Source organism: Pseudomonas sp. NPDC087639 (assembly GCF_044743385.1).
Taxonomy (GTDB): domain Bacteria; phylum Pseudomonadota; class Gammaproteobacteria; order Pseudomonadales; family Pseudomonadaceae; genus Aquipseudomonas.
Genome location: NZ_JBIUWI010000008.1, coordinates 1 through 57,671 on the forward strand (window position 1 = coordinate 1; position 57,671 = coordinate 57,671).

The following is a 57,671-nucleotide window of genomic DNA, read 5'->3' on the forward strand; positions in this document are numbered from 1 at the left end:
CGCGATCATCGTCGCCATCCACCACAAACTGCACCACTGCCAGGATCCAGGCAACTCGCACTTCACCCACCTGGAAGAAGTGCAGTTCACCTACCGCAAAATCACCTGGACCCACGAAGTATCCGGTACTTCGGGTTCCGATGACTGGCGTGCTCCAGTCGTTTAATTACGGCTGATCGTTACAAGCATCGGCCAGCTCTGCTGGTCGATGTTGTTTACGCCCCTCCAGAATTTCGCGTACGTTGACCCGCTTTTGCGGGCGTCGACGAGCGCCGCTGCACAGCACGAGGAACAAGGGATGTTCGCGCCGGCCAATGAAACCCACTTTGCCCTGACCATCGAAGGTCTTTCCGCTGATTTCCAGGTGTTTACCCTGCAAGGTCGGGAAGCCATAAGCCAGCCTTTTGTGTTCGAGGTGGAGCTGGTCAGTGAGCAGCCGTCGCTGGACCTCGAAACCCTGCTGCACAAACCGGCCTTCCTGCAACTGTCGCCCGATGGCAGCGGCATTCATGGCCAGATCTACCGCGCCGCGCAAGGTGACTCAGGCAAACGCCTGACCCGTTATTCGGTGACCCTGCGCCCGCAACTGTCGTACCTGGCGCACCGCGTCAACCAGCGCATCTTCCAGAACCTCACGGTGCCGAAAATCATCGGCATGGTTCTCGAAGAGCATGGCATCCAAAGCAACGCCTACGAATTCAAGACCGGTTCGATCTACCCCGAGCGCATCTACTGCGTGCAATACGACGAATCCGACCTGCATTTCATCCAGCGCCTGTGCGAGGAAGAAGGTATCCACTACCACTTCCAGCACAGCGCCACGGCGCACAAACTGGTGTTCGGCGATGACCAGACGGTGTTCCCGAAACTCAAGCCTGTGGCCTATCAGCAAGACTCCGGCATGGTCGCCAGCGACCCGGTGATCAAGCGCTTCGACCTGCGCCTGGAAACCCGCACCAGCCGCACCACGCGCCGCGATTACGACTTCGAAAAACCGCGCATCACCCTCGAAAGCGAAAACCGTGGCGACGCCCTGCCCGACCTCGAAGACTACGATTACCCGGGCCGTTTCATCGATCGCGAGCGCGGCAAGCACCTGGCCAAACGCGCCCTCGAACGCCACCGCAGCGACTTCCAACTGGCTGAAGGCAAAAGTGATCAGCCGTTGCTGGTCAGCGGCCATTTCCTCGCGCTGACCGCCCATCCGAAAGCCAAATGGAACGACCTCTGGCTGCTCACCGAAGTCCTCCACGAAGGCAAACAGCCGCAAGTGCTCGAAGAGTCGGTGACCAGCGACACTACCGCGCTGAAAGACGATTTCCATCAGGGCTACCGCAACCGTTTCCAGGCCACCCCATGGGACGTGCCGAATCGCCCGCCCCTGCGCCACCCGAAACCGCGCATCCTCGGCAGCCAGAGCGCTGTGGTCACCGGCCCCAAAGGTGAAGAGATCCACTGCGACCAGTACGGCCGCGTCAAAGTCCAGTTCCACTGGGACCGCGAAGGCCAGGCCGACGACAAAACCAGCTGCTGGCTCCGCGTCTCCAGCGCCTGGGCCGGCGCCCAATACGGCGGCATCGCCATCCCGCGCATCGGCATGGAAGTGCTCGTCACCTTCCTTGAAGGCGACCCCGACCAACCGCTGATCAGCGGCTGCCTGTACCACAAGGAAAACACCGTCCCGTACGCCCTGCCCGCGAACAAGACCCGCAGCACCTTCAAGACCCTGAGTTCAATGGGTGGCGGCGGTTACAACGAACTGCGCATCGAAGACAAAAAAGGTCAGGAACAGATTTATCTGCACGCCCAGCGCGACTGGGACGAGAACGTCGAGCACGACCAGAAAATCCGCGTCGGCAACGAACGTCACGACACCGTTGAAAAGAACAGCTACACGGAATTCAAGGCCGAAGAACACCACACGGTTTATGCCGATCGCAAAGTCGAAGCGCGGGCGAATGACCACCTGACCGTGGGCGTGAATCAGCACATCAAGATTGGGACTGGGCAGTTCATTGATGCTGGGCAGGAAATCCACCTGAGCAGTGGCATGAAAGTGGTGATGGAAGCTGGCGCCGAGTTGACCCTGGTCGGCGGCGGCAGCTTCATCAAAATCGATGCCGGCGGCGTGACCATGAGCGGCCCGGTGATCAACATGAACTCCGGCGGCAGCCCCGGCAGCGGCACGGGCGCCGCCCCGCTGATACCCGGCATCCTGAAACAGGCCGACGCCGACAAGGCCGGCCAGGTCCTTACCCCGGCCCAGATCAACACCCTCAAACGCAACGCACCATTCTGCGAAGAATGCGAAAAATGTAAGGCAGGTGCCTGTGCCATCTGATCGAATTACGCCCAAGGATTGGCTGGCACAACAGCCGCTACAGACTGGCGAACGCCTGTACCTGATCATCAGCGCGGCGAGCGACAGCGACGCCCTGAAAAACCTGTACCTGACCGAACCCACCGCCCAGCTCCTGCCAATCTGGGGCGGTACGCCCTACTCCACCTGGCAACCGGTGATGCCCTACGTCACCGAACTCAAGTCCAACTCCGCATTCCTGCCGTGGATCGCCGAAACCGCTGCACTCGACTGGGGCTGGTTGGCGGTGTCGCGCTCGGAGCCGAACGAAGTGTTCGAGCATTTGCGCAGCCTGACGCAGGTGAAGATGCCGGATAGCACCGAGGTGTTTTTCCGCTTCTGGGATGGGCGGCATATCTACCCGATTCTGCATGGACTGGGGGACAAGGCAGGGGAAGTGATGCCGATGTTTGAGCGGTATTTGATTAATGGTCAGGCGCTGGAGGTTGGACCGAGGGCGGTGCCGAAGGTGAAGGATTGGCCGTGGTGGGAGGTGCCGAAGCCGTTGCTGGATGGACTGACCAAAGAAAATCCGTCGACCGTCATCGGCAACATGATGCAGTGGTTGCTGGATGAACATGCCGACCTGTACTTCTCGTTCCCCGAGTTGAACTTGAAACAAAAAGTGGCGCGATTTGTAAAACGCACGCCGCTCACGGAAGAAAATTTTACCGGGCTGCTGAAAGCCCATCTGGAAAATGAGGTGGTTGTATGAGCGTTTTGATGGGTGGGATTGTTGGCAACCTCACAGCAAAGCAACCTGATGCTCAGGCAATCATCAATGACTTCAAAAAGTGCCTTAAGGACTACCGCGAGCATGCCGAAGCCTGGTATGGCGGCATTCTGGATGCTGAGCAGCAGTTCAAGGTCGGTGACGAAGTCGGTACGGCGGACAAGGACAGCAAAAAGGAAAATACTCTTTATGCCAACTGCCCGGCGAACGGCAAACTTGTGCTGGTACACAGTTTCGAATCCGCTCGCTTTGTGCCGATTGGCAATACGCCGGTGCGTTTGACGCCTGTGGTTGATGGCCGCTTCGTTGGCAAGAACGAGGTCGGCCCTGCAATCAACAAAACCATCGATTCGACCGGAATCCTGGAAGTCTCCGGGCTCACACCCAATCAGCAGTACAAAATTACGTTTTTCCCTAATCCAACTCCTGCCCAGATCGATAGCCTGTTCAACTCCTACCAAGGCGTAATCGGTGAACTCGGTGGCTGGTTGCAAACCGAGTGGAGCACCAGCTTCCTTCCGTTGTGGCAGGCCCACACTGATGCATCGTTCGGCGGTCGCGCGTTGCAAGAACTGGAAGCCGCTTGGGAAGGTTTTCTGAAAGCGATCATGGGTCTGTGGGGCGATATCAAGAGCCTCTACGACTTGGTTGCTCACCCCCGCGAGAACTACGAAAAACTGAAAAAGTTCTTCACCGAAGAACAGATCAAAAAGATCTATGACGCCTCCGCCGAGGCCATTCACACCGCCCTGTTGATTGCCAGCGATGAGCCACTGATGTGGATCTACGTCGCTGCAATTGTGGCATGGGTGCAGATGCTGCCCCCTCAGACCTGCACCGAAGTGTTGGCGCAGATGAGCACAGAATTCCTGCTGAACATTCTTGTCGGTGTCGTCCTCACCGGCGGTCTGGGCCTGGCTGTGCGTGTGGGCACGAAAGCCGTCAAAGGTGTGCAGAGCAGCGGCAAAGTCATAAAACTGATTGAAGACTTCACCGGGATGCTGATGAAGGTCAGCAAATCAAAGGGTACTACGCACACCGAGGCGTCCAAGCCGTTGTTGCTTAATGGTGATTCGAAGTTCAATCCTGCACGCAAAGCGGATGTTCAGATTGCCCCCCCCAAGCCTGCCGAAACCGCAAAAGCGCCGAAAAATAAACCACCGGCCAGCGGTGGAAAAGTTGAATCCGACGCGCAAATCCAGGCACGTAAAAAAAATGAGCCAGCATCACGTGTCGAACAGGTAGAACCTGTCGACAACGCGCCCAAACAGTCGAAAAACCCAGCGGACGAACCCGCACAATGCGTCGACAAAACTTGCTCCAACGGCGAACCTGTGTCGATGGTGACCGGCGAAGAACTGCTGACACTCACCGATGGTGAACTGGGCGGCGTGCTACCTTTCCAGTGGACACGTCTGTACCGCAGCAGTGCAGTCGAAATCGACAGCCGCCTCGGACACGGTTGGAGTCATTCGCTGTCCCATCGTTTACAGCTCGACGATGAGGGCGTTCTTTGGACAGACAATGAGAACCGCCAGACCCGCTTCCCGATGCCAACCGAACAGCGTCCGGCTATCACCAATAGTCTGGCGCAGGCAGCGATTTATCTGGGGAGTGCACCCGGCGAACTTATCTTGACCCAAGCCGGGCCAAAAACACGCTTCTACCACTTCCGCGCCGGGCGCCTGACAACGATCAGCGACGCTTATGAAAATCGGTTGCACATCAGTTATGACTTTGTTGGCCGTATTCAGCGTATCGACAATGGCGCAGGTCGAGCTCTGCTACTGCGTTACGACGACCGTCACATTATGGCCGTCGATCAACAGCAACAACGCCCGGAGTACAACGAACGTGGTGAACGCCAGGATCCGTGGCTGACCATTCAGACGCTCGTCACTTACAAATACAATGCATGCAATCAGCTCGTTTCTTCCACAAACGCAGCAGGTGAAACCGAGCATTACCGCTATAACGACCAACACGTCATCCTCGAACGACAAATGGCCGGTGGAGCAAGTTTTTTCTGGGAATGGGAGCGCGAAGGCAAGCTTTCCCGGTGCGTCCGTCACTGGGCCAACTATTCGCAAATGGAAGCTCGTTACGAGTGGGACGACAAAGGTTCGGTCACCGTTTACAACGCAGACGGCAGTGAGCTGGTCTATGTGCATGACGAAAACGCCCGTCTGGTCAGCGAGACCGCACCTGATGGCGGTGAAACGCAGAACGCCTATGACGATCAAGGTCGTCTGATCGCCGTAAAAGACCCGATGGGCGCCATCACCGAATACCAATACAGCGAGGCCGGACGCTTGATCGCGGTCATACCGCCGGAAGGTGTTCCGACCCGTTATAACTATTTCAACGGCCAACTCATCGATGTACAGCGGGGCAAGGCGCGCTGGAAATATGAGCGCAACCGTCAGGGTGACATCACCCAACAAACCGATCCGGACGGCAACGAAACCTACTACAGCTATGACCGTCAGGGCCGACTGCTGGAAATTCGTCACCCCGACGGCAGCCGCCATCAACTGGGTTGGAACAACCTTGGTCAATTGCTCGAAGAACGTCTGCCGGACGGTGGTCAGCGCAAATACCGCTACGATGCACTCGGCCGGCAAATCACCCGGCAGGACGAGTTTGGCGCAATTACCCATTACCAATGGGACGCTGCTGATCGTCTGACCCAAGTCACCCTGCCCGGCGGCGCAACCCGTGCTTTCACCTATAATCCGTATGGCCGGGTCACCGCCGAACGCGACGAGCTCGGCCGCATCACTCGCTACGAGTACGCCGACAACCTGCATCTGGTCAGCCGCCGCATCAATCCGGACGGAAGCCAACTGCGCTACCGCTACGAGAACTCACAACTCAACCTCACCGAGATTGAGAACGAGCGCGGCGAACGCTATCAGCTCGACTACTACTCGAACGGACTGATCCAGCAGGAAACCGGTTTCGACGGTCGCCGCACCGCCTACGAGTACGACCTCAACGGTCAGTTGCTGAAGAAAACCGAATTTGGTGATGACGGCAGTGAACTGATCAGCGAGTACCAGCGCGATGCCTCTGGTCGCCTGCTGGTGAAGACCCTGCCCGACGGCGAGGAAATCCACTACAGCTACGACGCCCTAGGTCGCCTGGTCAACGTCGACGACGGTCACTGGCCGCTTGCTTACGAATATGACGTGCAGGACCGGTTGATCACCGAGCACCAAGGCTGGGGTACGACGCGTTATGAATACGATAGCGTCGGCCAATTGAGCCACTGCCGCCTACCGGATGGCAGTACGCTCGATTACCGTCACCTGTCCGGCGGACGTCTGAGCAGCATCGACCTTAACGGTTCACGCCTGACCTCTCACCAGTTCAGCGCCGGTCGCGAACAACAGCGCCAGCAAGGCCTGCTGCTCAGCCAATATCAGTACGACGAACAGGGGCGCCTGCAAGCACACAGCGCCGGCCAGCGAGACAAAAATCTGTTCCAGCGTCGTTATAATTACGACGCCAACGGTAACCTCGCCGGCGTTGACGACAGCCGCAAAGGTAACCGTAGCTATCACTACGATCCCCTGGATCGCTTGATCAGCGTTCGCGGCGCAACACCGGAAAGTTTCGCCCACGACCCGGCGGGCAACCTACTCGGCCAGAACAACGAAGGCACAGCCAACCTCGCGAACGTCAAAGGCAACCGCCTGCTGATGCAGGGTGACCGCCATTACGACTATGACGCTTATGGCAACCTGATCCGTGAACGTCGCGGCGCCGGCCAAAAACTCGTCACCGAATACCGCTACGACTGCCAGCACCGCCTCATCGGCGTCAGCCTGCCCGGCGGCAGTACCGCCAGCTACAAGTACGACGCCTTCGGACGCCGAATCGAAAAAACCGTAGACGGCCACACCACCGAGTTTCTGTGGCAAGGCGAACGATTGATCGCGGAAAGCGCAGACAATCGCTATCGCAGCTACATTTACGAGCCCGGCAGCTTCCGCCCGCTTGCGATGCTCGATGGCGAAGGCCCACGCAAGGCCACGCCGTTTTACTACCAACTCGACCACCTCGGCACACCGCAGGAACTCACTGATTACAGCGGCGAGATCATGTGGTCGGCCAAATACCGCGCCTACGGAAACCTTGCGGCACTAGACGTCAGCGAAATCGACAATCCGCTGCGCTTCCAGGGACAGTACTTCGATACGGAGACTGGCCTACACTACAACCGCCATCGCTACTACAATCCGAGCACTGGACGGTTTTTGACCCCTGATCCGGTCAAGCTTGCTGGGGGGTTGAATAACTACCAGTACCTGCCTAACCCTACGGGATGGATCGATCCGTTGGGACTGAGTGGGTGTCCAGGAGGCAAAGATGGCTCCTCTGGGGTAAGTACCGAGAATCCTGAAAGCAAAACAGTCGTAAACGACGGCTCACCTCCACCTCCTGAACCGCCAAAACTTGATAAATGGAGCCGCGAACCTAAAAGCATCCAAGATCAGATGACTTTGCAAGCAGCAAAAGAAGGGCAAGGGGTCAGGATCATTGAAGGGCTAAATGACCCAAACTATAAAGGAATGGATAAATGGGAGCTCAAAGTAAAATCCAAGAATGGTAACGACTCAGTTGTACATTACGTTCGAGATCCAAACACAGGAGAACTAATGGATTTTAAATTCAAAAAACACAGCACTGATGACATAAAACCATGGGGCAACGATCCCTCTGTACCACCTGGAGAGCTTTAAACATGAAAGTAAAATGCAAGACAAACAGGATATGCGAAAACTTCACACAAGAAACAGCACTAAGATTGAAACGTCACATTTCAATCGGAGACGGCGAATTGGATTTGGAAATCGGAAAAGAATATGTGGTTTACGGCATAGAGTTCTGGGACAACTGCCCATGGATTTACATATGCACGGAATCTTACGACGAATATCCAAAACCATTCGCGTTGGATTTTTTTGAAATAACCGATAGTAAACTCTCCGCTCACTGGACCCTTAAATCAAAAGAAACATATAACAACAAAAATAAAACTCAACTCGTTTTCCCCGAGTGGGCCGCGGACGACAGTTTTTATGAAAAGCTAGTTGACGACAATGAGTTCTGCATTGCAACATTCGATAAATATAGAAAAATCATGAATTCCGAACAATCAATAAATTGAAACCGGGGAAAAGAACACTGTTTTTTCTAGATGTGGTCTAGCTTGCAATTAACAGCATTCAAAACATTACCTTAGTACATTCCAGCCTAATTATTTCTGGAGAAAAATTTCCTTTCCAACCCACTAAACAAATCGATTAAAAACGTCAAACCAGGGCAGACTAGGTCTTTTACTAGGCATTAATAACGCTTAAAGAGGATGATACGATTAGCCTAATACCACCGAGAGAAACTCCATGAGTTTTAGATCAGCGGGCGATGAAACCAACCTAAACACAGTCATTTACAGGAGCCTTGGCTTCGGAAAAATATCAATCCTTGAAACAAAAAAACAACATTGCAAAAGGTGATCATTGCAAAATGGTGACAAATCTATTTTTCCTTCCAATCCAAAAGGGTTAAAAATAAATCCGTCCCCTTTTACTTGCCAACCAAATCCCATCAAGACTTCCAAAGTAGAAAAAATGCCCTTATTACCGCTTGACGGAAACTTTATATTCTCCAAGACGCCCTGGCTAAGCTGGGACGAACTTTTATTTGGATTTCAACGAGGTTACGTCGATGAAAAAGGCATTTCGCACTTCGCATGCAACACATTAACAACCGCCTCTTCAGAGAAGGCTTATGAGCTTGCTTCGTTAGAGCCTCACGAACTTTATTTGACAAGCGACCTTCTTCAGTCTCTAACGAGCAAAAACCCGCAAACCGAAAAAGAAATATACAAGCCTTGGATTTATTTACTTCTCTCCTATTTTTTAGAAAACAAAAACTCGCTATCGAACCCCCTTGAAGTTACTGAAGAACTATATGCAGACTTTGACTACCCAGGAGAAATCTCGCCGATAGTTAGATATATGCCTATACCTGATGGTGTCGAAGGGTCCGAAGAGCGACTATATGAAAACTGGAGGCTCGCAATTTTAGAATACAAAGCTCTTTTTTCCTGCGAAAGAGATTGTATTCCGCCAACGACAACATAAAGATTATGGAGTAATCCATGCATACATTAAAAAGGGGACAGATTTATTTTCTAAAAACTGAAAATAAATCTGTCCCCTTTTCTCGAAAATAAATCTGTCCCCTTTTCTCAGTCCCCTTTTCTCAAAGGTAAGAAGGCCGATGACTCGGAAAAAACTGAGCACGACGAGGGTAGAGCGCCTCCTGATCCATACAATCGCCCATACGCAGGGGCACTACCCGCCCAGATGCAAAACAAAATACTGTTCGGCACACGCAGCCCTAGCAGCAACAAACCAATTGGCGGACACTCTTCTGAAGTACTGAAGTCTCCTGAGCACCAGATGACCGTTCTGCAAATAAACCCAGACGGAACGATAAAAGTTGAAGACTTCAAAATGATTCTTGAGCGAAAAGACGGTACCGTTGGTATGTCGGCCAAGAAAGGTGGAAAGCATACACTAGCTCCGGAAATCTGGAGTAACGATAAAATACTTTGGGTTACGGACGAAGTAGCCGCAGCACCGGGTGTGTTTATGCGAGAAGTTGACGGAGTTACAACCACTCTACACACTAAAACGATTGATGGTGTTCAGTGGCAAGTACTAAAAGACAATGGAGTCGTGACATCCTCATTTCCAGCTGGCGACGCACCTATGTCACCACCAATTTAAGTCGAGATAAACCATGAACAGCAAGACTTACGATGAATACAACTACTGGCTTGGTCAAAATGAAGACTCAAATTGGAACGAGTACATCACCGAGCAGGTAGCCCACGGAGTTTTGGGAAAATTCAATGCCGAAGACTGGCAGCTTCTGTACGATACGATCTTATCAAAAGAGGAATACTGGCAAGAACGAAGTGCTGCGGCGCTTGGGGAGCAACGATCGCCTGACGCAATAGAGATTTTAAAAAAACTTCTCGACTCCAAATTCACCGAGGTAACTATCGCCGCTGCCTCAGAACTTGATTGGACTGAAGCACTCATCGAGCATAAATATGCTGAAAAAATACAGTCAATTATAGATAACCTATCACTCGACGAGTTGGAATCTCACCCAGAGCTTGCCAACCTACTAAAAAAATCAAAAAAAACATAAACATTATTACAATCAGACTTACTAACGCAACAAAGGGGACAGATTTATTTGGACCACAAAGGGGACAGATCTATTTTCCATACTTGAGTAAAAAGGCATTGAAAATAAATCTGTCCCCTTTGAGCCACGTATTGGAATCCGCAAAAAATGTTGGTAACGACAGACTGGAGCGACCTAGAAGATGATCGACAAAGATCTTACATTACTAATTTCAGACTTCTTGAAAGAAGTGAATTCTTCACTTGAACTGTTGGAAAAAAAATTCGGTTCAAAGTCAGTCCATCAGCTATGGAGAGATAAAAAAATCGCCCAAAGAGGAGAAATATCTGATGGCATTACCTACCAGATTCATGGCAACGGCTGCATGATTGAATTTCCAGACCACTGCGTGGACTTCGATTTCGACCCAGAAGAAAGAGCTGATTGGTTCGACGCATGGCGACTTTACAATTATGCATGCGAATACCCAGACAAGTACCCCAAATATACAAAACTAGAAAATGTCGAATTAGAACTTAAAAAGCACGAACAGCAAAAAATAGTAAGCAAAATCAAAAACTCTTATTCAAATTTGTACTTCCTCCAAGACCACCAGATTTAGGAAAGAAGAACAAAAAGGCGCATTGAGGAAACTTTCAGCTCACAGAAGGCTCAAGGGATCGAGATTGCTGATCAACGGCCATATAGTAATATGTAAAAAGCATTAAAAAGGGGGCATGGATGATATAGAGCACCACTTGGAAGGAATACAATTCTGGAAACCCTAGACTTATTTGCCACAGCCAAACCAAAAACAGATATACTTTTATCAATCCTTACTGTTTAATCTATTCTAAACCCATACTACAAACAGCCCTCGAACAACATTTTAATATGAGAAAACCATTAAAATACAAATTACAGCCAATTCGAGTACCAAGCGGCTGGACAATAACAATCAACAACCTGTTCGAAGTTGACCTCACTCCTGAAACATCAGCGTGGTTCTGCAGTTCCGTCTTGTTAGGTGGAGCGCGTCGCTCGACAGGTCACTGTTTCGATTCAAGAGTTGAGCCCGAAGGTGATCCAGAGGGCGAATTCGTTACCGACTTCCTGATAATCAAATACGATAAAAAGGGCGAACCCATAAGAGCCTCGGAAACTTATCTTGGCGAATTCAGGACAAAGAGCAAGACGGCGTTCATAGAGAACATCGAGTTGTTCATGTTTGAATCATGACTCACTGATTCATGAGAGCTCTGGTCAGTTTCGACTCAACGCTCCGCCTCGATCAGGTCGTCTCCAACCTCATACTTAACCACCACCCGATTCCGATACAACCTCTCCCGCACCACCAACTCCCCCACCTGCCCCTTCTCCCTGACCTCCCGCCAAATCTCATTCTCCCGATACACCCGCCCCCCATCCCGCACAAACCGATGCCCTTCCTGAAACACGTGATACCGATACGCCCGCACCTGGTCACACAACAACTCACCCTCCAACTGCGTCTCGCCCACCTTCAACTTCAACTGAAAACTGCGATCCGTCGGGTTATGCAGCACCAGATCAACGTAGTTGTAAAAAATTGCCGCCCCAGAGCCAAACGGTAGCACTCGGCCCTCATCCGGAAACGGATCAAAGCTGTGATTGGAGCGTTCGACCACTACCAGTGGCGAGTGAATGGCCATCCAGTGAATGAGGTTGCTCAGTTGGCATATCCCGCCACCCACCCCGGTTCGTGCTTCGCCGAAAGACAGTTCCATGCCTTCAACGTAGCCGCGCTTCAGAGTCGGACGGCCGACGAGGCGGCAGAAGGAGAAGTGTTCGCCAGGTGCAATGACGACGCCGTCGATGGCGGCGACGGCGAGCTTAAGGTTGATGACTTTGTTGTGTTGCAGGGCGAGGTCGGAGTCGCCGAGTTTGCGGATGAGTTTTGAGGTGTGTTTGAGGTAGCGAAATGGCAGCCGTTCGGCCAACGCAGCAGGCCGTGCGTAGCGCTTACCGGAGCAGTGCCAGGCGATTTGGCGGAACAGCCTTTTTTGCCACACGCGCAGCCAGTACAGGGCTGGATGGTAGAGGGAGAGTGGTTTTTTCATCCGTGACACAACGGCGCTCGCCGTTTCTTCCTTGAACCGTAAAGGGGCGCGCAGTTTAGCGTGTCTGCCGCGCGATTCTGGAAATTAAGCTTCGCCTAAGGTTGCCTCGCTACCCTCCCGGCTCATGAACCCTGTCGCCATTGAATCGCGGATGAGTCTTTCTGTTATGAGTGCGTTTGATCTGCCAACCCAGCCACAGCCGAACTTCAGTCTCGTTTTGGTCAATTACAAAACCCCGGACATCACCAGGATGTGCCTGGAGTTATTGCACCAGCACGTCGTTGAACAGCGAATTCCGGTGTGGGTGGTGGACAACGATTCGGCAGATGAAAGTCTGGATTACTTGCGTTCGCTTGACTGGATCAATCTGATTGAGCGGCCTTCGCCGTGCAAAGAAGCAGGCCATATTGCCCATGGCAAGGCACTGGATCTGGCGCTGGAAAAAGTTGAAACCGATTACCTTTTCTTGCTGCACACCGACACTTTTGTCTACGACAAAGAAGTGTTTGCGATGATGATGCGCGAGTGCACGAAAAGTGCGGATATGGCGGCAGTCGGTTGTGTCGAGCAAATCAATCGGGGGGTTGTGCGTGATACCTGGCGCTTAACTTCGCGCTTTTGCAAGCATTATGTTCGCCAGTTAAAAGTCCGTTTGGGTTTGAAATCCAAACCGCCGAGACCTTATAAAGAAACTCATCTGAAAAGTTTCTGCACCTTGTGGAATGCTCGATTGATGAAGTCGCTGGACCTGCACTTTTGCATGGATGATCGAGTGCCGGGTTATACGTTGCAGGATCGGATGGCGGGTCTGGGCTATGGCATCAGGTTCCTGTCGCCACGCAAGATTTTCCGCTATCTCGATCACATCCAGGCAGGAACGGTCGCTGCGGCGGGCACCTACGGGGAAAATCACCGTCGGACGAAAATGTATCAGGCAACGATCAAGCGCTTCCAGGGCCAGCGAACCAAAACTGCGACGCACGCATGAAATTATTCGGAGCAACAAAAAGGGCGACTTTAAAATCGCCCTTTTTGTTAACTGAAATTGTATACATCCGCTCCCGAGGAGGTGTTCGCCCAGTGTAATGGCCTGGCAATCCATGCACCGGTAAAGAGCCCTGACACTGGGCGAACGGGAGGGATTTTAATAGAAGTTGGCGGTTATGTCGTCATCGACGTACATGAAATTTATGTACGAATAAGTTAATAGATATTTATCGGCGATTGCTTTCGTGAAACTTTCAAGAAAAGCAAACTCAACTAATAGTATGACTACTCTCATACATAAACTGTACAAGAGCAGTCACCCTGTAGAGTTAATACTCAACTTTCGTGTTGACTGGTCACTTTTAAGATATCGGTGTAAGTGACAAAAACGCTCTGTCCGACTTTCAGATCTTTCAGCTTGGCTTGGTTTTCAGGCGATTTCACGTCGAGGGTTTTCGACTGGCCCGCCGGGTTTTTCAGGGTTACCTGATTTTTCTTCAAATCAATTTTGGTGATTTCCAACTGCACCTGAATCTGGCGATAAGCCTCTCCGCCGGGATTATCACTGCCGGGAGCGTTACGCACTTCGCCGGAACGCTCGACGGTGCCAGGCAGACCTTTATCCACATCGGTGTCGAGGTAGGCCGCGACAGATCGCTGAACTTCGACCTTGACCAGATCGCCGACCTTCAGATTGGCGAGGTTTTTCGCTTTGTCGCTGAGCTGAACGTGAACCTGACGACCCTCAGCGCCTTCCAGCACGACCTGATGATTGGCTGCATCAACGGACACCACTTTGGTGGTGACCTGATCTGCCTCGATGGTGGCGGACAGGGGTATCTCGGCGGCAAACGCGCCAAGGCTGGTGGCGGACAGAAGGGTTGCAAGGGTGATCGACTTGGCCAGTGCATGGAGCTTCATAAGCGTACTTTCCCTGTAGTGAGTGGCAGCACCCGGCGCCGGACTCGTCCCAGGCGTCAGGTGTGTCACTGAGCATAGATGCTGTTCAGGGCTTGACCTTGGTGTGTGGTGCGGCGGTTTCTTGCGCGGTGGATTCGCCACTGGCGGTGCCTTTGCCGCTTTCCTCGCGTTTCTTCGGATCGGTGGGCCGCAATGCATCGTTGTCGCGCTCGGTTTCCCCCGCTGGCCGGGGTTCGTCGGGGTGCTCGTTTTCGGATGTCGGTTTCATCGGGGTAGTCCTCAGGCTTCGGGGCCGTCCATTTCGCGGGCGACGTTAATGGCGGGCGAGTCCTTTTGTAGAGGTTGAGAGATCAAATGGAGTTCAACTCAATCCATGCACTCCCTCAGTAACCGGTCATTTCCAGATAGCCCTGCCCGCCATGACTGCCGTTGATGCGCACCGGGCCTTCCCAGTAGGGAATGCGCAGGTTCATCCACGCATTGGGGTTGAGCGCCGACAGGCTGATGTCGAGGTGTTTTTCCGGGATGCTGATCGACCAGCGCACCGGCATCGAGCGGCCAGCGACCTGGGCAGTGTCTTGCGGCGTGAGTTTGATCTGCTCGCTGTGCAGGGTTTGCGTCTGGCCGTCAGCGTTGATCCAGGTGCCGGTCAGATAAGGCGCACCGTTCTTCTGGCGCATGCGGTACAGCATGACGTGTTCGCCACTATCCAGATGCAGGGAGAACCAGTCCCAGCCGGTCTGGTTGGCGGTCAGCGGTTGGCTGCTCCACTCGCGGTCGAGCCAGGCCGGGCCGCTGACGGTGTAGGTCTGGCCGTCGATCTGCAAGGTGCCGCTGGCCTGGAAAAACGGCTGGCTGTAGTAATACGACGCCTGCCCCTCCTCCGATTTCTGACTGAATCCTTTATCACCCTGCAGCACCAGCGGACGGCTGGAGGTGAGGTGTAGTTGATAGGCGAAGGATTTATCGCGCGCACTCAGTTGCAGGTCAGTCAAAGGATCCTGCGCCTGACTGGCGAACATCCAATCGTCGATCCACGCCTCGAACGGCACCAAACGCACGCCAGCCTGACCGACGCCACCCCGGGCATAGCGTTCGGCAGCATGATGCACCGAGCTGGAAGTCACCGCTGCATGCCCCAGCCAGATCGTTTGATTGCCCCACCCTGTTTGCTCCGGCACTGGTTTCAATGCACTGCGAAACAGCGTCCATTGCACGCCAAATTCATTGCCCTGCTGATCCTTGAGATTGGCGGTGACGTACCACCACTCGATGCGAAACCCGTCGTGGGCAGCATGATCCGCCGGGAAGCTGAACACCCGTCCCGGCACCACCGGAGTAAATGCCTGTGCCTGATCGCCCATCCCGGCAAAACCCTTCTGCTCAGGCGCTGACTGATCGCAGCCAGCGAGCAACAGCACAAGCATCAGCACAACGAGGTTAATCCTCATGGGCAAACGTCCTCAGCAGATCCACCGGTTGCGTGCGGTACAGCGAATACAATGGCCACGCCGAGGCCAGCAAAGTCGCGAGCAACGCCAAGCCCATCAACTGCACCAATTGCCACGGAAACACTCGCAACGGCAGACGCCAGCCAAACGCCTGCACGTTGATCACCGCATCCAGGCACCACGCCAGCGCGATGCCCAATGGCAGCGCCAACACCAGCGTCAATACTGCCAGCAGCCAGGTCTGGCCGAGGTTGAGCAGCATCAACTGACGTCGCGTCACGCCCAACGCCCACAGTGGTGCGAGTTGGCCGAGACGACTCTGGCTTTGGGTCAGCAGGCTGATAAACAGCGCCACGCCCGCGACCGCCAAGGTCAGGCTATTCAGCGCGGCGGTGGCGGCGAAGGTGCGTTCGAACACCTGAACCGACCAACCCTTGAGCCGCGCCTGATCGACGATTCGACTGTCATCCAGTTGGAAGCGCGCCTGCAACGCACTCACGAATGCAGGAATGTTTTGCGGGTCGATGCGCAGATTGAACCGGTTTGGCGTCAGTTGTGGCCAGCCGCGCAGCAGGTGATTGATGTTGACCAGCAAATGGCCCTTGGGGTTGCCGTAATCGGCGTAGATGCCGACGATGCGCGGCGACCAGGCGCCATTCGGTGCGGGAATCGTCAGGCGATCACCCGCGCGCACTTTCAGCCGTCGCGCGAGTTGCTCGCTGAGCATCACCGCATCGTCCGTTGCCAGATGCGCCCACGGATCACTGCCGCTGGCGTCTAGCAACGGCCAGTGCTGACGATAATAAGCATGGTCGATCACCCCGAACACATCCGCCGGCCAGCCTTGCAGCGTTACCGACACCTGCCAGTTGGGCAGTATTGCCGTGACCTGCGGCTGTTGTTTCAGCCAGCTGTACATTTCGCGGGCCTGAGCCGGGTTGGTCGGATTGATGTAAAGCTCGGCGCTCAGACGTTGTTCGAGCCAGTCGTTGAAGGTCTGGCGAAAACCGGCGGTCATGCTGCCGGCGCCGATATTGGCGGCGAGTGCCAGGAGCAAAGCCATCAGCGCCAGACTCAATGCCGGAAGTTGCTGCCGGCAGTCGGCGAGAAACCACTGGCCGAGCACTGAGCGACTGCGTCCGAGCAACGGACTCAATATCGCACTCAGCAACACAGGCAAGGCCAACGCGGCACCGAGCAACAACCCCGCCATCAACACAAAACCGCTGGCCAGACTGTCGCCCCAGATCAACGCCACCAGCGCAATCACGCCCAACACCAAGGCCAGCCAACCCTGGCGACGCAGCCAACGCGCATATTGCTGGTGCCAGGCTTGCGGATCGGCCACCGCCAACAGCGGCAAACGCGCCGCCCGCAACAGGCTGTTGGCCCCGGCCAGCAAAGCTCCAAACAGACTCAAACCAATCCCGCTGAACCACCACCAGGGGCTCAAGCGCAACTGCCCCGCCACTTCCGCGCCGTACAAACCGCGCAGGCTGGCGGCGACATCCGGCAGCAAGACGCTGGCCAGCCAATAACCGCTGACCACGCCGAACACGCCGCCGATCAGTGCCAGCACACCCAGCTCAACCACCAGACAGCCAATCAACATCCGCGCACTGACCCCACAGGCTCGCAGTGTGCACAGCAAGCCGCGCCGTTGTTCCAGAGCAAGGCCAATGGCCGCGTGGACGATGAATAAACCGACCAGGAACGAGAGAAATCCCAAGGCATCAAGGTTGAGATGAAAGCTCTCGGTCAGTCGCGCCAGATTGTTTTCCTCGCCACTGCTCTTGAGCTGCAATTGGCCTTCAAACGTGGCCGGTAACTCGCCGTGGAAATCCTTCGGCAGTAACAGCCGTGACAGTTGTCCGGGTTGTTCGAGCAAGGTTTGCGCGACGCCGATATCCACCAGTAACACGCCGGGTGCCATATCCTTTTGCGCGCGCAGCGGCGGCAACGTCTGGCCAGTGATCGTTTGCGGCGTGGCGCCTTCGCGCAGGTTCAAGGCCTGCAAGGTTTCCGGGGAAATCCACGTACTGCCCGGTGGCGTGAAGAACTCGACGATGCGTTCGATCGGCATCGCCTCCCCGGCCACCGCAGAATCGGCCGGCAGTGACACCGGCTCAATACCCATCACCTGCAGACGCTGATTGTCGTGATCCTTGAGGTTCAAGCGGCCCTGCAACAGCGGCGACACCGGCCAGCCCTGACGGCGCAGATCGATGAACCATTGCTGCGGGAACGTCGCGTCGCTCGGCGTGCTCAGGCTGGCCTGCGGTTCGCCGCCGATCAGTTGGCTGGCGCGGGCGTAGCTGTCACGGGCCTGACTGTTGAGCGCCTCGACACCGGTCAACAGGCTGGTGGCCAGCCACAACCCGGTCAGTACGCTGAAGAACTGCACCGGGTGCCGCCGCCAATGGCTGAGCAGCGCGCGCAGGGTTTGCCAAAAGACGATCACGTCAGCCGCCCGTTGGAGAGCACCACCCGCTGCGCCAACCGCGCTGCCAACCGGGGGCTGTGGGTGACCATCAACAAGGTTGTTGGTGTGTCATCGAGCAACTCCAGCAACAGGCGCAGCACTTCGTCGCTGGTCGCTTCATCGAGACTGCCGGTGGGTTCGTCGGCCAACAGCAGTTTCGGCTGCGAGGCCAGCGCCCGGCCCAGTGCGACCCGTTGCTGTTGGCCACCGGACAATTGCTCGGGATAGCGCTTGAGCAAATCGCCCAGCCCCAGACGCTGCACCAGATGCGCCTGCCAACGCGGTTCATGACGCCCGGCCAGGCGCGCCTGAAACGCCAGATTGTCCTCGACGCGCAAACTGCCGATCAGGTTGAACTGCTGGAACACCAGACCGATTTCCGTGCGTCGCCAGTTGGCCAGTTGCGCTTCGTTCATGCTTTCGAGGCGATGCTCACCGCTGCGAATGCTGCCGCTGTCAACCTTGTCGAGGCCAGCCACCAGATGCAGCAGGGTGCTTTTGCCACTGCCGGATTCGCCCATCAGCGCCAGGCTGCTGCCGGGTTCGAGCGTCAGGTCGACGCCTTGCAGCACCGGTAGCGGGCCTTGGGGGGTGACATAGCTTTTAAAGACATCCAGAACATGAAGCATGCCGTCATCCAAAAGTTGCAAGTGGCTCAAGGATAGCGGCCGCGGGTGTTTTTTGTGGGCCGGTACCTGTCAACTCTGACAGTAGCGCAGTACAGGGCACGGGTATCTAATAGGCTCGCCCATTAGACAGGCCGTCGAACAGGGACAGTTGAGTGCAAAAGGCAATGCCAACATGAAGACAACCATCGTGTATGAATCGCTCCCTGCTTTGCTCAAATGCACCTCCCGGGTCATCGAGGTCATCACAGTGGGGCGTGAACCCGGCGCCATCGCCCTGCACCCGAAACTGCCGGTTGCCTATGTATGCAATACCGAAGGCCGCAGCCTGTCGATCATTGATCTACAGTTGCACAGAGTGAGCGCGCTGATACGACTACCCATCCGGCCCATGGCGATCGTCATCGATAACAGCGGTATGACCGCTTATATAACCGGCCTCGATCAACCGCTGGTACTGGCCATCGATACCCGCCGCCAACGTATCCGTCAGACCATCAGCGCTGCCCAAGGACATTCGTTTGCACTCAGCGCTGACGGCGCGCGGTTGTTTGTGCACAGCAATAGCCATGTAAACGGGCATATCCATGAGATTGATACGGCGAGCGCCAAAGTCGTCGCCTGCTTCGATACCGGGCCGTTCACCAGTGGCGCGGCATTGAGTGCCGACGATCGGTTGTACTACTGCGACTACATCCATCATGAACTGCGGTTCCTGAACACCCGCAATGCCGAGACGCAGATTGTTTTGACCCTCCCCAGCTCATTTGAGGAGGTGACTCTAAGCCCCGACAATCAGTTGGCCTACGTGCCCTATCGCAGCGCCGATAGCAGCACTGCGGTCATCGATCTGGGCAGAGGCAAACTGATTGACTTGATCCCGACCGCTCAATTACCCCACGGGTTTTTCGTCAGCGCGGACGGCCGTCTCGCCTGCTGTTGCAGTGCCGGCGAACGAACGGTCTCAATCATCGATACCGTATCGCGGCGCAGTATTCACACGTTTACGGCCGGCGAATATCCGCAAAGCCCTATGTTCAGTCGCGACCGTCAGCAACTGTATGTCTGCGACTCGTCAGCCGATGCGCTCTGGGTGTTTGCCTTGCAAACCGACTGAGCGTTTGCCTCGAAACCTACTGCCCCGCCGCCACACTGGTCGCAGCCTGCGACGGCGTCACAATGCTACCCAGATCAATATGCTTCCATTCAGGCTTGGCCCCCAGCCGCGCATTAAAGCGATAATTGAAGGTGAACTCATCCCCCGTCGGCACCGTCAACGGCTTGCCATACACCGCCTCGATCCCCGCCAGGTCGTAACCCATCAACTGCAACAGAGTCGGGAAGATGTTGTAGTGACTGGAGCGATCCTTGTTCGCCGCCAGTTGAGCGGGCCAGTCCAGTGTCTTCAGGTTGCTGCCGGAAATCACCACCAACGGCACCAACCCCTCTTCCTCCACCGGATCGCCTCCACAATGCGTGTTGAGCCCTGGATTGCCACGCTCATGCAGATCCTGGCCATGATCGGAGGTGTAGATCAGCAACGCATTGTTGAGGTTGGCCTGGGCAAACACTCGCGAAAAGAACTCGCCGACATTCCATAAAACAGTGTTCTTGTAGGCGTTGCGGTACAGCACCCAGTCATCCGGCTGACCGTTGAAACCGTTACGCTCGCCAGTGTCGGCCACTTCAGTGAACTGCCCACGCGGCAAGGTCGGACGGTACGCCATGAAGGCATCCGGATATTTATCGTGCACCGGGAAATGCGCGCCGACCTTGTTGATCAGGATCAGCTCTGACTTATCGTCGTTGAGCAGACTGATCAGCTTCGCCGCTGCGGCCATGTCGCGGTCGCGCACGCTGGTCTGGTCGAATTGCACAAACTCGTCGATGTCCTTTTTCTCGGCGTCGTTCATCAGGTTCTGCAGGTTGCCGGCCGTGCGCTGGGCGTCGATATATACGGTGCGCAGCCCGGCATTTTTTGCGTACTGCCAGATTGACGGCAACGTGCTGTTGATGCGCACGTAGTCGGCGCGGGTGCCGCCGTAACGCAGGGTGATGTTGGTGTCGGCGCTGCAATTGGCAATGGACGCGGCGTAACCGTAATTGAAAATGTCTACGCCGGCCTGCGGTTGTTTGAGGTTGCTGTGCACGCCGAACGGCGCGTTGATGTCCAGGTAATTGCCGGAAATGCTTTCGTCGATGATCAGCACGATGTCATGGCCGACCGCTTGCGCGTTGCGCGCCAGCGTTACCGGTTCACGCGGGCCGACGGTGTTGTGCAGTGCTTCATAGGCAAAAAGATTCAGATAGGCCAGCGGCGTGTACATGATCGGCAAGCCACGGGCGCCCTCGCCTGCACGCAAAAACAGCACCGCACTGAGCAACAGCACGCCACAGATCGGTGCCGCAACACGCAATGCATTCGGCACCCTCAGTGAATGCCGTGGTTTCAAACCGATGCCAAACAACAGCAACAAGCCACTGAGGGCGCCGTGGATGATCGCGTCGCGATACTGGTAAGCCGCCTCCTGAATGAAGCCGCCGGAGTACACCAGCGAGACGAAGCTGCTGTAGTTCAGGTAATCCGCCGTGACCCGGGTATAGACATCAAAAAACACCGCCGAAACAAACATCGTCAATGCGAATAAATGTCGAACGAGAGTGTGCCGTATATAGGCCGTTAGATATAACGCTAAAGTAAGCGCCAAAAACATCGCGCCAAAAAGAAGCACAGCAAAACCCAGGCCGATAGCATTTAACCGCTCTATGTAATATTCGGAATAAAGCAGCAAATAAACAATTAAAAGCAGTTCTTTGGCGTATCTGAACATGGGCAATACCGGTCGTGCAAAACGGCAGAGGGTCAAGGGATTGTCGGTCAAAACCTGACACTAGCACCCGGCCATCAAAGCGCAAGAATTGACTGTTTTTTTTAGAAAGCGTCAAAAAAAAGATGACTCAAATCTGACACACCACAAACGCTACAAGCCTTAAGACTAGAGGCTTACGACCATCCATCGCTTATTTGAAATCTGAACAAATCTGCAAAAAATCAACAAATCTAATCGCAGCAATGACTTGATGGCTAATCGCCAAAAAACGCTCAAGTGTTATACAGGTGCAACATGTCATTTTGCTGACACGCTTTTCAAACCCTGCGCTATACCCCTTTTACAGTCTTCTTCCGAACTTCTTCTTTTCGCTCTATCGAGGGTGCGCAGATGGACGTGAGCGTATTTGGCACGGGCTATGTTGGACTTATACAAGCCGCCGCACTTGCAGATGTCGGTCATCGGGTTTTATGCGTTGATATTGACCCGAACAAGATTAAACAACTGCAACAAGCCGTGCCGCCTATTAGTGAACCAGGACTCTCCAGCACCCTTGAAGAAAACATTAAGGCCGGGCGCCTGCTGTTCAGCACCCAGGCCAGCGACGCGGTCGAGCATGCCGAATTGATCTTCATCGCGGTCGGCACTCCGGCCGATGAGGACGGTTCCGCCGACCTCAGCCACGTACTCAATGTCGCTCGGCAAATCGCTTCGCACATGGAGGCCGATCGCACGCTGATCATCAAGTCCACGGTGCCGGTCGGCACGGCGGATCAGGTGTTGGCCGCCGCCAACAGCGAATTGCTGCGCCGCGGCAAAATCGATTTGCAGGTACGCGTGGTGTCCAACCCCGAGTTTCTCAAGGAAGGCAGCGCCCTCGCCGACTGCATGCGCCCGGACCGGATCATCGTCGGCACCCGCGACGAAGAAGCCCGCGAGCAGATGAGCGAGTTGTACGCACCGTTCTGCCGCAATCGCGAAAAACTGATGTTCATGGACAACCGCAGCGCCGAGCTGACCAAGTACGCGGCCAACGCGATGCTCGCCACCCGCATCAGTTTCATGAACGAACTGGCCAACCTCACCGAACTGCTCGGCGCCGATATTGAAGCGGTGCGCAAGGGCATCGGCTCCGACCCGCGCATCGGTTACCACTTTATCTATCCGGGCTGCGGCTTCGGTGGCTCGTGCTTTCCCAAGGACTTGCGCGCCCTGCTGCACACCGCCGAACACAACGGCATGCCGCTCAAACTGCTGCGCAGCGTCACCGACGTCAACGATCTGCAGCGGCACATTCTCTTCAGCAAATTGAAAGCGCAGTTCCCCCAAGGCCTGGCCGGCAAGTCCATCGCCATATGGGGACTGGCGTTCAAACCGAACACCGATGACATGCGTGAAGCGCCCAGCCGCTACCTGATGGATGCGTTATGGGCCGAGGGCGCCAGCGTGCAGGCCTACGATCCGGAAGCCATGTCCGAATGCCGACGCATTTACGGCTACCGCAACGATTTGCACCTGTGCGCCACCCGCGACGACACCCTCGAAGACGCCGATGCACTGGTGATCTGCACCGAGTGGAAAAACTTTCGCGTGGTGGATTTCGAGCTGCTGGCCAGCAAACTGCGCTCACGGGTGGTGGTCGACGGACGCAACCTTTACAACCCGGAACATCTCGCCGCAGCGGGTCTGCATTACAGCGGCATCGGCCTGCGCCACATCGCCCCCGAAGGGCTGCGACCATGAAGATTCTGGTCACCGGCGCGGCTGGCTTCATTGGTGCCCATTGCGTCCTTCGGCTGATGCGCGACGGGCACTCGGTGGTCGGCCTGGACAATTTCAACGCCTACTACGACCCGCAGCTCAAGCACGACCGCGTGCAATGGGTGCGCGGGCAGGTCGGCGATTTCCAGCTCGCCACGGTTGACCTGGCCGATGCGTCGGCCATCGACGCGCTGTTTGTCCGTGAACGTCCGCAAGTGGTGATCCACCTCGCCGCGCAGGCGGGTGTGCGTTATTCACTGGAAAATCCGCGGGCGTATCTGGACAGCAACCTCAACGGTTTCCTGAACATTCTTGAAAGCTGCCGGCATTACCCGGTCGAGCATTTGATCTACGCCTCATCCAGCTCGGTGTATGGCGCCAACCAGCACACGCCCTACTCGGTGAAGGACGGGGTCAATCATCCGCTGTCGCTGTACGCCGCGACCAAGAAAGCCAACGAGCTGATGGCCCACAGTTACAGCCATCTGTTCGGCATTCCCTGCACCGGCCTGCGCTTTTTCACCGTGTACGGCCCTTGGGGTCGGCCGGACATGTCGCCGATCCAGTTCGCCCGGGCGATCAGCCAAGGCGAGCCGCTGAAGCTGTTCAACTATGGCGAGCACCAGCGCGACTTCACCTACATCGACGACATCATCGAGAGCATCGCCCGTCTCATTGATCAGCCACCGCTGCCCCAGCCCGAATGGGATCGCGAGCAACCCGACCCGGCCAGCAGCATGGCGCCATGGCGGCTGTTCAACATCGGCGGGCAACACCCTGTGGCACTGAAAACCTATCTGGCGCTGATGGAAAAACACCTCGGCCAGAAAGCCATTGTCGAGCTGCTGCCGCTGCAACCGGGCGACGTGCTCAATACCTGCGCCGAGGCCAGCGATCTGGCCCAGGCCACCGGGTTTCAGCCCCGGATAGAGCTGGACGAAGGACTGGGGCGGTTCATCGCCTGGTTCCGCGACTACTACCCCACTGCCTATCGCCCACGTGCCGCTCGCGGCTGAATTTATGTGGAGGACTCCATGACTGGACATGAAAAAGGTGTGCCGATCCAAGAGATGCGTCGTGACAAGCGCGTCGACCCCGAGCACCGAATGCGCCTCGATGCGGCGATTCACCGCCAGGGCCGCGGCTGGTTCACCGGTCGCGATGGCGGTCGGCCATGGCAACTGTCGCGTACCAATCGGGTGGTGGCCTGCTTCGGCGCACTGACGATTCTGCTGTTGATTTCGCCGCTGTTGATTGGCCTGGCACTGATCATCAAATTCACCAGCCAAGGGCCGGTGATGTTCGTGCAGAAACGCACCGGCTACCGCGGTCGCAAGTTCGGCATGTACAAATTTCGCACCATGGTCGCCAACGCCGAAGAGCTGAAAGAGTCGCTGCGTCACCTCAACAAGCACGGGGTCGACGCCATCGACTTCAAAATCGACAAGGACCCACGCATCACCGGCATCGGCAGTTTTTTACGGCGCACCAGCCTCGACGAACTGCCCAACCTGATCAACGTGGTGACCGGTGACATGCGTCTGGTCGGCCCCCGCCCGACCTCGTTCAACGCTTACCGCTACAAGGACAACCACCTCGCACGTCTGGCTATCTACCCCGGCATGACCGGCCTTTGGCAGATCTCCGGACGCAGCAACATCGACTTCGACCAGCGCGTTGAGTTGGACCTCAGCTACATCGCCGAGCAAAGCCTTTTGCTTGATCTGAAGATCCTGTTGAAAACCCCCTTCAAAGTATTCAGCGGCCACGGAGCAAGCTAATGGACGGTTCAACCAACAAAAGCCTGAGCATTGCCAACCCCAGCGAATCGAACCTGACGTCGACCGTGCTGGATCTTGATCTGCGGATCCTGTTCCTGACCGCCGCCAACCCCGGTGCCGGCACCACCACCAGCGCTTTGGCGCTGGCCAGTCAACTGGCGCAAATGAGCAGCGGCCAAGTGCTGCTGGTCGACGCCAGCCAGTCGGCGAGCAATCTCACCCAGCAGTTGAACCTGAGCAAAGAGCGCGGTCTGCGTGACTTGCTGTTCAATCCGGATAACCCACCACTGCTGCAAGACTGCGTGGTGCAGGTGTCGAGCCTGCCATTTCACGTACTGCCCAATGGCCGGCCGATCCGCACCATGGAACACCTGACCGCCGAGCGTTTGAGTCCGTTGCTCGACCAGTTGGGCAGCCAGTACCGCTTCGTGGTGATCGATGGCGACGCGGTGTACTCCGCCGCCGACACGCTGGTCATCAGTACTCAGGTGGATGGCGTGGTGTTTGTCGTTCGCGCCGAAGACACCCGCTGGGAAGTCGCCCAGGCCGCCGTGCAACGCCTGACTCAGGCCGGGGCAAAAGTGGTCGGTAGCGTGTTCAACCGGCGCAAGTACTACATGCCTAAATGGCTTTACAAAAACCTGTAAGCGAACGCAAAGGATGACGCCATGAACGCCAAGATTCTTGTGCTGCTGATGCTGCCGCTCGCGGGCTGCTCAAGCACCTCCGAAACCCAGACCATGCCGGTGAATATCCTCACCGCCGCCCCGGCCAACGCCCAGGCGACCGACATGCCGAAGATCGAGCAGACCCTGCGCCCACAGGATGTGCTTGACGTGATTTTCCACATCAGCACCAGCGGCTCGGACGCTTATCGCGTGCAGTCGGGTGATCAGATCGGTCTGAACTTCACCGCCGCCAGCCAGCTCAACGGCAACCAACTGGTGCTGCCGGACGGCACCATCGAACTGCCGGGCGCCAACACCTCGGTGAAAATCGCCGGGCTGACCAGCGAGCAAGCGCGTGAGGAAATCCAGCGTGCGTATCAGCGCAAACAACTGTTCCAGCCCAACCGCAATCAGTTGACCGTGCAGATCATCAGCCCGCTGACCAACGAACAAAACCTGAAAAACGCGCTGAATCACCCAGCCACCGGCATGAGCCGCGAGATCACTGTGGGCACTGACGGCTACGCCAGTTTCCCCGAGATCGGTGCCGTGCCGCTGCAAGGCATGACCGTCAATCAACTGGAAACCTTCCTTAACCAGAGGTACGCAAAACTGCCTGGTCGGATGACTGTGGATGTGCTGCTCAAATCCACCGCCGGCAACGAGATTTACGTGCTCGGTGAAGTCGGTCAGCCAGGCTCCTACCCGATTCGCCGGCCGGTCTCGGTGCTTGAAGCGCTGACCTTGGCGCGCGGAACCAACGTCAAGGCGCGGCTGGACTCGGTGGTGATCATGCGTCGCAACGGCAATCAGGTGCAGGCCGTGCATTACGACGTAGAGAAAGCCCTTTCCGGCGATGCTTCGCAGATCGCGTATCTGCAACCGGACGACATGCTCTTCGTACCGAAAACCAAACTGGCCAGCGCCGGCGAACTCGCCCGGCAATTGGCCGACGTGGTGTTGTTCCAGGGCGTCGGTTTCAGCTTCGGCTACCGCGTCGACAACAAAGACAGTGATAACTAACTCTCAGGTGACCGACCATGAACCCAAAGGAAAACTACCTGCATGAGTTCTTCAGGATTTTCTTCGCCAACAAGCAACTGGTGAAGCGCGTCTTCCTGACCTTTGCAGTCATCGCCCTGCTGCTGCCCCTGTTGCTCAAACAGAGCTTCGATATCACCGCGCAAGTGATCGTGCAGTCGAAAAAACTCTCCCAGGGTGACGCCACCACGTCGCTGACGGTGGACAACGCCACTTTCATTCCACCTTCACTGGCGGACATGGAAACCGAGAGCAATATCCTCCGTTCGCCAGCACTGATCCGCCAGACCATCAGCGAATTGCGCGACAAAGGCGAATACACGCCTTCGCCGGGCATCTTCAGCAAACTGGTGAGCGAGCCGTTCAAGCGCTACATCAGTTCGCCGCTGCGCCAATACGTGATCAACCCGACGCGCAACATGCTCGGGCTGGAAACCGATCCGGTGCGTGACACGGCGCTTGATGCGTTGACCCAGCAAGCCATCGACAGCCTGAAAATCGAGACCCTGCCCGGCTCCAACGTGATCTCGATCATCTACAGCTTCCCTGACCCGCATCAAGGCACGACGTTTGTCTCCGCTCTGCTGCAAAACTACCTGTTCAGCCGCCAGGCGCTGCAATCGATCGACCTGCCACAGTCCTTCTATGAATCGAAGAAGCACCTCTATCAAGTGCGCCTCGATGGCTTGGAAGGCAACCGTCAGGCCCTGCTGGAGAGTGTCGGCGCGTCCGATCCGAAGGAAGAAATCACCTTCCGTTTGAACGCGATCAACACCGAAGAGCAAGCGCTGAACCTGTATCGCGACCGCCTGCTGCAAAGTCAGCGCTGGCTCGAATACCTGAAAACCGCGATGACCGCCGCCAGCACCAGCAAACTCAACGATTACACCTTCCCCTTCACCTTCACCACCACAGTGGACAACGTGGCGTTCGAGGATCGGGAAATCAAACAGATGGGCGAGCAACTGACCACCCAGGTCAGCCGCTATATGAATGACCTCGCCGTCTTCCAGCCCAGCAGCGAACCGATGCTGTTGACCCGCGAGCAGATCGCCCGCACCCGTCAGCAATTCCTCAAAGTGGTGAGCAATCGCATTCAGGAACGCACCAACGATCTGGCAGTGGTGCAACAGGTGATCGATCAGAAAACCGCGCGCATCACCGAGTTCAAGGCGCGCATCCGCGACCTGCAGCAAACCCAGAGCAAGCTGCGGCAGATGGACACCGAAATCGACGCCTTGCATGCCGCGTTCTCGACCTACGCTCAGCGCTTTGCCGAAAGCAGTACAACCGGTGCGCTAAACGATGATCTGTCCAACGCCCGGGTATTGAGCCCGCCGTTCGAACCGACCGAAGCGGCGTTTCCCAAGCCGGGGCTGATTATCCCGTTCGGCATGCTCACCGGTCTGCTGCTGGCGATCGCTTTCGTCTACGTGCGTGAGTTCTTCGATCATCGCTTCAAACATCCGGCACAAATCAGCCACGAACTGGGCATTCCGGTGCTGTTGGTGATCAACGACCAAAACGTGCTGCCGAGCAATCCACACAAGAACTGGACGGTGCCAAGCTTCTTGCACTGGGTGCGCAATTGAACACCGCGCCTACCCCGAACGCCGCGCTGCCGATCATTCATTTGCTCAGCAGCGGCGGGTTCTATGGAGCCGAGCGGATGTTGCTGGATCATTGTCTGGCGACGCCGGGGCAGCATCAGGTGCTGTTTCTCGACGCGCCGCCAGAACTGATCGCGCGCTTTCGCGAGGCCGGGGTGGACTGCCAGGGCTGTGCCGGGCTGGGTGAATTGCTGCGGCACTTGCGTCAACGGCAACACGAGCAGCCGCTGATCAACACGCACAACTTCAAAGGGCTGCTGTTCGGTTGGGCAGGCGCAACGCTGTTGCGCCTGCCGCTGGTGATCACCCAACACGGGTTCACCCCGCGTAGCCGCAAGCAAAAGTTCTACACCTGGCTCAGCCTGCAACTGTGCCGCACTGCTTCGGTAAACCGGGTGGTCTGCGTGGCGGAAAGCATCGCCGTGTTGCACCGTCAGGCCAGTGTCCGGGCGGAGAAGTTGCAGGTGATCCCCAATGGTTTGCCGGCCGCCCCTGCGCAGATGGTCCACAACACTGATCGGCCACGCTGGCTCGCCGGATATGTCGGTCGGCTCAGTAGCGAGAAAGGCCCGGATCTGTTTCTTGATGCGCTGATTCCACTGTGTCATCAGCATCCGCAATTGGACGCTGTGATGCTCGGCGACGGCCCGGAACACGAGGCATTGCAGGCGCGTATCGACGGCGCCGGCTTGAAGCAACGGATTCGCTTGCCCGGTTATCAGATCGCGATGCAACCCTGGTGGCAGCAACTCGATGCGCTGGTGATCAGCTCGCGCACTGAGGGCACGCCGATGATTTTGCTGGAGGCGATGCAGGCCGGTGTGCCAGTGGTGGCGTTCGGTGTTGGCGGGATTCCCGATGTGCTGGAACACCGGCACAACGGGTTACTCGCCGAACCGGCCGACAGTGCTGCCCTCGCCCGCCAGCTCGACGCGCTGTTGAACGAACCGAAACTGGGGCGGCAACTGCGCGACAACGCAAAACGCACGCAACAGGATCGCTACGACCTCAAGGCGTTGGCCGAACGCTGGTCGCAGCTGTACATCCGCACGGCACGGGAGGCACGCGCATGATTTTCCCGCTCTCGATCGTCAGTTTGCTCGGTCTGGTCTGCATCGCTTTGCTGGCCAGCCCTTATCCTTATCTGGCGCCGGGAGCGGTGCTGGGCCTGGTGGGTTTCGCGGTGTTGTATCGCAAGCCGACCTGGGGCCTGCTCGGTATCGTTGCGCTGGTGCCGTTCGAAGGTTTCTTCAAGGACAGTCTTCTGTCTGGAAGCAAACTCCTCGGCGCTTCGCTGGCAGTGATCCTGATGTTGCAACTGGCTCTGCACCAGATGCCCTCGGAGCGCCTGCGCAGCAATATCTGGCGTTACTTGATCTGGTTCATGGTTCTGTACTTCCTGAGCCTGTTCAATACCGATGACATGGGCATGTCGCTCGGGCACCTGCGCGAACTGAGTGTCGGCCTGGTGCTGTTTGTCATCACCCTGCTGATCGGTCGCGAACTGAACCTTGATCTGTTCGCCCGACTGGCGACTCTGGCCATCAGCACCACCTGCGCCATGGCCATGTTCTCGGCAAAGTTCCAGGATCAGGGCCGTGCCGCCGGGTTGCTCGAAGACCCTAACGCTTTTGCCATGCTGATCGCCTTCGCCATTCCGCTGGCGCTGCTGCTGGTGATCCGCAGCCCGAACCTGTTGCATCGGTTGTTCTGGGGCGGCTGCTGCATTCTGTTACTCGGTGGCATGACGAAGACCGAATCGCGCTCGGGGCTGGTGGTGGTGGCCTTGAGTCTGTTGATCGGCTGCTGGCATTACCGCTCCCAACTGACGCGGATTCGTCCTCGGCATTTAGGCTTCGCCATGCTTGGCGCGGCAATCGTGATTCCGTTGGCCATTTATGCGATGCCCGCCGGCTACATGGCGCGCATCCAGTCGCTGAGTATCCTCAGCGCCGGCTCCAAGGCGCAGGACGAGTCCCTTGGTCGCCGCGCTTCGTACATCGTGGTTGGCAGCCAGATGATCCGCGAGAACCCGCTGCTCGGTTCCGGCCCGGGCACCTTCCCGCTGCACTACGCCACCACCGGTTACGCCAAGGCGTTTTCCGCCAACCGCAAGATCGGCGACCTGTACCGCCGCGCCCACAACACCTACCTGGAAATCTTCAGTGAGATCGGCGTTCCGGCCGGCCTGTTGTTTGTCTGCATGCTCGGCCTCGGGTTGTACAACCTGATCCGCGCGCGGGCAGCGTGGATGCTACGACGCGATTGGCAACAGGCCGACTTGATGACCCACTTGGGTGTGAGTTTTCTGTCGCTGACCCTGTTCCTGATGTTCCTCAGCGCACCGAACCAGAAATACGTGTGGATCATGCTCGCGCTGACCAGCGTCCTGCGCCTCAAAGCCGAGCAAGCCCCATTGACGGAGGCCAAGGCATGAGCCGGATCAGTATCGTCCTCCCGATGTTCAACGAAGCCCGGCACATTGGCCGCACCCTGCTGGCCGCGCAAAAAGCGGCGCATGCGGCCAATCTCGAATGCGAGCTGATCGTGGTCGACAACGGCTCCAGCGATGACGGCCCACAGATTGCCCGGCAGTTCGGCGCTCACGTGCTGGTCATGCCCGGCCTGTTGATTGGCGCCCTGCGCAATCGCGGTACGGCCATCGCCACGGGTGAATGGCTGGCGTTTATCGACGCCGATATCGAAATGCCGGAAGACTGGCTGAAGCCGCTGTTCGATCTGGAGGCCAGTGCTCAGGCCGACGTGTTCGGCCTGGATCTGCACACCCCTGCCGAAGCGCCTTGGTACGCCACCGCGTGGCAGCGCCGCACCTTGCGCGTGTCCTCGCAGACCTCACATGGAGTGGACTGGCTGCCGAGCTCCAACCTGCTGATGCGCCAACGCTGGTTCGACAAGGTCGGCGGTTTCAACGAAAGCCTGCGCACCGGCGAAGACAAAGAGTTCACCCTGCGCCTGCGCCAACACGGTGCGGTGCTGCTGTCGATCAACAACAACGTCGCCCTGCACTGGGGTTACGAAATGAACTGGCGCGAGTGGATGGGTAAGGAAATGTGGCGTCAGGGCAGTCATCTGCAACTGTTGCGTACTCACGGTTACAGCCTGCGTCTGCTACGTTTTCCGATACTGTCGATCGCGGTGTGGATTCTGGATTTTCTGGCGATTTCTGCACTGCTCGACGGCTTCCCGCATCACGCCGCGATCATGGTGATGTTGACCTTGTTACCGGGCCTGGTGCTGAGCATTCGCCAGAGCATCAAACATCGCGATGTCGGCCTGACCCTGCAACTGTGGGGCTTGCATTGGCTGCGTCTGCATCTGGCCGGTGCCGCGTTCATTCTCAGTCTGTGTCATTGGAACGCCAGGAGGCCCGCCCGTGGCTGAATTCATGTTCTGGATGTGCCTGTTGTTGCCGGTGTACGCCTATATCGGTTATCCGCTGCTACTGACGATCTTGGCGCCGCTGTTTCCGGCTTGGCGCCACACCCCGGCGCCGCCGCTGAACATCAGCATCGTGATTGCCGCGCACAACGAGGCGCGGCATATCGAGCACAAGTTGCGCACTCTGCTGGCCCAGGATTATCAACCGGCGACGCTGCAAATCATTCTCGCCAGCGACGGCTCGAGCGATGACACCGTGGCGTGCGCGCACAAAGTTGTCGATCCGCGCATCACTGTGCTCGACCTGCCGCGCCAGGGCAAAGCCGCCACTTTGAATGCCGGCGTGGCGCTGAGCAGCGGCGACATTCTGGTGTTCACCGACGCCGACAACCAATGGTCGCGCGACACCCTCGGCCACTTGCTCGCGCCGTTTAGCGATCCGCAGGTCGGTGCCTGTGCCGGGCACATGGTGATTCCCGTCACAGGCGGCGGCTTGAGCGTCGGCGACAGCCTCTATCGCCATTACGAAGGCTGGCTGCGCCGGGTGGAAAATCGCACCGGCTGCATGGTCTCCGCCGACGGGGCCCTGCTCGCCCTGCGCCGCGAGCTGTTCCAGAACGTCCCGGCCGAAGTGAACGACGATTTCTTTATCAGCACCTGCGCGCCAGTGGCGCACAAACGCATCGTCTACGTGCCCGAGGCGCAGGTGATCGACCACGGTGTAGACGAGGCGGATAAACAGTTCCGCCGTCGTCAACGTGTCACCGTCGGTGGCCTGCAAAGCCTGGCCCAGCGCAGCGAGTTGCTCAACCCACTCAAACACGGCCTGTATTCGCTCGCGCTGATCAGCCACAAACTGATCCGCCGTCTGGCGCCGATCCTCCTGCTGCCGTTGCTGCTGAGCAACTTCTGGCTGTGGAACGAGCATGGTTTCTATCGCCTGAGCCTGATCGCGCAACTGTTCGGTTACGCCGTGGCGATCGCCGGACTGCTGGATTCGCAACACCGCTTGCCCAAACCGTTTCGTCTCGCAGCCTTTCTGCTGGTGACACTGGCGGGCATGAGCATCGGCCTCTGGCAGTTCTTGCGCGGCCAGCGGTATGCCCAGTGGAATCCTGAACAGAACCGTTAAGAGGACCGAAGCCATGGCGATCAAACAACTGCTAAAACGCACCAGTGGCTGGCTCTATCTGAACTCGCACGTGGGGCGTAATCAATTGCAAGGCGCCGGCGTGATCCTGATGTTGCACCGGGTGCTGGCCAACGACCGCGCAGCCGACCTGCCGCACCGCAACGAATTGTGCGTCGGGCCCAAAGCCTTCGAGCATTTGCTCGTGTGGTTGCGCCGACACTTCGACTGCGTGCCGCTGATGGAAATCCTCCAGCCCAACTCCCTGCGCAGCGAGCGCCCACGGGTGGCGCTGACCTTCGATGACGGCTGGCGCGACAACGCGGTCAACGCCTTCCCGTTGCTGCAAAAACATCAGGTGCCAGCGAGCATTTTTCTCTCCACCGACTTCATCGGCAGTCGGCAGCGCTTCTGGTGGGAAAGCCTGGGCGAAACCCTGTGGGGCAGCCATGGCGACAAGGCGCGTATGCACTTGATCGAATGCCTGCACGCCAGCGGTCATCCGGTGCCCGTGCTGGTGGATGACATTGATGTCGATCGACGCAGCCTGTCGATGCTGCATTACCTGCAAGGGCTGAAGACGCTGGCGCCACGAGAACTTGAACGTCTGACCGATGAGTGCCCACCGGAATCACAACCGCAAGCCCTGGACTGGCATCAGGTGCGCGCACTGGAGGCGTCCGGTCTGGTGCGGTTCGGCCCGCACGGCGCCAGTCACGCGATCCTCACCGGTCTTGATGACGTGCGTTTGGACGAAGAAATCAGCCGTAGCCGCCATGCCCTGCAAAACGGCTGCAACCGGCCGCTGCCGGTGTATTGCTACCCCAACGGCGACAACGACGAGCGCGTGCGCAAGCAGATTGCCGATCACGATTATCCGTTTGCGCTGGGCACCGGCACCGGCATTTATCGCGGTGAAGGCGATCCGCTGAACCTGCCGCGTTTCGGGGTCAGTCAACGTACCGCGCGCAATCCGCAGTTGCTGTCGTGGCGGATTTTTCGCGGGGCGCGGCCATGAGTCGAGGCAACTACCTCAAGCACCTCGCCCTGAGCATGGGCACCAAACTGGCGATGATTGCCCTGCGTTTGCTGCGCAACGTGCTGCTGGCGCGGATCCTCGGGCCGAGCGAACGTGGTTTGTTTGCCCTGCTCAGCACCCTGCCGGACTTGATCAGTGCCGCCACCAGCGGCGGCTTGAATTCGGCGGTCGGCTATCAAGCCGCCAAGCAGCGGCCGATGGGCTTGTTGCTCAGCCAGGTGTTGGTGTTCGGGTGTTTGCTCGCCGCTTTGCTGACCTTGCTGGTGGTGGCGCTGGCGCGTGAGTTTGGCAGTGAACTGGATGTGACGATGCAACTCGGGCTGCTCGCGTGGCTGTTGCTGCTGGCGGTGCCGATGACGGTGCTCAAAAGCGGTCTGCTGACCTTGCACAACGCCTCCGGCGGCGTGGTCGCGTTCAACGTCTTGCGTCTGGTGGAATCGCTGGCGCCACTGCTGCTGTTTCTCGGCTTGTTCTGGATGTGGAAAAGCGCCGCCCTGGAAGCGGCGCTGATCAGTTGGCTGGCCGGGATAAGTCTGGTGGTACTGGTCGGTTGGGTCTGGCTCAAACGCGCGCAGCCGCTGCAACTGCAATGGGATCGTGCCAGCCAGAAAGAACTGCTGCGCTTCAGTGCGCGCAGCCATCCGGATCTGCTGTTCCAGCAAGTGATTCTGCGTTCGGACTACCTGTTTATCGGCGCCCTGCTCGGCAGCACCGCGCTGGGCCATTACGCCATGGCCAGCGCCGCCGCCGAACTGCTGCTGATCGTCCCGGAAGCGGTGACCACGCCGCTGATGAAGCGCCTGTTGCAGCAGGACGCAGGCATGGACAAGGTCACCCCGCTGGCGTTGCGCCTGACCGCCACGGTGATGCTCGGTGCCTGCCTGACCATGGCGGTGATCGGCGAATGGCTGATCGTCACGCTGTTCGGCGCTGCTTACCAACCGGCCTATCCGGCGCTGCTCGCCTTGCTGCCGGGGCTGTTGGGCTTGTGCTACGCGAGCATCCTGCGCCTGGACTTGATCGGCAAAAATCGTCCCGGCACGGTGTCCATGCTGATGGGCCTCGGCGCCCTGCTCAATCTGGCACTGAACCTGGTGTTGATTCCCGCCTACGGGATCGTCGGCGCCGCAGCCGCTTCGTCGATTGCTTATCTCGCCGTCACCTTGGCGATGCTGGTGTTGTACTGCCGCCTGAGTGGCGTACCGTTCTGGCAAACCCTGATCATCCTGCCCAGCGACATCACCCCGATGTGGCTGATGCTGCAACGTCGGAAGGCCGCATGAAAGGCCTGGTCCTGTTCTTCGGCCTCGGTCTGTCGCTGGACGCGTTTGCAGCGTCGATGCGTTGGGGCGAGATCCGCGACGGGAGCCTGTATCTGCAAACCGATCGCCCGGACACAGTGACCGTGCGCTGGACGCCGGCATGGCAGGCGGATGCCAACGAAGAGCATCTGTACTTGCTCGACGGTCAGGGCAAGTTGCAGGGTGAGCGGTTTATCAAAGCCGACGAAATTCGTGGCAGCCAGAGCTGGCCACTGGTGCCCGGCGCAGCCAGTTATCGACTGGAAATCCCCGGCTACAGCTTCCGCAATTACCGGGTCGAACATGACGAACGTACGATCGCCTTGTTCGCCCCGGCCAAGGTGCATTTCAGCGTCGATACCCGTCACGGCGACGAGCTGTTTTTCAGAGTCGCGCCGGGCGAGCGCGCGGTGCTCGCCGGCAAATTTCACGGTGGCGTCACCGCGTTGCAGGCGCAGCGTGCAGCTGATGGGCAATCGTTGACGCTGGCGCTGAAACCCTATCGGGCCTATTGGCAATTCGATAAGGTCGCGCTGCCAGTCAGCGACCGTGAACAAGTCTGGCGCATGCGCGTGCAAGGCAGCGGTAAAGCGGCGTTCTGGCTCGACGGCACGGCCAATCTGTTTGCGCAGAATCCGCAGCAACTCAAAGCCGTACGCGAAGACGCCGGTCAGACGCGTTTGACCCTGCACGACAAAGTCCTCGGGCGCACGCCGGATCTGGGTATCGCCCTGCCCTATGTGATGCCGCCGCCAGCCAGTCACGCCGCGCTCGATGCGCTGAAACCGACAGCGGCGAGTTACTACAGCTTTGTCGATGTCACGGCGAAGGAACCGCATTTCGAAGACGCGTTCCGCCAGTTTTATCAGGATCGTTTCGGCATCAAGCACGACATCACCCTGCTCGCCGGCAGTCAGCGTCAGGCTGATCTGCGCGCCGATGTGCAAAGCAACAGCGGCCTCGACGCCTGGCTCGCCGGCACCCGCGCCCTGGGTGGCAAAGGCACGCATTACATCGGTTTCGCCGACGAGCCTAATCTCAACTATTCAAGCTACGAACAATACCGGGCGATCTTCAGCAGCATGGCGCGGCAGGTGCGCAGCGACCCAGCCAACGCCAAGGCAGGCGTGCGCATCGCCATGCCGGCCAGTTCGCGGCTGGTCAATGGCCCGTTCGCCAACAATGCGGCCGACAAACGCGGCATCGATTGGGCGCGGCGCTTGCTCGCGGAGTCCGTTAATCAAGTCGATGCGCTGGCGTGGCACGAATGGATGATCCGCGATCTGCTCGCCACCCGCGTCTACCGCGACAGCGTGCGTCGTGCTGCTGAACTGGTCGGCCTCGATGGCCAGGGCCAACCGCGCAAAACGCTGCTGCTCGATCAGACCAATATGTCCAGCGGCTCCAGCCTCAGCCCCTACGATCAGGAAACCCACTACGCGTCGCTATGGTGGGCCTCGGTGGTGATCAACGCCTCGCAGGACGGCTTGCTGAGCATGCTCAACTGGTTTCAGGCCGCCGATGAGCCGCAGTACCCCAAGGGCATGTTGCGGGTGTCGGCCGACGAAAATCGCTTCGAACTGAAACCGGTGGGGCTGGCCCAGCAGTTCATTGCGCAACACTGGCTGCATCAAGTGTTGTGGCTGGAAAACGATGCGTTTGAAGTCGATGTGCTGGCGATGGCCGGCGAGGAGCAGCGTGAGCTGCTCGGCGTAAACAAAGGCACGCGTTTACAGCGTGTCGATCTGAGCGGTGCCAAGTGCCCGCTGAACAACGGCGCGTTGCGTTACTTCGGCGCCGACAACCGCAGCCGCGACGCGCCTTTTCACTGCCAGGACGGCCGTGTGCGCTTCGAGCTGCCAGGACAAACGCTATTCGCTCTGAGTTGGAGCGCTTCATGACCGCCCTTTTGATGTTCTGCCGCGCCGGCGTTCGGCCGCGCGACGCATCGTCATCAGGAGTGAACACCATGAACATGCTGCGAAAACTGACTGAAAACATCCGGCAGAAAGGACTCTCTGCCACGGTGAAAAAAATTTGGAAGCACTACGTGTTTTTCCATCAGGAATTGCTGTGGATGGAGCGCGATCTGGTCAGCCCGGTGCCACCGCACAGCCTTAAACCTTATCCGCCGCTGCGGGTGGTGAAGATCACGGCGGACAACGCCAACGCCTTCGACCGCTATTTCGGCGACCGTGTCGGGACCATGGCCGAACTGGCCAAAGAAGGTCACACCGGGCACATGCACCTGGATGATCAGGGCGACGCCGTGGCGTTCATCTGGGGCTGCGCACAGGATTATTTCGACCGGCATTACTACGGTTGCCTGTTCCCGGTAAAACCTGGCGAGTTCTTTGAGTTCGGCGGTGAACTGACCCGTGCCTATTGGGGCACCGAGCTGTCTGTGGACCTGCAACTGGAGTTGTGGAAAGCCATGACCGCCCAGGGCTGCGACACAGTTGTCGATGTCTGCGAGTTCCATAACGTACCGGCGCTCAAGCTGCACCTGCGCATGGGCTATACCGAACAACACCGGATCATGAATGTTTACACCCTGTTCGGTCGCTGGCGCTTCTACCGCGAAACCCGCTACAGCGGTTCGCGCCTGGATGCCCTGCGCAAACCTTCCCGACCACCTGTAACAGCAACGGCGGCCTGAGCCTATGGTGACGCGATTCGAATGGCGCACTTCACTGTGCGCCGCCGACTTCCCGGCAGCAGCCTATGAGACGCTGCGCCTGCGGGTGACGGATCACACGCCGTTCAACAACCTTGGCTGGTTGTGTGCGGCTGAGCAGGCACTTGGCGAGGGTGAGCATCTGCACATTCTGCTGGGTTGGGAAGCGGAGGAATTGCGTCTGTGCTTGCCGCTCGTGGCGAGTCGAGAGCGCTTTTTCGGCGTACCGCTTCGAGTGTTACATCACTTGGGCTATCCGCTGGCCGATCGACTGGCATTGCTCTCTTTGCTCGGCAGCGAAGACATGCGCGAGGCCTTGCTGTTGATCCGCCAACGCCTGCCCCACGCGTTGCTGCAACTCAACGAATTGTCCGAGCCCGCCGGTGAAGAAAGCGCCCTCACCGAGTGGATGGCCCAAAGCTCCACCGGTGAGCGACGGCTGAGCTGTCGGGTGCCAGTGCATCTGATCAGCGAGGCGGATCATCAGGAAGTCTCCGGCGATCCACGCTACAAACTGCGTCGGGCGCGCAAGCGGATTGCCGCCTGCGGTGCCGAGGTGCGGCGGATCATTCCGGATGCGATTTCGATGGGGCCACTGCTACAGCTGATCAGAGAAGTCGAAGCGGTGAGCTGGAAAGGTGACGAAGGCGTCGGCATTTTCGCCAGCGAACACAGCCGCCAATTGATCGAGCGCGCGTTCACCGCGCTCGCCGACCAAGGCCTGGTGCGGGTGGTGACGCTGGAGTTGAACGGGCGTTGCATCAGCTACCGGCTCGGGCTGCTCGAACAGGGTCGACTCTACGATTACAACCTCGCGTTCCTGCCGCAATACGCTGATCTGGGCAGCGGTCGGGTGTTGCTGGAAGAGTGGATTCGCTGGGGCCTGGACGATCACTGGCGCTGGATCGATGCCTCGCGGGTGAGCCTGGAAAACTCCAGCCATCAACTCCATGAGCGCATGACCGGGCAACTGGAACACTGGCGCTGGAGCTTCTATTCCTGGCGGCCCAGTGGTCTCGCACTCGGCCTGGCGTTGCGCGTATGGCAGCGGTTCAAACCTGCACTGCAGCAGTGGCGAGCCAAGCGCGCAGACAAACCTGCACCCGTCGTCAAACCTGTCGCGATCACCAAGGAGGGCGAACAACATGCCTCGCCAAGTCATAGTCAACGCTGACGATTTCGGCCTCAGCCCGAACGAAAACGCGGTGATCTTCGCCGCGTTTCAGGCCGGGGTCATCAGCTCCGCCACCGCCATGGCCACCATGCCGGCGTTCGAAGCGGCCTGCGCCATGGCGCGGCATCCGTCGCTTGAGGGCCGGGTCGGGCTGCACTTCAACTTGACTTACGGGCGACCATTGAGCCAGGCGATTCTGGCTCGTCGCACGTTCTGCGATGGTTATGGTGTGTTCGACCTCAGCCTGCCGCGCCATCGCTTGTGGCTTTGCCGTGAGGATCGCGACGCGGTGCGTGAGGAGTTGCAGGCGCAGTGGCAGCGCTGTGTCGATCACGGTGTGCGCCCGAGCCACATCGACTCGCATCAGCACGTTCACAACATCTGGCCGATTGGCGAGATCGTCGCGCGCTTCGCCGCGCAGCAAGGCGTACCGATTCGGCTGGCGCGCAATCTGGGGCAAAACCTCAGCCTGCCCAAACGCGTGTTCAAAGGTCTGCTCAATTGGCGTTTGCAAGGTTTGGCCGGGGCCACTGCCGACTACGTCTGCACGCCGGTGGACCTGCGCAACGACAGTGCGCCGACCGACGGTGTGCTGGAAATCGTCGCCCATCCGACTCAGCTTGGGTCGGATTTCGGCGATGCCTATCTCCCCACTGACGAGTCCCTGAGCCGCGTGCTAGAGCGGCAGCTGAAGGGCGTTCCACGGGTTTCCTACGCAGATCTGAACAAGGAGTTTGTGCGTGGTGCCACGGCACTCGATTGACTTACATACCCTGCAATACTTTCCAGGATGGCACTTTGAAATGAAATTGAAGGCTTGATCTATACCCACAAAAGCACCATCCACAGCACCCTGGCTTCGGCCACGGAGGACATCATGAGCGTCATCGAAAAACTACAAGAACGCATCCGTCAAAAAGGCCTCGGCCGCACCTTCGGCACGATGTGGAAACACTACGTGTTCTTCCATTGGGAACTGCTGTGGATGGAGCGCGACCTGGTCAGCCCGGTGCCGCCGCACAAGCTTCGCCCTTACGACGGCCTGCGCAAAGTCGACATCACCCCGGAAAATGCCGGGGCGTTCGGCAAACACTTTGGTGACCGCGTGGAGACCATGGCGGAGCTCGCCGCCGAGGGGCACACCGGGCACATGTACCTCGATGCGGACGGTCATGCCGTAGGGTTTATATGGGGCAGTATTCGCGACTATCACGACCGCCACTATTACGGCTGCATGTTCCCGGTAAAACCCGGCGAGTTCTTCGAGTTTGGCGGCGAAATGATCCGTGCCTATTTCGGTAGCAGCCTGTCGGTGGACGTGCAAGTCGCCCTCTGGGAAGCCATGGCGGCCCAGGGCTGCAACAAGGTCGTGGACGTTTGCGAAACCCACAATATCCCGGCGCTGAAACTGCACATCCGCATGGGCTACCAGGAACAGGGGCGCATCACTCACGTCTACTGCCTGTTCGGCCGCTGGAAATTCTTCCGTGAAACACGCTACGAAGGCTCGCGGCTGGAGCCATTGCGCAAACCGGAGCGGCCGGTGGTGAGCGCCGCGGCGCAGACTTGAGCCAATCCACAAATGTATGGCGGCATTGATGCCGCCATCGCTGGCAAGCGAGCTCCCACAGGGTTTTGGGTGTACTCGGTATTTTGTACGACACAAAATGGCTTGCCAGCGAAGAGCCCTGTAGCCGCGCTGATGAATCTCAGACTTTGGTGGCAACCAAGGTGAAACACATCGGTAACTGCGCCTCCCGGTTCAGATACCGGTCATACAATTCCTCCCGATTCGAATGCGCGTATTCCTTGAAGTGCGCGATGTTCAGCCCTGCCCCGATGGCGCCGCTGAAGATCGCGCCGAGGTTATGCACGAACCAGTAGGACTTCGCCGCCTGCTGCTCGACCTTGCCGACATAGACAATCGGTTCTTCCTGCACGAACGGCTCGGCGCGGAAGTACGAGCTCGCGAGGCGATACGGATCCTCGGCGTCGGGGTCGACCATTTCCAGAAACGGGTGGGTTTCGTAGATCACCAGTTTTCCACCCGGTTTCAGCGTCGACGCAACGTGACGGAAGAATTCGCCGATGTCGGGCATCCAGTTGAGTACACCGATGGTGATCAGCGCCACGTCGAAGCGGTTGTGCAGCAATGCCGGTAGGTGATGGATATCGCTTTCGATGAATTCGGCGTTGTGCGCTGAGCGGCTGTTCAGCTCACGGGCCTGATCGAGAAAAGCGCTCGACTGATCCACCCCCACGACACTGCGCGCACCGAGGGCAAACAGCGAAAGACTCTCGCGACCGTTGTTGCAGCCCAGTTGAATCACATCTTTACCGTCGACACCGACCTCTTCCAACAACCCGCGCAGCGTGTCATCGAGGCAGGAGAAATCTGCCTGTGCGACGTCGCTCAGCAGCGCCTGCCAGTCAGGCGAATCCTGATGATGGCGGGCGGAATCGTTCCACGCCTGTCGATTGCTTTCGATGGCGTTTTTATTGTTCGGCACTTCCATGGCGCACTCCGGACGATGCTTGTGATTGAGCGGTCGGAGTCTAGATCAGGCTGTCAGGTGTAATTGTCGAAAACTTGTAAGCGACGCTCCTACAAAACAGGCGCTTTTCGCCCACAAGTGTCGACGAATTATCCAGGACCGATAGAAGACTTGGCCGACTGCTTATCTGTATCTACTTGGATACAGTCAGTAATGAGGTGCAGTCATCGTTCTACTGGCCGGAGGCGACAAATCCTCACAAAGCGCAGACATCCGGCGCGCAAAAAAAATGGCAAGGGAGGTTTAACCATGAGCCAGACTTTGACGAATTTCGACATGGCGACATTGTTGGACAGTGACGAGGCCATCAGCGAATACCTGTCCCAGGTTCTTGCAGATGGCGATAACGAGGAGTTTCTTCGAGCAATAGGTTATGTGCTCAGAGCCCGCGGAATGACGCAGATAGCCAAAGACGCAGGCATGGGTCGTGAAAGTCTGTACAAGGCGTTCGCGCCAGGCGCAAAGCCGCGCTTCGACACCGTATTGAAGGTCATCCATGCCCTTGGCATTGACCTTTGTGCACAACCGGGGCATTTGATCAATCACTCGACATCTTGAGCTCGTGGATGGCAGAGCCAGCTATAGTTAATAGCCTTGGGGAAAACCGCACTCGCAGGTGCCGCCATGCAAATGCTCAATCGGCTGTTGTTGACCGTCTGTCTGCTCGCCGCCACTTCGGCGCAAGCGCTGGACAGCAATTTCGTTTACTACGGGCCGAACCAGCCCTTCGCCCACCCTGCCCCGTATTCGTTGAACGCCACGCCTCCGCGGCCCTTTGATGACACGGCGCCGCAGGATTTCGTGATCATTCCCGACCGCCGCGTGTTCTCCGACTCGCAACTGCCGACGGTGGCGGATGCGACAGTGCGGGTGTTTATCCGCACGTACGATGCCGAGCGCGGGATTTATGTGAATGACGAGGTGCTCGACCCGAGTTGTGTGCTGGAGTGCCTGAGCCGTCAACAGCACTGAGCCTGGACCTTGAACATCGATCATCCGCTGTAGGAGCTGCCGAAGGCTGCGATCTTTTGATCTTGATCTTAAAAACAAGATCAAAAGATCGCAGCCTTCGGCAGCTCCTACAGGGATAGTTTTTGCCTGATTACCACTGGCGTTTGTCCGGGCGCGCGAGGCCGAGCTTTTCGATGCGGTAACGCAGCATGTCGCGGCTCAGGCCCAGCAAACGCGCGGATTTGGTGACGTTCCAGTCGGTCTTGTCGAGCATCTTGCGCACCATGTCGCGCTCGACTTCCGGCAGGTTCATCGATTCGGTGTTGCTCGCCGGGCGTGGTTCGTAGTGCGTCGGCACTTCGTGCAGGTGCAGCGGCGGCTCGTCGACCAGGCTCATGCACACGTTCAACTGATGCGCGGCGATGGTGTCGCTCGGCGCCAGCAGCACGGTTTGCTCAAGCATGTTGCGCAACTCGCGCACGTTGCCCGGCCAGGTGTAACTGAGCAGCAGCTCTTCGGCCTGCTGGCTGAAATGCAGGTTCGGTTTGCCGTAGCGTTTGCCGTGGCTGGCGAGGAAGTGCCGGGCCAGCATCAGGATGTCTTCACCTCGGGCATACAGGCGCGGCACCTTGATCGAAATGATCCGCAAGCGGAAAAACAGATCGCGACGGAATTTGCCCTGCTGGACCATTTGCTCAAGGTTGCAGTTGGTCGCGCTGATCACCCGCAGGTTGACCTTGCGCTCCTTCACCGAACCGACCCGGCGAATCGTCCGGTCCTCCAGCAACTTCAACAGCTTGGCCTGCAACAGCAGATCCATTTCCCCGACTTCATCGAGAAACAATGTCCCGCCGTCAGCGGCTTCCACTAACCCCACGCGACGATCCTTGGCGTCGGTGAACGCGCCCTTTTCGTGGCCGAACAGTTCCGACTCGACCAGATTCGACGGGATCGACGCACAGTTGAATTCAATGAACGGGCCTTTGCTGCGTGGGCCGTCGAAGTGCAGCGCGCGGGCCACCAGTTCCTTGCCGGTGCCGGTTTCGCCCTCCACCAGCACGGGCGGCAAATCGGTGTTGGCCATGCGCCGTTCGGCATCGAGCAACTGGCCGATAGTGTTTTTCAGGTACTGCATCGGTGCCGACTCGCCGATCAGCGCCTGTATCCCGGATTTCTGCGCCTCGCGTTCCTGATAGAACGACAGGGTGCGCTCCATGCGCTCGGTGGCCAGGGCCTTGTCGAGCAGCAGTTTGAGCTCCGGCAGCGCAACCGGTTTGGTGACGTAATGGAAGGCGCCCTCCTTCATGGCCACCACGGCATCGTCGACGTTGCCATAGCCGGTCATCATGATCACTTTCAGATCCGGCGCGCTGATGCGCAGCTTCTGGATCAAGTCGTGCCCACTCATGCCCGGCAGCGAGTTGTCGGTCAGCACGATGTCCGGCATGAAGCTGCCCAATTGCTCCAGCGCGTCTTCGGCCGAATGGCAAACCGTCACCTCGAAGTCTTTGCGCTCCAGGTAGGTCTGAATATTTTCGGCCAACAGTTCATCATCCTCGACCAGCAGAATGCTGTGCTCCATATTCCCCTCCCGATGCCACTTTGAAGTTGAGACTGACGCGGGTTCCTTCCTGCTCTTTGCTGGTCAAGACGACCGAGCCCTGAAAACGCTCCATGATTCTTTTGACCAACGCCAGACCAACCCCGAGGCCGCCCTGCTTGGTGGTGAAAAACGGTTTGAACACCAACAGTTGCTGTTGCGCACTCATGCCCTTGCCGGTGTCGCTGAGGGTCATGCGCACGCTGTCGGCCTGCGGTGTTTCGAATTCGACGCTGAGCACACCGCCCTTGGGCATGGCTTCCAGAGCGTTGGCAAACAGGCTATTGAGTATTTGCGTGAGCAGCACCCGCTGACTGACGACTGGCGGGCAAGGTTGCGGACTGAAGCGCACCTCGACTCCATTGCGTTTGATCAGAGCGTCGAATGCGCCAAGGGTATCTTCGACCGCCAGAACCAGATCCACCGCCTCGCCTTCCTCGCCCATCGGCCGCAGCGACACCAGCAACTCACGCACCCAGCGCGACATGCGATCGACCTGGCTGATGATGTCGCCGATATTGCGCTGCGCGCCCTCGCTGGCGACTTCCTGCGCCAGTTCGGCGCTGGAGCGGATGGTCGCCAGCGGATTGCGCAGGCTGTGGGCCACCGCCGAGGACATCTCGCCCAACGCGACAAATGTTTCATTGCTGATCAACTGTTGCTGTTGGCTCTGCAGCAACTTCGCCGCTCGCCGGACAATCCAGAACAGCGCCAGAAAGATGGCAGCGCCACCGAAGAACGTCGCCGCCCAGATCGACGCGAAGCCACGGTCGATCCGCGCCACCAGATCCGACGGCTCCTTGTAGACCTCGACCATCGCGACTACTTCACTTTTGTCGGCGTTGAACATCGGGATGTAGTTCTCGATGAACAGGTATTTGGGCTCACGCAACAATTGCTGCTCGGGCTTTTCGTCATCGACCTTGTGATAGCTGGAGGACACCGGCACTTTCATTTCGAACGATTCGTCCAGTTCATCATCGTCTTCGATGCGCACGCCAATCAGCTCAGGATTGGTCGACCAGATCACCGTGCGATCCTCGGCATACACGGTGGCGAGCAAAATATCCGGCAAGTGCTCGACATGATCGAGAAACTCGATGCGCGCCGCCGCACGTGAGCCCGGATTGACGTCGGCAAAGGCATTGTCCTGACGTGGGTCGAGCATTTCGCCCATGGTGCGTTTGGGGGTAATCCCGGCGTGGCGGATTTCCGCATCGCCGATGGCCTGAATGAATTGCGCCGTCAGTAGCGCATCACGCTCGACGCTTTCGGTGACGACGAAACGCGTGGAGATATAGCCCAGCCCCAACGCGACGGCGGCAATGATCAGAAAACTGGCGATCGAGAACCAGCGCAGGAGATTGAATCGCTCGCGCCAGCCCTTGCTTGCTGCTGCCGATGCGACCGGCGCAGGTATTTTTGGAGATTCCAGACTCTGCATGGGAGTGCCTTGGAGTGCTTGTATCGGACCGTTACAGCCGCCTTCATGAATCAGTGTAGGTGGCTATGACCGCGACACAGGTTTCAATGATGCTATTTCGCCGCTACTGCATACGACTTGCCGTCGCGGCTGGATCGCCCGGTTTTACTGGCGTCAATGCGCCGCCGGCCAAGGGTTGGACGGACGGCTGCTGACGCTCGGTTTCATCACTGAGGAAGTCGATGATCGCCTGCGCGGACTGCTCGTCCAGGCGCAGGTTGGGCATCGGGATTCGCTCGAATTGTTCAAACAGTTGCAGCGCGATCGGGTCTTTTTCCGCGAGCAGGCGATCCGGCTCGCGAATCCAGCGGTTGAGCCATTGCGCATCGCGATTGCGAGTCACGCCAATCAAGTCCGGGCCGATACTGCGCATGCCGATGCCCTGGCCGTCCTGCGGGCCTAGGCTGTGGCACGACGCGCAACGCGTGCGGAACAGTTCTTCGCCGTTGCTCGGTGGGCGGATCTCGGGCGCGTTGGCGTAGCTTTCTTCGGCGCTCGGCTGCTTCCAGTTCTGCAAGGTATTGGCCAATTGATCGGCGAGAATCCACGGATTTTCGAACGGCGAGGCTTTCATCCAGCGCCCGGTGGTCTGGTTGCCGACGATCAGGCTGAGGTTGTGATCCTTGCTGCGGCCGTTGTCGACGCCGTCGATGAACAGCCCGAGCTTCTTGCGCAGGTCGGTGACGTCTTCAAACTCGCCAGTCAAAAACTTCCAGCCGGGGCCGATCTTGAAGCGTTGCGCGTAGGCCTTGAGCACTTCGGGTGTGTCGCTGAGCGGGTCGATGCTGATCGAGTAGAAAAACACGTCCTGGCCAACCCGGTCGCCCAACAGTTTCTGTACCTGGCGCAGGCGTGCGGTTTCCAGTGGGCAGGAGTCGCTGCACGAAGTGAAGATGAAGTTGATCACCACCACTTTGCCTTTGATCAGGTCATCAAAAAAACGCACCTGCCGACCATCCTGATCAGTCAGCAACGTGTTGGGGAAATAATCGCCGCCCCACGGGGTGGCGGATTCAGCAGCAGACTGCTCGCCGACACCGGCCTGGTGCGCCAGCAGCACGCGACTGCCGAGCACACAGGCCACCAGCATCAGCACCAGGTGCATGCCCAGCGCCCGAGAGCGCGGGTTATGCACGGGGCGGTCGACAGGCCGGCGGTTCATGGATTGACCAGCACTTGCGGGCCAAAACCGTCGCCGTTACGGAAGGTCGGCAGCGCGGCGGAGTTGACGTAGCGCACCCCGTCCCAGCTCGGCAGCGGGGTCGGCATCAACTGAAATTGCCCGGGTTTTTCAATGTCCCAACGCAGCAGCATCGAGTTGTCTTCATGCTGGGTGTTGTGACAGTGCTCCATGTAGGTCCCGGCAAATTCGCGGAAGTTGATCGCCATCTCGACGCTGTCCAGACCATCGATTTCCGACCCGATACGGTAGACGTCCTTGCGCGCCCATTTTTCCCATTCCGGTGGTGCCTTGCCGCCGCGACTGAGGATGATGCCCTCCTCGAAGTGCACATGCACCGGGTGACTCCAGCCCTTGCCGCCGGCCTTGATATTCCACACCTCAAGGGTGCCGAAACCGCTGACACCGGCATCGGTCGGGCCGCTGGACAACTGGGTTGAGGCATTCAGGCGACGTGGGTCCATGTGGAAGCCGAAACCGCCATCGGTCTTGACCGTCCACGGCGCTTCATCGGTGCCGTCGGAACGGCCGAAGGTGAAGGTGCGGTGCCGGGCCTTGGCCAATAGCGCCTTGTCGGCAGCATTGTCACGGTGGATCTTCAGCGGGATCATCACCAGCCCTTCAGCCTTGCCCGGTTTCGCCGGTTCGTAGGCCGCAGGGTTCATCGCCAGATCCTGACCGGCATAAGCCTTGACGTTGAGTTGCAACAGCTTGCCCACCGCCGGATCACCCTTGTCCCATTGCGGGCCCTTGCTGGTCTGCTTGAGTACCGGCAGGTATTTCTCCGAGAGCACATCCGCCAGCGGGATCACCTCTTTCGGGCCTTTGCCATCGTCGTGGGCTTGCAGGTTGAGGAAGAACAGCTTGTCCCCCGGTTTGATGCCGTTTTTCGCGAAGTTGACGATGATGTCGAAGCGCTCGGCGATGCCTTGGGTCGGCAGGATCGCGTTGTGGTTCTGTTTGTCACCGTCGGCATCCAGATCCATGCTGCCGTCGAACGGCACGCTGTGTTCCATGATGTTGCCGTCGTTGGCAATCATGTGGAACGGCACGCGGCTGTAGGACACGCCGGAGTTTTTCGGGCCCTGGAACTCGCCGCCGCTGCCCTTCACTTCGCGCACCAGCGCCAGTTTGAAGTAGCGCGACACCGAGCCATTGAGGATGCGCAAGCGATAGCTGCGCGCCCGTACATCGAGGGTTGGTTTCCACTGCCAGTTGACCAGCACTTGATCGCCGATAAAGCCGTCGGTGTTGAACGGGTTGAACCACAACTGGCCTTCCTGATCCCAGGCCTTGTCGGCGAACACCAGGTTGACGTCGTAGTCGCGGTTGCCCCACGGCAAGGCGCTGCCGCTGGGCAAGCGCAGGTTGACGCCGTCGTCCACCGACTCGTTGCCGCGATCCAGGGCGCTGTAGTAGTTCATCATCGCCGCGTTGCCCTTGTAGACATTCTGCGCGGTGAAATCGAGCATGTGGTCGTGGAACCAGTGGGTGCTCATGGTTTCGCGCCAGTCGCCTCGGATCTTGATGGTGCCGTGGTCGCAGGTCTTCTTGCTCGGGGCCAGGTCATTGACCCACAGGGTCTCGCCCGCCGCACAAGGAAACGCCGCACGCGGGTCTTCAGCCTTGGTGTTGATGCTGTCGTAACCGGCGAGCTGAATCGGCCAGCGATAGTCGTAGAACTGCCCCGGAAAGAAGAACGCGTTGGCATAGCCGTCACTTTCTGCCGGCGCGTGGCCGTTATGCTCGTGGGTGCTGATGGTGTGCAGGCCAAAACCGCGGTTGGCTGATGGATCAATCGGCAAGCCGTTGTAGTGACGCATCAGCACCGGTTGGCCGTAACGCACCATCAACAGTTTCGGCGGCAACGTGCCATCGAAGGTCCACACCGAATTGTGGTTCTGCGCCGGCATGGCAGGGTGGAAACGGGGGTCGACGCCCCTGGCGGTGCCATCGGTCACTGGAACCCCGGCAACGTTGTGGTACAAACCGCCCGGGCCGAATTCACCGACCGCGTAGCCGTGCATTTGCCGGGCATCACGCAGGCCACCGTTGACCCGTACACCGGTCTGCACGGTTTTGTAGGCCGCTTGCGGGTAAAACTCGTTCCAGCGCTGATGCGACCAGCCTTTTCCCGGTGGCCGCCCTTCGGCGGACGAGCCGATGTGACGGTTGAGGAATACTTCGATCTGTGCCTGCCACGGGTTGCGGTCGACCACGTTGGAGAACTGGCTGGGGAATGGCGTCAATCCGGGTTGGCGCAGGAACGCATCCAGCGCGGTGCCGGGTGGCGCACTGCGTGCGATGTTGTTCGGGTCCTGGGCCGGTGCCGGGCCGATGGCGGCCGGCGGGAACGGCAACGGCGCGGCCGGGGTGGTCGGGTCGAGTTTTTCCGGGCCAAACTCTTCGAACAACAGCAGTTGCTGAGTGAACGGTTGCGCGCCGTACAACGGGCTCGGTTTGCCGTTTGTGGGGTAGTTGAAACTGGTCTGCACCGTCGGCGGCAGGATGTTTTCCGTGCGTGGGGTAATGCGCGAACCTTTGACCCCATTGGGCAAATCGAAGGAGTCTTCGTTGGCCTCGGGCATGGTCAGGATCGCACTCAGCGCGCCGGCGCGATCCACCGGTTCGTCGTAATACGAAGAGGGGTCGGAGGGTTCCGGCTGATTCTCGTCATCGATGGGGCTGGCTCGCACACCGGTCAGGGTGCCGAGGGTCAACATCAGAAAGACGCTCAGAGGCGTCAGTCGGAAGGTATTGCCGGGTTCACGCGTTGTTCTGTCCATCACCAGCCACCTCATCAAGGAAGGGGTGATGGTGTTTTGCAACTACCGCGCCAAAATATTATTTCCAGTTGTAACAGCGACTTGGGGTTGCTGTTGGTTGCCCCACTCCCCGGCGACTGGGGCCTGACACCCACTGATGGGGAAAGTTCAGAAAACTCTTCGAGGTTATGGAACCCGCCGAAAAGCCAGGCGAACCGTGGTCCCCTCGCCTTCACGGCTATCCAGAGTGACACCTCCGCCGAAGCGTTCCATGATGCGCTTGACCAGCACCAGGCCGACGCCCAGGCCACCGGACTTGGTCGTGAAAAACGGCCGGAAGGCCATGCTGCGCTGTTCTTCATTCATGCCTTTGCCGGTGTCGCTGAGCACCACGCACACAGCGCGGTCGCCACTGGGTTCGAGGCTGACGGTCAATGTGCCGCCCTTGTCCATGGCCTCCAGCGCGTTGGCCAACAGGCTGTTGAGGATCTGCGTCAGTTGCACCGGCTGGCTCAACACCATGGGCGTACTTTGCGGCTGAAACACCACTTGCACGCCGGCCCTGGCGATCTGTTGCTCGAACGCGACGAGGCTTTCGTACAGCGCCGCCACCAGATTCACCGGTTCCGGGTCATCGTTGAGCGGGCGCAGCGACTGCAGCAACTCGCGCACCCACTTCGACATGCGATCGACCTGACCGATGATGTCGTTGATGTTCTTCTGCGCGGGGCCGGCGTCGAACTCCAGCGCCAGTTCGGCACTTGAGCGGATGGTCGCCAGCGGATTGCGCAGGCTGTGCGCCACGGCTGAGGACATCTCGCCCAGTGCGACAAAGGTTTCATTGGCAATCAATTGTCTCTGCTGCGCCGCAAGCAGAATGGCCGCGCGCCGCACGATCCAGTACAGCCCCAGATAAATCAGCCCGCCGCCCAGCGCAGTGGCCAGCCAGATCAGCGTCAACCCGCGTTCGATACGGGCAATCAGGTCTTTGGGCTCCTTGTAGATCTCGACCATCGCCGTAACGTTTTTGCCGTCGGCGTCGAACAGCGGAATGTAGTTTTCAATAAACATGTAGTCCGGTGGGGTGACGAATTTCTGCTCCTCACGCTCCTTGTCGACGTTGTGATAACTGGCCGACACCGGAATCTTTTCATTGAAGGCGCGATCGAGGTCTTCGTCGGAATGAATGCGCGTGCCTTTCAACGCCGGGTTCGTCGACCAGATCACCAATCGATCGGGGGCGTAGATATTGGCGAGGATGACATCCGGCAAGTGTTCGATGTGATCTAGAAACTCCCCACGGGCATTGGCCCGGGCTGCCGGATCGACGTCGGGAAAATCCTTGTCCAGGCGTGAATCGAGCAACTCGCCCATGGTCCGCACGTTGGGAATCGAGACATGACGCACTTCGGCCGAGGCGATGGCCTGAATGAATTGCGCCGTCAGCAAGGCATCGCGCTGCACGCTTTCGTCGATCACAAACCGTGTCGACACCATACCGAGCGCCACGGCCACAGTGCCGATCACGGCCATGCTGATCAGCGAGAACCAGCGCAATAGGTTGAACGGCAGCGTGCGCGAGCTCAACCGTAGATTGCGGTCCTCGACTGGAAGCGATTTCGACTGCATGTTCATGGCGACGACGTCCCGATACTTCCCTATAGGGTTATAGCCCACGGTTGGGGCTTTGCCCGGATGCGGGGCCATCTACCCGATTGCGCTAGAACCCTGTGGGAGCGAGCCTGCTCGCGAAGGCGGTGCGTCAGTCGACATTTTCTTCGCAACAAGTCCGCTTTCGCGAGCAGGCTCGCTCCCACAGTTTTTGCATCCCCACCGCCCCCAATCCTGGGGACTGGCGCCCTATCCAGGCCGAACCTCCAACTTACCTCCAAGCTCCGCAAGCCCTCTAATCCAAGCCTCTCGAGCACTTTCGCCATACCTTGGCATGGAAGGTGTACAGGCCCTCTGCAACTGACCCATCCCTAAGGGGCAGGTACTTCGATAGAGGGATTAACTCATGCACCCTTTACTGTCCAAAACCGCGACCGTCCTGGTCGTGAGCGCCCTGGCCCAGGGCATTGCCCAGGCCGCTTTGTTCGCTGTTGATCCGGGTCCGTACATACCGGCCAACGGCGGTTTCGCCAGTTGGTATCAGGACACCCACGGCCGCACCCTGGATCTGTGCCTGTCCAAAGCGCTCAGCTCGCGAGTGCCCAGCGCTCCCGGCGCGCCTTCGTACATGTGCACACTGCTGCCAACCCCCGGCGTGTTCGACGACGCACAGCCGATTGTCTTCCCGACCAACTTCCCCGATGAATCGTTCTGGTTCACCGGCGAAACCACCATCGTCGATGCCGCACGCGGGATCGACCTCGGTTTCGTCAGTGCCATCGAAGCCGCGTTCGCTGCCGAAGAACCGGTGGAAGGTGATCAGGTCAGCTTTGCGCGGATCCGTATCCGCGTCGATGTACCGACCGCCGGCACCTACGTGATCACCCACCCGTACGGCGTCGACGTGTTCAACATCGACACCCCCGGCCGGCGCGCGATCAATATGACCCGCGACATCGGCATCGGTATACCGCAAACCTACGACGGCGCGCTCAAGGGTGACATTGGCCCATTCCTGCGCAGCGTCAATGGCCCCTACACCGAGACCAACCCGGTGACGGGCGCCGCCGAGCAGTTTGTCGGTGACCCGAACCTCAACGAAGCGGTGACCGGTAGCCCGTTCAACACCAACTACGTGCGGATCGAAGGCCCTAACGGTCTGGATCTGCGTTCGACCACTTTCGCCGTCTCCGGCAAATTGTCGACCGTAGTGCGGCCAACGCCAATGATCACCGAGCGCAGCACCTACTCGCGCAAAGCCGGCGACAGCGCACCCGTGGCCCAGCAGGACGTGTTTGTGAAAGCGCCGCCCGCGCCGGGCACCGTGGCCGTCACCAGCAGCACCCCGGTGCTGAACATGACCGAAGCCAACTCAACCGGTGCCTGGTACGCGCAATCGGCAGTCAACCCGACATTGCCGACCACCCTGCAAGTGACCGCCGACAACCACTTGGCCATCGCCAGCAGCACGCCAACCACCCTGCCCATGACCCTGACCGACCTGGTGGTGATCCAGCGCGCCGAATACAGCCTCAGCTCCGGGCAATTGACGTTGGTCGCCTCGACCAGTGACGAGACCTCGCCGCCGGTGCTCACCGCCAGCTCCTTCAGTGGTGCCGCCATAGGCGCCCTGAGCGGTGACGGCGCGGTGAAAACCCTGGCCACCGGGATCTCGCCGATACCACCGGCCAAGGTTCGGGTGACGTCGTCCAACGGCGGCAGCGATACCGAAGAAGTGGTCATCGTGCAATGAACGCTCACATGCCCAGATCCGTATCAGGAGGCATCATGAACAAGTGGCCACGCTTTGCGCTCAACGCGCTCGGGCTTGCTCTCTCGCTGACCGGCAGTGCCTATGCGCAACTCGCCGCCGTCGACCCCGGCCCCTACACCTTCGCCACCGGGAAATTCCCGATGTGGTACCAGGACAACAATTTGCTGTCGATGGAACTCTGCCAGTCGCGCGCCGCCAGTTCGCGAGTGCCTGTCAGCACACCACCGTCCTACATGTGTATTTTGCTGGCCGAGCCTGGGATCTATGACGACGCCCAGCCGATGATCTTCCCCGATAACTGGCCACCGGAAGCCTTTTGGTTCCTGGCCGAAACCACCATCCCCCAAATCGGGAACAGTGGTTATGAACTGGAAGCCTACGTGGCCGCGATGGAAGCGGCGTTCGCTTCGGAGAACCCGGTCGATGGCGATCAGGCGAGCTTTGCGCGGATCCGCATTCGGGTCTCGGTACCCACCGCCGGCACCTATACCATCACCCACCCCTACGGCGTGGAAACGGTCAATGTCACCACCCCGGGTCGGCGGGCGATCAACATCACCCGCGACATCGGCATCGGTGCCCCGGGCAATTTCAGTGGTGCGCTGAATGGCGCTATCGGCCCGTTCCTGCGCAGCGTCAACGGTCCTTATACCGAGGTAAACCCGGACACCGGCGCCACCGAAACCTTCGTTGGCGACCCGAACCTCACCGAGGCGGTGACCGGCAGCCCGTTCGACACCAACTTCGTGCGCATCACCGGTCCCGCCGGCACGATCCAGTCCAATATCTTCAGTCTGTCCGGCAAGGTGCTCGACAACCGTCAGCAAACTCAGGTGGAAATCGACCGCGCCACCTATCACCGCACTGCCGCTGGCGTGCGTGCCGAAGTGTTTGCCAAGGCTGACAGCAGCTCGGCGCTGTGCTTCCGGGAAACCGTGGCATTGCTCCCCGGCCCGCCGCCGACGCCTTGTCAGACCAGTCTGCTGGGTGACAACAACGGCCTGTTCTTCGGTCAGCGCCTGGGCACCGGCGCCGTCCCACCGGTCGTGGTGGTGACCGCCACCAACCCTACCGGTACCACGCGACCTACGGCCGTGTCGGCCAAACTCACCGACGTGGTGAAAGTGCAGACCGCGCGCTACAGCTGGAGCAATCACAGCCTGTTGATCGAGGCCACCTCGACCGATGAAGTGGCCGTGCCGGATATGGTCGCGCAGGGCTACGGACGTCTGTCGAAAACCGGCACCCTGCAACGCATCACCATCGCCGACCTGACCCAGCCACCGGCTACCGTAACGGTCAAATCCGCCGCCGGCGGCAGCGACACCGAGGCTGTTGTGGTGGTCGGCACCGCGCCGAACACCGGTGAGAACCAACCACCGATCGCCAATACCGACGCCGGCAGCACCAGTTTCGGCGTGCCGATCACCCTCAGCCTGTTGACCAACGACAGCGATCCCGACGGCGACACGCCGCTGAGCATCACCGCGCTGACACAGCCGGCTGCCGGCCAGGGCACCGTCGCCCTCAGCGGCTCCACCGCTGTGGTCTACACCCCGCCAGCCGTGGTGAACGCGCCACTGACCACGACCTTCACTTACAAGGCACAAGACGTCAAAGGTCTGGCCTCGACGGCTCCGGCCACCGTGACCATCACCGTAGCACCTAACCGGGCACCGACTGCGGTCGCCGACAGCGTCGCGACACTGGGCGTGGCGATCCCGATCAACGTCCTGGCCAACGACACCGATCCGGAAGGCAACGTGCCGCTGGGCGTCGCCAGCCTGACCCAACCGGCCGCCGGCCGCGGCACGGTCAGCACCGACGGCACAGTGATCACCTACACCCCACCGGCCACCGTGACCACGGCGTTCACCACCACCTTCACCTACATCGCCCGGGACAGCTTCGGCGCCCAGTCGACGTCGGCCACGGTGACGGTGCAAGTCTCGCCACGGCCAGCGGCGGAGACCTTCGCAGTCACCGCCTCGACGGTGCAGGCACGCTCCGGTGGACGCTTCAACTGGGACTTCACCGGCACCTCCTCGGTGACCACCGGCAACACCATCACCGTGCAGGTCACCACCCCGACCGGGCTGGTCACCTTGGGCACGACGACGGTGCCGCTGACCGGTCGCTGGCGGTTGACGCTGAACAACACGACGGTGGTGCCATCGGCTAACCCGACCGCAACCATCCGCTCGTCCCAGGGCACCGTTCGCACGGTGTCGGTGAACACGCTTTGAACCTGCGCCCCACCCACTTTCGGGTGGGTGGGGCCTGGCTTCAAGCGCTTATTGCCCAAGAGGTTTTCCGCCATGAACACGCCGACCGCCGCCCTGCTTTGCCTGCTCTTGCTGTGCAGCAGTGCAGGCGCGCGCGCCGACGACCTGATGGAAAACGACGACCTGGCGCCCTCCAGCGCCGACCTCGGCGAGCTGCCACCCCCCGTGGGCCAGCAAGCCCTGATCGAGCAGATCGGCCAGGCCAACCTCGCGCTGCTGCAACAGAACGGTCAGTCGCTGCTTGGGCGGATCGTGCAGTCGGGCAGCAATCAAGAAGCTTACATCCTGCAACAGGGCAGCGACCTCATGGCCTTGATCACCCAGAACGGTTCCGGCAACGCCGCATCGATCACCCAAAACGGCAGCCACAACCGCGCGCAGATTTCGCAAAACGGCAACAACAACGACGCCAGCATCGAGCAGGCCGGCGCGGGGCTGCAAAGCGCCGTGACCCAGTCGGGCAACGGCATGAGCGTTTCGGTCAAGCAATATCGCTAAAGCACTGCACTCATCGGAGAGTTAATCATGTTCAAACTGACGCCCCTCACCGCCGCCCTCCTGGTCATGATCAGTGCCCAGGCCATGGCCGACGACAGCCTGTCCACCCAGAACCAGGCCGGTACTGCCAACATCGCCGATGTGAAGCAGACCCAGGCCCCGTTCAGCACCGCCACCCAGACCCAACTGGGCCAAGGCAACAACGCCGCCGCCCTGCAAGACAACGCCACTAGCGTGATCACCCAGGACGCGGTCGGCGACTACAACGCCGGTTACGCCGAGCAACTGTTCGAAAACAACAGTGTCATCACCCAGCAGCAAGCCGGCGCGTTCAACACCAGCCACGCCAGCCAGTCGCTGGGCTTCGGCGCCGGCAACCAGGCCCTGCAACAACAGCAAGGCACCGGCAACTTCTCGTTCGTCTATCAAGACTCGCAGAACGGCAGCGAAGCCAAAACCTTCCAATACGGCGACGGCAACGAAGCCAACATCGAGCAACTCTATGAAGGCACCGGCAACAGTTCGGTGATCACCCAGTACGGCACCGCCAACTACGGCACCGCCGAACAGGTCACCCACAACGGCGGGCAGATCGGCATCAACCAGGCTGGCGAAGGCAACTACGCCTATGGCGACCAGCGCGACGGCACCGGCGGCAACATCACCATCAACCAGTTCGGCAACCTCAACGGCACCGAGATCTGGCAAGACGCACAACTCGCCAGCCAGGCCACCGTCAACCAGTACGGCGACAGCAACGAAACCGTGGTCGATCAAAGCTTCGGCGAAAACAACAGCGCCGCCGTCACCCAGGTCGGCAACACCAACGCCATCTATGCCGACCAGTTCGAGTCGGTCAACTCGACCCTGGCGCTGTACCAGGTCGGCAACGGCAACGTGCACTACACCTACCAAAGCGGCGACAGCCACGTCCTCAACGCCACATCGGTAGGCAACGACAACAAGGTCTACGCCAGCAACTGGAAAGGCCCGCAAACCGGCGGCCAATTCGGCAGCAACCAGCGCGCCAACATCACCCAGGCCGGCACTGGCAACATCGCCAGCTTCACCCAGGATGGCGTCGGCCAGATCATGACCACCAGCCAGACCGGCACTGGCAACAAAACCACGGTCAAACAGGCTGACTCCTACAACGAGCTGTACTTTGATCAGAACGGCAGCGACAACATCCTGATCTCCGATCAGCGCGGCACTAACAACCTGATCCAGGGCTCGTCGAACGGCACCGGCAACAGTGCTGAGTTTGATCAATCCGGGACTGGCAACCAGGCGTACACCGCGCAGCTCTATGGCAGCGACAACATGATCACGGTCAAACAGGCTGACACCATGAACGTGGCGTATGTAACCCAGGGCGGGACGGGGAACATTGCCAATGTCGATCAGAGCGGGATGACGCAGACGGCGAACATTCAGCAGTTCGGGTCGGCTAACCAGGCGAGTGTTTTGCAGCAGTAAGGGTTGAGTGTTGATGAACCGCGATTCTCTGGTGAAGAGGGTCGCGGTTTTTTTGTGGGCTGACGTAACCACACGCGCGGCTTGCCAGACCAGCCGAGTCCTACAGAAAAAAGAATGCTTTTACCAAATCCGTGGTGTTTTCCTACCACTTCTGGCGGTTGGCGATCGGAAGTACGGCGTCTAGGATTCTTCGGGACAAATTGATC

The 57,671-nt window shown here is 58.6% G+C and carries 46 protein-coding genes and 2 pseudogenes; 35 read left to right on the top strand and 13 right to left on the bottom strand.

Annotation, left to right across the window (positions count from 1 at the left end; translation table 11 throughout):
• The 9 genes and pseudogenes from ACIOVB_RS05755 to ACIOVB_RS05795 form a co-directional block, all read left to right on the top strand.
• Positions 1-166, top strand: a pseudogene (locus ACIOVB_RS05755) (type VI secretion system tube protein Hcp); the annotation flags it as partial.
• Positions 167-298: 132 nt separating this feature from the next.
• Positions 299-2,341 (top strand): type VI secretion system tip protein TssI/VgrG, encoded by a 2,043-nt coding sequence (gene tssI, locus ACIOVB_RS05760; RefSeq protein ID WP_401265679.1) that lies wholly within the window; start codon positions 299-301, stop codon positions 2,339-2,341.
• Positions 2,331-3,074 carry a DUF4123 domain-containing protein gene (locus ACIOVB_RS05765; protein WP_401265682.1) on the top strand — a complete coding sequence of 248 codons (744 nt, stop codon included), beginning with the start codon at positions 2,331-2,333 and terminating at the stop codon, positions 3,072-3,074. Before tssI ends, ACIOVB_RS05765 begins: the two co-directional genes overlap by 11 nt.
• Positions 3,071-7,840 carry an RHS repeat-associated core domain-containing protein gene (locus tag ACIOVB_RS05770; protein ID WP_401265685.1) on the top strand — a complete coding sequence of 1,590 codons (4,770 nt, stop codon included), beginning with the start codon at positions 3,071-3,073 and terminating at the stop codon, positions 7,838-7,840. The genes ACIOVB_RS05765 and ACIOVB_RS05770 overlap by 4 nt, the downstream gene beginning before the upstream one ends.
• Positions 7,841-7,842: 2 nt before the next feature.
• Complete coding sequence (locus ACIOVB_RS05775) at positions 7,843-8,268, top strand: hypothetical protein (RefSeq protein ID WP_401265688.1); 426 nt, start codon at positions 7,843-7,845, stop codon at positions 8,266-8,268.
• Positions 8,269-8,620: 352 nt separating this feature from the next.
• Positions 8,621-9,247 carry a DUF2247 family protein gene (locus tag ACIOVB_RS05780; RefSeq protein WP_401265691.1) on the top strand — a complete coding sequence of 209 codons (627 nt, stop codon included), beginning with the start codon at positions 8,621-8,623 and terminating at the stop codon, positions 9,245-9,247.
• 321 nt (positions 9,248-9,568) lie between these two features.
• The gene (locus tag ACIOVB_RS05785; RefSeq protein WP_401265694.1) at positions 9,569-9,898 is read left to right on the top strand and encodes a hypothetical protein; all 330 of its coding nucleotides are present in this window, start codon (positions 9,569-9,571) and stop codon (positions 9,896-9,898) included.
• Positions 9,899-9,911: 13 nt separating this feature from the next.
• Positions 9,912-10,328, top strand: coding sequence for a HEAT repeat domain-containing protein (locus tag ACIOVB_RS05790; RefSeq protein ID WP_401265696.1), 417 nt, complete (start codon positions 9,912-9,914; stop codon positions 10,326-10,328).
• Positions 10,329-10,509: 181 nt separating this feature from the next.
• The gene (locus tag ACIOVB_RS05795) at positions 10,510-10,929 is read left to right on the top strand and encodes a DUF6896 domain-containing protein (protein WP_401265699.1); all 420 of its coding nucleotides are present in this window, start codon (positions 10,510-10,512) and stop codon (positions 10,927-10,929) included.
• A 652-nt stretch (positions 10,930-11,581) separates the two neighbouring features.
• On the opposite strand, the gene ACIOVB_RS05800 is transcribed toward ACIOVB_RS05795, so the two are convergent.
• The gene (locus ACIOVB_RS05800) at positions 11,582-12,406 is read right to left on the bottom strand and encodes a VanW family protein (RefSeq protein ID WP_401265702.1); all 825 of its coding nucleotides are present in this window, start codon (positions 12,404-12,406) and stop codon (positions 11,582-11,584) included.
• Positions 12,407-12,572: 166 nt separating this feature from the next.
• On the opposite strand from ACIOVB_RS05800, the gene ACIOVB_RS05805 reads away from it, so the two are divergent.
• Complete coding sequence (locus ACIOVB_RS05805; protein ID WP_401265858.1) at positions 12,573-13,394, top strand: glycosyltransferase family 2 protein; 822 nt, start codon at positions 12,573-12,575, stop codon at positions 13,392-13,394.
• Between the two features lie 335 nt (positions 13,395-13,729).
• Here the strand turns inward: ACIOVB_RS05805 and ACIOVB_RS05810 are convergent, their stop codons facing one another.
• The 5 genes from ACIOVB_RS05810 to ACIOVB_RS05830 form a co-directional block, all read right to left on the bottom strand.
• Positions 13,730-14,314: a hypothetical protein gene (locus tag ACIOVB_RS05810; protein ID WP_401265705.1), complete on the bottom strand. Its 585-nt coding sequence runs from the start codon at positions 14,312-14,314 to the stop codon at positions 13,730-13,732.
• Between the two features lie 85 nt (positions 14,315-14,399).
• On the bottom strand, positions 14,400-14,582 hold the full coding sequence (locus ACIOVB_RS05815) for a hypothetical protein (RefSeq protein ID WP_187677053.1): 183 nt from the start codon (positions 14,580-14,582) through the stop codon (positions 14,400-14,402).
• Positions 14,583-14,697: 115 nt separating this feature from the next.
• Positions 14,698-15,765 (bottom strand): lipocalin-like domain-containing protein, encoded by a 1,068-nt coding sequence (locus ACIOVB_RS05820; RefSeq protein ID WP_401265707.1) that lies wholly within the window; start codon positions 15,763-15,765, stop codon positions 14,698-14,700.
• On the bottom strand, positions 15,755-18,226 hold the full coding sequence (locus ACIOVB_RS05825; RefSeq protein WP_401265708.1) for an FtsX-like permease family protein: 2,472 nt from the start codon (positions 18,224-18,226) through the stop codon (positions 15,755-15,757). The genes ACIOVB_RS05820 and ACIOVB_RS05825 overlap by 11 nt, the downstream gene beginning before the upstream one ends.
• Positions 18,223-18,876 carry an ABC transporter ATP-binding protein gene (locus ACIOVB_RS05830; protein WP_401265711.1) on the bottom strand — a complete coding sequence of 218 codons (654 nt, stop codon included), beginning with the start codon at positions 18,874-18,876 and terminating at the stop codon, positions 18,223-18,225. Before ACIOVB_RS05830 ends, ACIOVB_RS05825 begins: the two co-directional genes overlap by 4 nt.
• A 172-nt stretch (positions 18,877-19,048) precedes the next feature.
• Between ACIOVB_RS05830 and ACIOVB_RS05835 the strand changes: the two genes are divergently transcribed.
• Complete coding sequence (locus ACIOVB_RS05835; RefSeq protein ID WP_401265714.1) at positions 19,049-19,990, top strand: YncE family protein; 942 nt, start codon at positions 19,049-19,051, stop codon at positions 19,988-19,990.
• 16 nt (positions 19,991-20,006) lie between these two features.
• Here the strand turns inward: ACIOVB_RS05835 and ACIOVB_RS05840 are convergent, their stop codons facing one another.
• Entirely contained in the window at positions 20,007-21,704 is a 1,698-nt protein-coding gene (locus tag ACIOVB_RS05840; RefSeq protein ID WP_401265716.1) for a sulfatase-like hydrolase/transferase, read from the bottom strand.
• A 390-nt stretch (positions 21,705-22,094) separates the two neighbouring features.
• Here ACIOVB_RS05840 and ACIOVB_RS05845 point away from each other — a divergent pair, with 390 nt between their 5' ends.
• The 17 genes from ACIOVB_RS05845 (at position 22,095) to ACIOVB_RS05925 (ending at position 40,854) form a co-directional block, all read left to right on the top strand.
• Positions 22,095-23,447, top strand: coding sequence for a UDP-glucose dehydrogenase family protein (locus ACIOVB_RS05845; protein ID WP_401265719.1), 1,353 nt, complete (start codon positions 22,095-22,097; stop codon positions 23,445-23,447).
• Positions 23,444-24,481, top strand: coding sequence for an NAD-dependent epimerase (locus ACIOVB_RS05850; protein WP_401265721.1), 1,038 nt, complete (start codon positions 23,444-23,446; stop codon positions 24,479-24,481). Before ACIOVB_RS05845 ends, ACIOVB_RS05850 begins: the two co-directional genes overlap by 4 nt.
• 18 nt (positions 24,482-24,499) lie before the next feature.
• Positions 24,500-25,246 (top strand): sugar transferase, encoded by a 747-nt coding sequence (locus ACIOVB_RS05855; protein ID WP_401265723.1) that lies wholly within the window; start codon positions 24,500-24,502, stop codon positions 25,244-25,246.
• Entirely contained in the window at positions 25,246-25,893 is a 648-nt protein-coding gene (locus ACIOVB_RS05860) for a CpsD/CapB family tyrosine-protein kinase (RefSeq protein ID WP_008084477.1), read from the top strand. The genes ACIOVB_RS05855 and ACIOVB_RS05860 overlap by 1 nt, the downstream gene beginning before the upstream one ends.
• 21 nt (positions 25,894-25,914) lie before the next feature.
• Positions 25,915-26,937: a polysaccharide biosynthesis/export family protein gene (locus ACIOVB_RS05865; RefSeq protein WP_187677041.1), complete on the top strand. Its 1,023-nt coding sequence runs from the start codon at positions 25,915-25,917 to the stop codon at positions 26,935-26,937.
• A 17-nt stretch (positions 26,938-26,954) separates the two neighbouring features.
• Positions 26,955-28,547 carry a GumC family protein gene (locus tag ACIOVB_RS05870; RefSeq protein ID WP_401265725.1) on the top strand — a complete coding sequence of 531 codons (1,593 nt, stop codon included), beginning with the start codon at positions 26,955-26,957 and terminating at the stop codon, positions 28,545-28,547.
• Positions 28,544-29,638, top strand: coding sequence for a glycosyltransferase family 4 protein (locus ACIOVB_RS05875; protein WP_401265727.1), 1,095 nt, complete (start codon positions 28,544-28,546; stop codon positions 29,636-29,638). Before ACIOVB_RS05870 ends, ACIOVB_RS05875 begins: the two co-directional genes overlap by 4 nt.
• Positions 29,635-31,002, top strand: a complete 1,368-nt coding sequence (locus tag ACIOVB_RS05880) for an O-antigen ligase family protein (RefSeq protein WP_401265730.1) — start codon at positions 29,635-29,637, stop codon at positions 31,000-31,002. Before ACIOVB_RS05875 ends, ACIOVB_RS05880 begins: the two co-directional genes overlap by 4 nt.
• The gene (locus ACIOVB_RS05885) at positions 30,999-31,967 is read left to right on the top strand and encodes a glycosyltransferase (protein ID WP_401265732.1); all 969 of its coding nucleotides are present in this window, start codon (positions 30,999-31,001) and stop codon (positions 31,965-31,967) included. The genes ACIOVB_RS05880 and ACIOVB_RS05885 overlap by 4 nt, the downstream gene beginning before the upstream one ends.
• Positions 31,960-33,096 (top strand): glycosyltransferase family 2 protein, encoded by a 1,137-nt coding sequence (locus ACIOVB_RS05890; RefSeq protein WP_401265733.1) that lies wholly within the window; start codon positions 31,960-31,962, stop codon positions 33,094-33,096. The genes ACIOVB_RS05885 and ACIOVB_RS05890 overlap by 8 nt, the downstream gene beginning before the upstream one ends.
• Positions 33,097-33,109: 13 nt before the next feature.
• A complete protein-coding gene (locus ACIOVB_RS05895; protein WP_401265736.1) occupies positions 33,110-34,111 on the top strand; it encodes a polysaccharide deacetylase family protein in 1,002 nt (333 codons plus the stop codon).
• Positions 34,108-35,415 (top strand): oligosaccharide flippase family protein, encoded by a 1,308-nt coding sequence (locus tag ACIOVB_RS05900; RefSeq protein ID WP_401265739.1) that lies wholly within the window; start codon positions 34,108-34,110, stop codon positions 35,413-35,415. Before ACIOVB_RS05895 ends, ACIOVB_RS05900 begins: the two co-directional genes overlap by 4 nt.
• Positions 35,412-37,334, top strand: a complete 1,923-nt coding sequence (locus ACIOVB_RS05905; protein ID WP_401265740.1) for a hypothetical protein — start codon at positions 35,412-35,414, stop codon at positions 37,332-37,334. The genes ACIOVB_RS05900 and ACIOVB_RS05905 overlap by 4 nt, the downstream gene beginning before the upstream one ends.
• A gap of 68 nt (positions 37,335-37,402) precedes the next feature.
• Entirely contained in the window at positions 37,403-38,092 is a 690-nt protein-coding gene (locus tag ACIOVB_RS05910; protein ID WP_401265742.1) for an N-acetyltransferase, read from the top strand.
• Between the two features lie 4 nt (positions 38,093-38,096).
• On the top strand, positions 38,097-39,284 hold the full coding sequence (locus ACIOVB_RS05915) for a GNAT family N-acetyltransferase (protein WP_401265744.1): 1,188 nt from the start codon (positions 38,097-38,099) through the stop codon (positions 39,282-39,284).
• Positions 39,256-40,047, top strand: a complete 792-nt coding sequence (locus ACIOVB_RS05920; protein ID WP_187677030.1) for a ChbG/HpnK family deacetylase — start codon at positions 39,256-39,258, stop codon at positions 40,045-40,047. The genes ACIOVB_RS05915 and ACIOVB_RS05920 overlap by 29 nt, the downstream gene beginning before the upstream one ends.
• 114 nt (positions 40,048-40,161) lie before the next feature.
• On the top strand, positions 40,162-40,854 hold the full coding sequence (locus ACIOVB_RS05925; RefSeq protein ID WP_401265747.1) for a GNAT family N-acetyltransferase: 693 nt from the start codon (positions 40,162-40,164) through the stop codon (positions 40,852-40,854).
• Between the two features lie 139 nt (positions 40,855-40,993).
• Here the strand turns inward: ACIOVB_RS05925 and ACIOVB_RS05930 are convergent, their stop codons facing one another.
• Positions 40,994-41,800 carry a class I SAM-dependent methyltransferase gene (locus ACIOVB_RS05930; RefSeq protein WP_187677028.1) on the bottom strand — a complete coding sequence of 269 codons (807 nt, stop codon included), beginning with the start codon at positions 41,798-41,800 and terminating at the stop codon, positions 40,994-40,996.
• A gap of 196 nt (positions 41,801-41,996) precedes the next feature.
• Between ACIOVB_RS05930 and ACIOVB_RS05935 the strand changes: the two are divergent.
• From ACIOVB_RS05935 to ACIOVB_RS05945, 3 genes and pseudogenes are all read left to right on the top strand, one after another.
• Positions 41,997-42,086: pseudogene (locus ACIOVB_RS05935) on the top strand (type II toxin-antitoxin system RelE/ParE family toxin); the annotation flags it as partial.
• Between the two features lie 2 nt (positions 42,087-42,088).
• Complete coding sequence (locus tag ACIOVB_RS05940; protein ID WP_187677027.1) at positions 42,089-42,397, top strand: addiction module antidote protein; 309 nt, start codon at positions 42,089-42,091, stop codon at positions 42,395-42,397.
• 66 nt (positions 42,398-42,463) lie between these two features.
• Positions 42,464-42,811, top strand: coding sequence for a hypothetical protein (locus ACIOVB_RS05945; protein WP_401265749.1), 348 nt, complete (start codon positions 42,464-42,466; stop codon positions 42,809-42,811).
• Positions 42,812-42,941: 130 nt separating this feature from the next.
• Here ACIOVB_RS05945 and ACIOVB_RS05950 read toward each other — a convergent pair whose 3' ends face one another.
• The 5 genes from ACIOVB_RS05950 to ACIOVB_RS05970 form a co-directional block, all read right to left on the bottom strand.
• Positions 42,942-44,372 (bottom strand): sigma-54-dependent transcriptional regulator, encoded by a 1,431-nt coding sequence (locus ACIOVB_RS05950; protein ID WP_401265752.1) that lies wholly within the window; start codon positions 44,370-44,372, stop codon positions 42,942-42,944.
• Complete coding sequence (locus ACIOVB_RS05955; RefSeq protein WP_401265753.1) at positions 44,341-45,834, bottom strand: sensor histidine kinase; 1,494 nt, start codon at positions 45,832-45,834, stop codon at positions 44,341-44,343. The genes ACIOVB_RS05950 and ACIOVB_RS05955 overlap by 32 nt, the downstream gene beginning before the upstream one ends.
• Positions 45,835-45,937: 103 nt before the next feature.
• On the bottom strand, positions 45,938-47,035 hold the full coding sequence (locus ACIOVB_RS05960; protein ID WP_401265756.1) for an SCO family protein: 1,098 nt from the start codon (positions 47,033-47,035) through the stop codon (positions 45,938-45,940).
• Positions 47,032-49,839 (bottom strand): multicopper oxidase domain-containing protein, encoded by a 2,808-nt coding sequence (locus ACIOVB_RS05965; protein WP_401265759.1) that lies wholly within the window; start codon positions 49,837-49,839, stop codon positions 47,032-47,034. The genes ACIOVB_RS05960 and ACIOVB_RS05965 overlap by 4 nt, the downstream gene beginning before the upstream one ends.
• 165 nt (positions 49,840-50,004) lie before the next feature.
• Positions 50,005-51,453 (bottom strand): sensor histidine kinase, encoded by a 1,449-nt coding sequence (locus ACIOVB_RS05970; RefSeq protein ID WP_401265760.1) that lies wholly within the window; start codon positions 51,451-51,453, stop codon positions 50,005-50,007.
• A 382-nt stretch (positions 51,454-51,835) separates the two neighbouring features.
• On the opposite strand from ACIOVB_RS05970, the gene ACIOVB_RS05975 reads away from it, so the two are divergent.
• The 4 genes from ACIOVB_RS05975 to ACIOVB_RS05990 all read left to right on the top strand — a co-directional run bounded on the left by ACIOVB_RS05975 (position 51,836) and on the right by ACIOVB_RS05990 (position 57,465).
• Positions 51,836-53,182: a hypothetical protein gene (locus ACIOVB_RS05975; RefSeq protein ID WP_401265761.1), complete on the top strand. Its 1,347-nt coding sequence runs from the start codon at positions 51,836-51,838 to the stop codon at positions 53,180-53,182.
• A gap of 35 nt (positions 53,183-53,217) precedes the next feature.
• Positions 53,218-55,449 carry an Ig-like domain-containing protein gene (locus ACIOVB_RS05980; protein WP_401265763.1) on the top strand — a complete coding sequence of 744 codons (2,232 nt, stop codon included), beginning with the start codon at positions 53,218-53,220 and terminating at the stop codon, positions 55,447-55,449.
• Positions 55,450-55,521: 72 nt separating this feature from the next.
• Positions 55,522-55,986: a curlin gene (locus ACIOVB_RS05985; protein WP_401265765.1), complete on the top strand. Its 465-nt coding sequence runs from the start codon at positions 55,522-55,524 to the stop codon at positions 55,984-55,986.
• A gap of 27 nt (positions 55,987-56,013) precedes the next feature.
• Complete coding sequence (locus ACIOVB_RS05990; RefSeq protein WP_401265767.1) at positions 56,014-57,465, top strand: curlin; 1,452 nt, start codon at positions 56,014-56,016, stop codon at positions 57,463-57,465.
• The last annotated feature ends 206 nt before the right edge of the window (positions 57,466-57,671 follow it).

Coding starts and splice junctions, on each gene's coding strand:
- tssI (WP_401265679.1), top strand. CDS start 299: ATGTTCGCGCCGGCCAATGAAACCCACTTTGCCCTGACCATCGAAGGT.
- ACIOVB_RS05770 (WP_401265685.1), top strand. CDS start 3,071: ATGAGCGTTTTGATGGGTGGGATTGTTGGCAACCTCACAGCAAAGCAA.
- ACIOVB_RS05775 (WP_401265688.1), top strand. CDS start 7,843: ATGAAAGTAAAATGCAAGACAAACAGGATATGCGAAAACTTCACACAA.
- ACIOVB_RS05785 (WP_401265694.1), top strand. CDS start 9,569: ATGACCGTTCTGCAAATAAACCCAGACGGAACGATAAAAGTTGAAGAC.
- ACIOVB_RS05790 (WP_401265696.1), top strand. CDS start 9,912: ATGAACAGCAAGACTTACGATGAATACAACTACTGGCTTGGTCAAAAT.
- ACIOVB_RS05795 (WP_401265699.1), top strand. CDS start 10,510: ATGATCGACAAAGATCTTACATTACTAATTTCAGACTTCTTGAAAGAA.
- ACIOVB_RS05800 (WP_401265702.1), bottom strand. CDS start 12,406: ATGAAAAAACCACTCTCCCTCTACCATCCAGCCCTGTACTGGCTGCGC.
- ACIOVB_RS05805 (WP_401265858.1), top strand. CDS start 12,573: ATGAGTGCGTTTGATCTGCCAACCCAGCCACAGCCGAACTTCAGTCTC.
- ACIOVB_RS05810 (WP_401265705.1), bottom strand. CDS start 14,314: ATGAAGCTCCATGCACTGGCCAAGTCGATCACCCTTGCAACCCTTCTG.
- ACIOVB_RS05815 (WP_187677053.1), bottom strand. CDS start 14,582: ATGAAACCGACATCCGAAAACGAGCACCCCGACGAACCCCGGCCAGCG.
- ACIOVB_RS05820 (WP_401265707.1), bottom strand. CDS start 15,765: ATGAGGATTAACCTCGTTGTGCTGATGCTTGTGCTGTTGCTCGCTGGC.
- ACIOVB_RS05830 (WP_401265711.1), bottom strand. CDS start 18,876: ATGCTTCATGTTCTGGATGTCTTTAAAAGCTATGTCACCCCCCAAGGC.
- ACIOVB_RS05835 (WP_401265714.1), top strand. CDS start 19,049: ATGAAGACAACCATCGTGTATGAATCGCTCCCTGCTTTGCTCAAATGC.
- ACIOVB_RS05840 (WP_401265716.1), bottom strand. CDS start 21,704: ATGTTCAGATACGCCAAAGAACTGCTTTTAATTGTTTATTTGCTGCTT.
- ACIOVB_RS05845 (WP_401265719.1), top strand. CDS start 22,095: ATGGACGTGAGCGTATTTGGCACGGGCTATGTTGGACTTATACAAGCC.
- ACIOVB_RS05850 (WP_401265721.1), top strand. CDS start 23,444: ATGAAGATTCTGGTCACCGGCGCGGCTGGCTTCATTGGTGCCCATTGC.
- ACIOVB_RS05855 (WP_401265723.1), top strand. CDS start 24,500: ATGACTGGACATGAAAAAGGTGTGCCGATCCAAGAGATGCGTCGTGAC.
- ACIOVB_RS05860 (WP_008084477.1), top strand. CDS start 25,246: ATGGACGGTTCAACCAACAAAAGCCTGAGCATTGCCAACCCCAGCGAA.
- ACIOVB_RS05865 (WP_187677041.1), top strand. CDS start 25,915: ATGAACGCCAAGATTCTTGTGCTGCTGATGCTGCCGCTCGCGGGCTGC.
- ACIOVB_RS05870 (WP_401265725.1), top strand. CDS start 26,955: ATGAACCCAAAGGAAAACTACCTGCATGAGTTCTTCAGGATTTTCTTC.
- ACIOVB_RS05880 (WP_401265730.1), top strand. CDS start 29,635: ATGATTTTCCCGCTCTCGATCGTCAGTTTGCTCGGTCTGGTCTGCATC.
- ACIOVB_RS05885 (WP_401265732.1), top strand. CDS start 30,999: ATGAGCCGGATCAGTATCGTCCTCCCGATGTTCAACGAAGCCCGGCAC.
- ACIOVB_RS05895 (WP_401265736.1), top strand. CDS start 33,110: ATGGCGATCAAACAACTGCTAAAACGCACCAGTGGCTGGCTCTATCTG.
- ACIOVB_RS05900 (WP_401265739.1), top strand. CDS start 34,108: ATGAGTCGAGGCAACTACCTCAAGCACCTCGCCCTGAGCATGGGCACC.
- ACIOVB_RS05905 (WP_401265740.1), top strand. CDS start 35,412: ATGAAAGGCCTGGTCCTGTTCTTCGGCCTCGGTCTGTCGCTGGACGCG.
- ACIOVB_RS05910 (WP_401265742.1), top strand. CDS start 37,403: ATGAACATGCTGCGAAAACTGACTGAAAACATCCGGCAGAAAGGACTC.
- ACIOVB_RS05915 (WP_401265744.1), top strand. CDS start 38,097: ATGGTGACGCGATTCGAATGGCGCACTTCACTGTGCGCCGCCGACTTC.
- ACIOVB_RS05920 (WP_187677030.1), top strand. CDS start 39,256: ATGCCTCGCCAAGTCATAGTCAACGCTGACGATTTCGGCCTCAGCCCG.
- ACIOVB_RS05925 (WP_401265747.1), top strand. CDS start 40,162: ATGAGCGTCATCGAAAAACTACAAGAACGCATCCGTCAAAAAGGCCTC.
- ACIOVB_RS05930 (WP_187677028.1), bottom strand. CDS start 41,800: ATGGAAGTGCCGAACAATAAAAACGCCATCGAAAGCAATCGACAGGCG.
- ACIOVB_RS05940 (WP_187677027.1), top strand. CDS start 42,089: ATGAGCCAGACTTTGACGAATTTCGACATGGCGACATTGTTGGACAGT.
- ACIOVB_RS05945 (WP_401265749.1), top strand. CDS start 42,464: ATGCAAATGCTCAATCGGCTGTTGTTGACCGTCTGTCTGCTCGCCGCC.
- ACIOVB_RS05950 (WP_401265752.1), bottom strand. CDS start 44,372: ATGGAGCACAGCATTCTGCTGGTCGAGGATGATGAACTGTTGGCCGAA.
- ACIOVB_RS05955 (WP_401265753.1), bottom strand. CDS start 45,834: ATGCAGAGTCTGGAATCTCCAAAAATACCTGCGCCGGTCGCATCGGCA.
- ACIOVB_RS05960 (WP_401265756.1), bottom strand. CDS start 47,035: ATGAACCGCCGGCCTGTCGACCGCCCCGTGCATAACCCGCGCTCTCGG.
- ACIOVB_RS05965 (WP_401265759.1), bottom strand. CDS start 49,839: ATGGACAGAACAACGCGTGAACCCGGCAATACCTTCCGACTGACGCCT.
- ACIOVB_RS05970 (WP_401265760.1), bottom strand. CDS start 51,453: ATGAACATGCAGTCGAAATCGCTTCCAGTCGAGGACCGCAATCTACGG.
- ACIOVB_RS05975 (WP_401265761.1), top strand. CDS start 51,836: ATGCACCCTTTACTGTCCAAAACCGCGACCGTCCTGGTCGTGAGCGCC.
- ACIOVB_RS05980 (WP_401265763.1), top strand. CDS start 53,218: ATGAACAAGTGGCCACGCTTTGCGCTCAACGCGCTCGGGCTTGCTCTC.
- ACIOVB_RS05985 (WP_401265765.1), top strand. CDS start 55,522: ATGAACACGCCGACCGCCGCCCTGCTTTGCCTGCTCTTGCTGTGCAGC.
- ACIOVB_RS05990 (WP_401265767.1), top strand. CDS start 56,014: ATGTTCAAACTGACGCCCCTCACCGCCGCCCTCCTGGTCATGATCAGT.